Source organism: Candidatus Photobacterium acropomis, from assembly GCF_030685555.1.
In the GTDB taxonomy this organism is placed as follows: domain Bacteria; phylum Pseudomonadota; class Gammaproteobacteria; order Enterobacterales; family Vibrionaceae; genus Photobacterium; species Photobacterium lucens.
This window is the reverse complement of record NZ_CP131608.1, coordinates 1,095,757-1,153,427: the sequence shown is the minus strand read 5'-3', so window position 1 is coordinate 1,153,427 and position 57,671 is coordinate 1,095,757. Positions and strand designations below refer to the sequence as shown.

The 57,671-nt window shown below is 39.7% G+C and carries 52 protein-coding genes (1 of these 52 running past the window's edge); 29 read left to right on the top strand and 23 right to left on the bottom strand.

Annotated elements, in window-relative coordinates:
• Window positions 1–10 precede the first annotated feature (10 nt).
• Together Q7657_RS05195 and Q7657_RS05190 are read right to left on the bottom strand one after the other, a co-directional pair.
• Window positions 11–1,171, bottom strand: coding sequence for an isovaleryl-CoA dehydrogenase (locus Q7657_RS05195; RefSeq protein WP_107165882.1), 1,161 nt, complete (start codon window positions 1,169–1,171; stop codon window positions 11–13).
• A 38-nt stretch (window positions 1,172–1,209) separates the two neighbouring features.
• Window positions 1,210–1,590, bottom strand: a complete 381-nt coding sequence (locus Q7657_RS05190) for a MerR family transcriptional regulator (RefSeq protein WP_045062217.1) — start codon at window positions 1,588–1,590, stop codon at window positions 1,210–1,212.
• A 251-nt stretch (window positions 1,591–1,841) separates the two neighbouring features.
• On the opposite strand from Q7657_RS05190, the gene Q7657_RS05185 reads away from it, so the two are divergent.
• The 3 genes from Q7657_RS05185 (at window position 1,842) to Q7657_RS05175 (ending at window position 5,219) form a co-directional block, all read left to right on the top strand.
• On the top strand, window positions 1,842–3,137 hold the full coding sequence (locus Q7657_RS05185) for a thiolase family protein (protein ID WP_107165881.1): 1,296 nt from the start codon (window positions 1,842–1,844) through the stop codon (window positions 3,135–3,137).
• A 22-nt stretch (window positions 3,138–3,159) separates the two neighbouring features.
• Entirely contained in the window at window positions 3,160–4,359 is a 1,200-nt protein-coding gene (locus tag Q7657_RS05180) for an enoyl-CoA hydratase/isomerase family protein (protein ID WP_107165880.1), read from the top strand.
• Between the two features lie 101 nt (window positions 4,360–4,460).
• A complete protein-coding gene (locus tag Q7657_RS05175; RefSeq protein ID WP_107165879.1) occupies window positions 4,461–5,219 on the top strand; it encodes an SDR family oxidoreductase in 759 nt (252 codons plus the stop codon).
• A 6-nt stretch (window positions 5,220–5,225) separates the two neighbouring features.
• On the opposite strand, the gene Q7657_RS05170 is transcribed toward Q7657_RS05175, so the two are convergent.
• Entirely contained in the window at window positions 5,226–5,330 is a 105-nt protein-coding gene (locus Q7657_RS05170) for a hypothetical protein (RefSeq protein WP_042117731.1), read from the bottom strand.
• Window positions 5,331–5,480: 150 nt separating this feature from the next.
• Between Q7657_RS05170 and Q7657_RS05165 the strand changes: the two genes are divergently transcribed.
• Window positions 5,481–6,362: a VirK/YbjX family protein gene (locus Q7657_RS05165; RefSeq protein WP_107165878.1), complete on the top strand. Its 882-nt coding sequence runs from the start codon at window positions 5,481–5,483 to the stop codon at window positions 6,360–6,362.
• On the opposite strand, the gene phnR is transcribed toward Q7657_RS05165, so the two are convergent.
• From phnR to Q7657_RS05145, 4 genes are all read right to left on the bottom strand, one after another.
• The gene (phnR, locus tag Q7657_RS05160) at window positions 6,359–7,060 is read right to left on the bottom strand and encodes a phosphonate utilization transcriptional regulator PhnR (protein ID WP_107165877.1); all 702 of its coding nucleotides are present in this window, start codon (window positions 7,058–7,060) and stop codon (window positions 6,359–6,361) included. The genes Q7657_RS05165 and phnR overlap by 4 nt on opposite strands.
• Before the next feature lie 125 nt (window positions 7,061–7,185).
• The gene (locus Q7657_RS05155) at window positions 7,186–8,937 is read right to left on the bottom strand and encodes a putative 2-aminoethylphosphonate ABC transporter permease subunit (RefSeq protein WP_107165876.1); all 1,752 of its coding nucleotides are present in this window, start codon (window positions 8,935–8,937) and stop codon (window positions 7,186–7,188) included.
• A 29-nt stretch (window positions 8,938–8,966) separates the two neighbouring features.
• Window positions 8,967–10,040: a putative 2-aminoethylphosphonate ABC transporter ATP-binding protein gene (locus tag Q7657_RS05150; protein ID WP_107165875.1), complete on the bottom strand. Its 1,074-nt coding sequence runs from the start codon at window positions 10,038–10,040 to the stop codon at window positions 8,967–8,969.
• Between the two features lie 158 nt (window positions 10,041–10,198).
• Window positions 10,199–11,212: a putative 2-aminoethylphosphonate ABC transporter substrate-binding protein gene (locus Q7657_RS05145; protein WP_107165874.1), complete on the bottom strand. Its 1,014-nt coding sequence runs from the start codon at window positions 11,210–11,212 to the stop codon at window positions 10,199–10,201.
• Window positions 11,213–11,495: 283 nt separating this feature from the next.
• On the opposite strand from Q7657_RS05145, the gene phnW reads away from it, so the two are divergent.
• The 4 genes from phnW to Q7657_RS05125 all read left to right on the top strand — a co-directional run bounded on the left by phnW (window position 11,496) and on the right by Q7657_RS05125 (window position 16,441).
• Window positions 11,496–12,614, top strand: coding sequence for a 2-aminoethylphosphonate--pyruvate transaminase (phnW, locus tag Q7657_RS05140; protein ID WP_107165873.1), 1,119 nt, complete (start codon window positions 11,496–11,498; stop codon window positions 12,612–12,614).
• On the top strand, window positions 12,614–13,984 hold the full coding sequence (locus tag Q7657_RS05135; RefSeq protein WP_107165872.1) for an aspartate aminotransferase family protein: 1,371 nt from the start codon (window positions 12,614–12,616) through the stop codon (window positions 13,982–13,984). Before phnW ends, Q7657_RS05135 begins: the two co-directional genes overlap by 1 nt.
• Before the next feature lie 29 nt (window positions 13,985–14,013).
• Window positions 14,014–14,823 (top strand): phosphonoacetaldehyde hydrolase, encoded by an 810-nt coding sequence (gene phnX, locus Q7657_RS05130; RefSeq protein WP_107165871.1) that lies wholly within the window; start codon window positions 14,014–14,016, stop codon window positions 14,821–14,823.
• Between the two features lie 208 nt (window positions 14,824–15,031).
• A complete protein-coding gene (locus Q7657_RS05125; RefSeq protein WP_107165870.1) occupies window positions 15,032–16,441 on the top strand; it encodes an FAD-dependent oxidoreductase in 1,410 nt (469 codons plus the stop codon).
• An 87-nt stretch (window positions 16,442–16,528) separates the two neighbouring features.
• On the opposite strand, the gene Q7657_RS05120 is transcribed toward Q7657_RS05125, so the two are convergent.
• From Q7657_RS05120 to Q7657_RS05095, 6 genes are all read right to left on the bottom strand, one after another.
• Window positions 16,529–17,872 (bottom strand): TrkH family potassium uptake protein, encoded by a 1,344-nt coding sequence (locus tag Q7657_RS05120; protein ID WP_498827309.1) that lies wholly within the window; start codon window positions 17,870–17,872, stop codon window positions 16,529–16,531.
• A gap of 20 nt (window positions 17,873–17,892) precedes the next feature.
• Window positions 17,893–18,555, bottom strand: coding sequence for a potassium channel family protein (locus Q7657_RS05115; protein ID WP_181319836.1), 663 nt, complete (start codon window positions 18,553–18,555; stop codon window positions 17,893–17,895).
• A 422-nt stretch (window positions 18,556–18,977) separates the two neighbouring features.
• A complete protein-coding gene (locus Q7657_RS05110) occupies window positions 18,978–19,448 on the bottom strand; it encodes a hypothetical protein (RefSeq protein WP_053989161.1) in 471 nt (156 codons plus the stop codon).
• On the bottom strand, window positions 19,445–20,119 hold the full coding sequence (locus Q7657_RS05105) for a hypothetical protein (RefSeq protein ID WP_107165867.1): 675 nt from the start codon (window positions 20,117–20,119) through the stop codon (window positions 19,445–19,447). The genes Q7657_RS05110 and Q7657_RS05105 overlap by 4 nt, the downstream gene beginning before the upstream one ends.
• A gap of 156 nt (window positions 20,120–20,275) precedes the next feature.
• Entirely contained in the window at window positions 20,276–20,644 is a 369-nt protein-coding gene (locus tag Q7657_RS05100) for a VanZ family protein (protein ID WP_107165866.1), read from the bottom strand.
• 111 nt (window positions 20,645–20,755) lie between these two features.
• Window positions 20,756–21,514 carry a hypothetical protein gene (locus tag Q7657_RS05095; protein WP_107165865.1) on the bottom strand — a complete coding sequence of 253 codons (759 nt, stop codon included), beginning with the start codon at window positions 21,512–21,514 and terminating at the stop codon, window positions 20,756–20,758.
• A 304-nt stretch (window positions 21,515–21,818) separates the two neighbouring features.
• Here Q7657_RS05095 and Q7657_RS05090 point away from each other — a divergent pair, with 304 nt between their 5' ends.
• Window positions 21,819–22,028: a TOBE domain-containing protein gene (locus tag Q7657_RS05090; protein WP_008989426.1), complete on the top strand. Its 210-nt coding sequence runs from the start codon at window positions 21,819–21,821 to the stop codon at window positions 22,026–22,028.
• A 154-nt stretch (window positions 22,029–22,182) separates the two neighbouring features.
• On the opposite strand, the gene Q7657_RS05085 is transcribed toward Q7657_RS05090, so the two are convergent.
• Complete coding sequence (locus Q7657_RS05085; protein ID WP_107165864.1) at window positions 22,183–22,710, bottom strand: NADPH-dependent FMN reductase; 528 nt, start codon at window positions 22,708–22,710, stop codon at window positions 22,183–22,185.
• A 118-nt stretch (window positions 22,711–22,828) separates the two neighbouring features.
• On the opposite strand from Q7657_RS05085, the gene Q7657_RS05080 reads away from it, so the two are divergent.
• A complete protein-coding gene (locus Q7657_RS05080) occupies window positions 22,829–23,749 on the top strand; it encodes a LysR family transcriptional regulator (protein ID WP_107165863.1) in 921 nt (306 codons plus the stop codon).
• A 129-nt stretch (window positions 23,750–23,878) separates the two neighbouring features.
• Window positions 23,879–24,397: a spermidine N1-acetyltransferase gene (gene speG, locus Q7657_RS05075; protein ID WP_107165862.1), complete on the top strand. Its 519-nt coding sequence runs from the start codon at window positions 23,879–23,881 to the stop codon at window positions 24,395–24,397.
• An 87-nt stretch (window positions 24,398–24,484) separates the two neighbouring features.
• Here speG and Q7657_RS05070 read toward each other — a convergent pair whose 3' ends face one another.
• Together Q7657_RS05070 and Q7657_RS05065 are read right to left on the bottom strand one after the other, a co-directional pair.
• A complete protein-coding gene (locus Q7657_RS05070) occupies window positions 24,485–26,800 on the bottom strand; it encodes a phosphocholine-specific phospholipase C (RefSeq protein ID WP_107165861.1) in 2,316 nt (771 codons plus the stop codon).
• 143 nt (window positions 26,801–26,943) lie between these two features.
• The gene (locus tag Q7657_RS05065; protein WP_053989153.1) at window positions 26,944–27,615 is read right to left on the bottom strand and encodes a glutathione S-transferase; all 672 of its coding nucleotides are present in this window, start codon (window positions 27,613–27,615) and stop codon (window positions 26,944–26,946) included.
• Between the two features lie 204 nt (window positions 27,616–27,819).
• Here Q7657_RS05065 and Q7657_RS05060 point away from each other — a divergent pair, with 204 nt between their 5' ends.
• Entirely contained in the window at window positions 27,820–29,238 is a 1,419-nt protein-coding gene (locus tag Q7657_RS05060) for a coniferyl aldehyde dehydrogenase (RefSeq protein ID WP_107165860.1), read from the top strand.
• A gap of 95 nt (window positions 29,239–29,333) precedes the next feature.
• On the opposite strand, the gene Q7657_RS05055 is transcribed toward Q7657_RS05060, so the two are convergent.
• Window positions 29,334–29,906, bottom strand: coding sequence for a PhnA domain-containing protein (locus Q7657_RS05055; RefSeq protein WP_008989419.1), 573 nt, complete (start codon window positions 29,904–29,906; stop codon window positions 29,334–29,336).
• Window positions 29,907–30,286: 380 nt separating this feature from the next.
• Between Q7657_RS05055 and Q7657_RS05050 the strand changes: the two genes are divergently transcribed.
• Together Q7657_RS05050 and Q7657_RS05045 are read left to right on the top strand one after the other, a co-directional pair.
• A complete protein-coding gene (locus tag Q7657_RS05050) occupies window positions 30,287–31,354 on the top strand; it encodes a S1 family peptidase (RefSeq protein ID WP_107165859.1) in 1,068 nt (355 codons plus the stop codon).
• A 189-nt stretch (window positions 31,355–31,543) separates the two neighbouring features.
• A complete protein-coding gene (locus Q7657_RS05045) occupies window positions 31,544–32,773 on the top strand; it encodes a trypsin-like serine protease (RefSeq protein ID WP_498826352.1) in 1,230 nt (409 codons plus the stop codon).
• Between the two features lie 529 nt (window positions 32,774–33,302).
• Here Q7657_RS05045 and Q7657_RS05040 read toward each other — a convergent pair.
• On the bottom strand, window positions 33,303–34,295 hold the full coding sequence (locus Q7657_RS05040; RefSeq protein ID WP_107165857.1) for a lipoyl protein ligase domain-containing protein: 993 nt from the start codon (window positions 34,293–34,295) through the stop codon (window positions 33,303–33,305).
• Window positions 34,296–34,638: 343 nt separating this feature from the next.
• On the opposite strand from Q7657_RS05040, the gene Q7657_RS05035 reads away from it, so the two are divergent.
• The 3 genes from Q7657_RS05035 (at window position 34,639) to Q7657_RS05025 (ending at window position 38,809) form a co-directional block, all read left to right on the top strand.
• Window positions 34,639–36,618, top strand: coding sequence for a HAMP domain-containing methyl-accepting chemotaxis protein (locus Q7657_RS05035; protein WP_107165856.1), 1,980 nt, complete (start codon window positions 34,639–34,641; stop codon window positions 36,616–36,618).
• Window positions 36,619–36,620: 2 nt separating this feature from the next.
• Window positions 36,621–37,967: an ABC transporter substrate-binding protein gene (locus Q7657_RS05030; protein ID WP_107165855.1), complete on the top strand. Its 1,347-nt coding sequence runs from the start codon at window positions 36,621–36,623 to the stop codon at window positions 37,965–37,967.
• A 176-nt stretch (window positions 37,968–38,143) separates the two neighbouring features.
• Entirely contained in the window at window positions 38,144–38,809 is a 666-nt protein-coding gene (locus Q7657_RS05025) for a response regulator transcription factor (protein ID WP_107165854.1), read from the top strand.
• Between the two features lie 101 nt (window positions 38,810–38,910).
• On the opposite strand, the gene Q7657_RS05020 is transcribed toward Q7657_RS05025, so the two are convergent.
• Complete coding sequence (locus Q7657_RS05020; protein WP_258178241.1) at window positions 38,911–39,549, bottom strand: hypothetical protein; 639 nt, start codon at window positions 39,547–39,549, stop codon at window positions 38,911–38,913.
• Window positions 39,550–39,762: 213 nt separating this feature from the next.
• On the opposite strand from Q7657_RS05020, the gene Q7657_RS05015 reads away from it, so the two are divergent.
• The 9 genes from Q7657_RS05015 (at window position 39,763) to Q7657_RS04975 (ending at window position 49,416) form a co-directional block, all read left to right on the top strand.
• Window positions 39,763–41,142: a sensor histidine kinase gene (locus Q7657_RS05015; RefSeq protein ID WP_107165853.1), complete on the top strand. Its 1,380-nt coding sequence runs from the start codon at window positions 39,763–39,765 to the stop codon at window positions 41,140–41,142.
• A gap of 519 nt (window positions 41,143–41,661) precedes the next feature.
• Window positions 41,662–43,845, top strand: a complete 2,184-nt coding sequence (gene katG / locus Q7657_RS05010; protein WP_107165852.1) for a catalase/peroxidase HPI — start codon at window positions 41,662–41,664, stop codon at window positions 43,843–43,845.
• Window positions 43,846–43,994: 149 nt separating this feature from the next.
• On the top strand, window positions 43,995–44,798 hold the full coding sequence (locus tag Q7657_RS05005; protein WP_107165851.1) for a RecX family transcriptional regulator: 804 nt from the start codon (window positions 43,995–43,997) through the stop codon (window positions 44,796–44,798).
• 385 nt (window positions 44,799–45,183) lie between these two features.
• Window positions 45,184–45,897 carry a hypothetical protein gene (locus Q7657_RS05000; RefSeq protein ID WP_107165850.1) on the top strand — a complete coding sequence of 238 codons (714 nt, stop codon included), beginning with the start codon at window positions 45,184–45,186 and terminating at the stop codon, window positions 45,895–45,897.
• A gap of 193 nt (window positions 45,898–46,090) precedes the next feature.
• Window positions 46,091–46,963, top strand: a complete 873-nt coding sequence (locus tag Q7657_RS04995; RefSeq protein WP_498826336.1) for a ParA family protein — start codon at window positions 46,091–46,093, stop codon at window positions 46,961–46,963.
• Window positions 46,964–46,976: 13 nt separating this feature from the next.
• On the top strand, window positions 46,977–47,414 hold the full coding sequence (locus Q7657_RS04990; RefSeq protein WP_107165848.1) for a hypothetical protein: 438 nt from the start codon (window positions 46,977–46,979) through the stop codon (window positions 47,412–47,414).
• The gene (locus Q7657_RS04985; RefSeq protein ID WP_107165847.1) at window positions 47,411–48,106 is read left to right on the top strand and encodes a hypothetical protein; all 696 of its coding nucleotides are present in this window, start codon (window positions 47,411–47,413) and stop codon (window positions 48,104–48,106) included. Before Q7657_RS04990 ends, Q7657_RS04985 begins: the two co-directional genes overlap by 4 nt.
• A 676-nt stretch (window positions 48,107–48,782) precedes the next feature.
• Window positions 48,783–49,115 carry a type II toxin-antitoxin system RelE/ParE family toxin gene (locus Q7657_RS04980; RefSeq protein ID WP_039470388.1) on the top strand — a complete coding sequence of 111 codons (333 nt, stop codon included), beginning with the start codon at window positions 48,783–48,785 and terminating at the stop codon, window positions 49,113–49,115.
• Window positions 49,102–49,416, top strand: a complete 315-nt coding sequence (locus tag Q7657_RS04975) for a helix-turn-helix domain-containing protein (RefSeq protein ID WP_107165846.1) — start codon at window positions 49,102–49,104, stop codon at window positions 49,414–49,416. Before Q7657_RS04980 ends, Q7657_RS04975 begins: the two co-directional genes overlap by 14 nt.
• A gap of 117 nt (window positions 49,417–49,533) precedes the next feature.
• Here the strand turns inward: Q7657_RS04975 and Q7657_RS04970 are convergent, their stop codons facing one another.
• Together Q7657_RS04970 and Q7657_RS04965 are read right to left on the bottom strand one after the other, a co-directional pair.
• Window positions 49,534–49,914 (bottom strand): hypothetical protein, encoded by a 381-nt coding sequence (locus tag Q7657_RS04970; RefSeq protein WP_107165845.1) that lies wholly within the window; start codon window positions 49,912–49,914, stop codon window positions 49,534–49,536.
• Between the two features lie 238 nt (window positions 49,915–50,152).
• On the bottom strand, window positions 50,153–52,459 hold the full coding sequence (locus Q7657_RS04965; RefSeq protein WP_107165844.1) for a methyl-accepting chemotaxis protein: 2,307 nt from the start codon (window positions 52,457–52,459) through the stop codon (window positions 50,153–50,155).
• Between the two features lie 324 nt (window positions 52,460–52,783).
• Between Q7657_RS04965 and Q7657_RS04960 the strand changes: the two genes are divergently transcribed.
• Window positions 52,784–53,032, top strand: coding sequence for a DUF3297 family protein (locus Q7657_RS04960; RefSeq protein WP_008989404.1), 249 nt, complete (start codon window positions 52,784–52,786; stop codon window positions 53,030–53,032).
• Between the two features lie 78 nt (window positions 53,033–53,110).
• Here the strand turns inward: Q7657_RS04960 and Q7657_RS04955 are convergent, their stop codons facing one another.
• Both Q7657_RS04955 and Q7657_RS04950 read right to left on the bottom strand, forming a co-directional pair.
• Window positions 53,111–53,722, bottom strand: coding sequence for a flavin reductase family protein (locus Q7657_RS04955; RefSeq protein ID WP_107165843.1), 612 nt, complete (start codon window positions 53,720–53,722; stop codon window positions 53,111–53,113).
• A 123-nt stretch (window positions 53,723–53,845) separates the two neighbouring features.
• A complete protein-coding gene (locus Q7657_RS04950) occupies window positions 53,846–54,277 on the bottom strand; it encodes a hypothetical protein (RefSeq protein ID WP_008989402.1) in 432 nt (143 codons plus the stop codon).
• 388 nt (window positions 54,278–54,665) lie between these two features.
• Between Q7657_RS04950 and Q7657_RS04945 the strand changes: the two genes are divergently transcribed.
• Both Q7657_RS04945 and Q7657_RS04940 read left to right on the top strand, forming a co-directional pair.
• Window positions 54,666–56,756, top strand: a complete 2,091-nt coding sequence (locus tag Q7657_RS04945; protein ID WP_107165842.1) for a TonB-dependent siderophore receptor — start codon at window positions 54,666–54,668, stop codon at window positions 56,754–56,756.
• 157 nt (window positions 56,757–56,913) lie between these two features.
• A protein-coding gene (locus tag Q7657_RS04940) for a DUF3450 domain-containing protein (protein WP_107165841.1) crosses the window boundary here: on the top strand, window positions 56,914–57,671 show its 5' portion. 16 nt of this gene lie beyond the right edge of the window; only the first 758 of its 774 coding nucleotides appear in the window; the start codon lies at window positions 56,914–56,916; its stop codon lies beyond the right edge, outside the window.

Sequence of the window (57,671 nt, the reverse complement as noted above, 5' to 3'; positions counted from 1 at the left end):
CGCTTGATCCTTAGCGTGCTGATTCTGCGAACAATTCACGTCCTATTAGCATGCGTCGTATTTCAGATGTACCTGCACCAATTTCATAGAGTTTGGCATCGCGTAATAATCGACCTGCGGGATAATCATTGATATAGCCGTTTCCCCCAAGGATTTGAATGGTTTCTAGCGCCATCTTCGTTGCTAGTTCTGCACTGAGCAAAATCACGCCAGCGGCATCTTTACGTGTGACTTCACCACGATCGCAAGCTTTAGCAACGGTATAAACATAGCTGCGAGCGGCATTGAGCTGGGTGTACATGTCGGCAACTTTGGCTTGGATAAGCTCGAACTCACCAATGGCTTTTCCGAACTGTTTTCGTTCGTGAATATAAGGGATAACAAGATCGAGGCAGGCTTGGGCAATACCTAAAGGGCCTGCTGCCAGTACAACGCGTTCATAGTCCAATCCACTCATCAGTACTTTGGCACCATGATGGATGTCACCTAGCACGTTTTGTTTGGGAACGTGGCAATTAATAAAGACCAACTCGCAGGTATTAGAACCTCGCATACCTAACTTATCGAGCTTTTGTGCGGTTGAGAATCCTTCAAACTGTGACTCAATAATAAAAGCAGTAATGGCGTTGTCATCGGTGCGAGCATACACCACAAGGGTATTGGCTTCAGGGCCATTGGTGATCCACATTTTATTGCCATTAAGCACAAAGTGATCATCATGCTGTTCGGCTTTTAATTGCATGCTCATCACATCAGAGCCGGCATTGACTTCACTCATGGCTAGGGCACCAACATGCTCTCCGGTGAGTAACTTCGGGAGGTACTTTTGCTTTTGCTCATCGTTACCATTGCGAAATATTTGATTCACACAAAGGTTTGAATGAGCACCATAACTTAAGCCAACTGATGCGGATGCTCGGCTTAATTCTTCCATGATGATCACATGGGCTAAATACCCCATATCTGCGCCACCGTATTGTTCATTGACGGTAACCCCAAGCAAGCCCATTTCGCCTAATGATTGCCATAAATGAAAAGGAAATTGGTTGTCGCAATCAATCTGACTGGCAAGAGGGGCAACATGTTCTGAAGCATAGAGGTTCACTTGCTCACGCAGCATATTTGCTGTTTCGCCTAAGTCGAAATTAAGAGAGGTATATAAGTTATGCATGCCAGCCTCCTTAACGAAAACCGATCGTTATTAGGTGGTTATTTATGAATATCTGCTTTAATTAATGCTCGTTGGCAGCGTTTTTTAGCTCTTTCTAATTCATTGAGAGTGACATCAATATCTTTACGTTGATGGATGAGTAGTTGTTGTTTTTGCTCGATGATATCGATCATGGTGATTAATTGATCATGGCTTTTGTGATCATCGTAAAGGCTGAATAACTCGCCAATTTCTTGCAGGGAAAAGCCAAGACGTTTTCCTCTGAGAATAAGGGCTAGGCGGGTTTTATCGCGTCGTCCGTATATGCGATTAACACCATCTCGTTTGGGCGAGAGCAGTCCCATGTCTTCGTAAAAGCGAATACTGCGTGGAGTGACTTGGAACTCATTGGCAAGTTCACTGATTTTAAAAGTCATCACATGTTGTCTCCTGTAACGTTAGACAGCACGTACATACCCAAGTCATTCATATTGAACCAAGTATTTTGATATTACTTGGGTACATAGCGATATTGTCGGTTAATCAGGGTGGTGATTTTGCGAGCGACAATCTGTACATATGTTTCTTAACGTTTACGTAAATGTTAGTGCTATGCTTACAAAAGCGTCAAGAAATCACCCGATATTCTCGTTAAAGCCAGTGCGATACATTGACTGATGAGGTGAATTGTATGAGTAAGGATATCCTGATCGTTGCAGCCAAAAGAACGCCAATTGGCAGCTTTCAAGGCGATTTAAGCCAGTTTTCAGCGGCTCAACTAGGTGGCATTGTCATTGAATCAGCACTGCAAGATGTAAAGCGGATGGCGCTTCAAGATAATGCTATTTCACACATTGGTAGTATTGAATACGAACGTATTGCTGAGCTGATTGATGAAGTTTTCATGGGGTGTGTATTAACGGCTGGTGTTGGACAAGCTCCTGCTCGTCAGGCTGCATTGAAGGCGAAGTTACCGCATTCAGTTTCTTGTGTGACGATTAATAAAGTGTGTGGTTCTGGGTTAAAAGCCCTGTTTCTTGCTTGCGATATGATCAAAGCTGGCTCTATTCGTACCGCTGTTGCTGGTGGGATGGAGAGTATGAGCAACGCACCTTACTTGCTGACCGATAGCAGAAGTGGGATGCGTATTGGCCATAAAGCGGTATTAGATCATATGTATTTTGATGGTCTGCAAGATGCTTATGATGGACATTTGATGGGAATTTACGGGCAGCAAACAGCAAACAAATACGATGTATCAAAAGAGCGCATGGATGCATGGGCGGTACGCTCTATTAATCATGCGGTTCATGCGGAAAGTCATCATGCTTTTAAAGCTGAAATTGTACCCATTACAGTTTCGACTAAAAAAGCGTTAGTGATGGTAGAAAAAGATCAGCACCCTAATGAAGTGGATCCTCAAAAAATACCAACATTGCCGCCATTGTTTGCCTTAGCGGGTGAGCAAGGCACTATCACAGCAGCATCTTCAAGCGCAATCGGTGATGGGGCTGCAGCCTTAGTGGTAATGGAAGCTGAGCATGTTCGCCGCCAAGGTTTATATCCATTGGCGATGATAAAAGGTTACGCTTCTCATAGTCGTTCACCGGACGAATTTACCATCGCACCTATTCATGCCATTCGTCAGTTATTAGATGATCTTAATTGGTCTATTGATGAAGTGGATTTATGGGAAATAAATGAAGCCTTTGCAGTGGTGACATTAGTGGCAATTGATCAGCTTGGGATTGATCCAAACAGGGTCAATATTAATGGTGGGGCATGTGCTTTAGGGCATCCGATTGGCGCAACAGGTGCAAGAGTCGTGGTGACCTTGACCCACGCATTATGCCATAAAGCAAAAACTGTAAATAATGCGAAAAGCAATGGTGAAACCAAAACACTGAAAGGCATTGCTGCTGTTTGTGTTGGTGGTGGTGAAGCACTTGCCATTGCCATTGAAGTCGATGTGAAGTCTGTCGATTAGTCGTTAATGTAAGGAGTGAAGTATGACAGGGGTCGTGAATGTATCTTATTTACGTTGCGTTGATGGGCATAACATTGGGGTGCTTGAGCTTGATAACCCAGAGTCGTTAAATGCATTAACCTTGAATATGCATAAAACCCTTCATCAATATTTACAGCTTTGGTATGACGATGAAAGCATTGTTGCTGTGATCATAAAGTCAGTGGGTGAACGGGCTTTTTGTGCTGGTGGTGATGTACGCAGTATGTATTACGCCATGAATAATGATCCTGTTCTCAATCAGCTTGATACACCACCGAATATTCCATTGGCAGAAGTTGATAGCCATATCGCAAAGCCATTTTTAACGGAATATTTTACCGTTGAGTACAGTTGTAACTACCTCATTCATAACTATAACAAGCCGATTATTGCATGGGGGCATGGCTTTATTATGGGTGGCGGCTTAGGTTTGTATATAGGTGCCAGTCACCGAGTCGCCCAGCCGAATAGTTTATTAGCGATGCCTGAAATTAGCATTGGTTTGTATCCTGATGTAGGGGCTACGTGGTTTTTAAATCAGTTACCGAATGGGATTGGACTGTTTTTAGGGTTAACGGGTTCTCATGTGAATGCCGTTGATGCCCGTGATTTAAAGATGATTGAACATATTATCGATGGCTCATCCTTGAATAAGATTGAACAGAAGTTACTGCAGCATGCATGGTCAACATCGTTAGATAAAGATGAGAGACAGCAAGTGGCTAGCCATGCTGTTTCGATGATCCTCGCTGAATATGAAATTAACGACGAAGATAGATTACCGGCAAATCAACTCATTCCGTACTATGCCCAAATTCAAGCAGCCTGTTCGCAACAGTCACTCTCTATTATTATTGAGCAAATTAACTCTATCGATGGGCTAGGCGGTTGGATTGAAACAGCTAAACAGAATTTAAATGCCGGAAGTCCAATCACTGCACATATCTGTTTTAAACAGTTGCGTGATTATAAAGATGCATCTTTACTTGAATGTATAAATATGGAGCTAGGGCTCTCCGTTAATTGTGGCTTAGTCGGTGAGTTCAAAGAAGGTGTACGAGCGCAACTCATAGATAAAGATCATCAACCGCAATGGTTATATTCATCCGTTGATACAGTAGATGAAAGTTTAATAGAGCAAATGTTTGCGTCTACATGGCTTGAGAATAAAAATCCACTTGTTATCTCTCATAGTAGGTAACTATTTATAATAACTTAGTTTTTATCAATAGGATTAGAGCAATGCAACTTGATACGTTAAAGTATTATGGTCAAAAGTCTTATTTTAACTAGGAGTCATGAATGGAAATTGAGAGTAGTGTTGTTGTCGTTACTGGCGCCAGCCAAGGTCTAGGTCAGATGATGGCTGTAACTCTAGCCCAAATGGGTGCTCAATTAGCCCTCATTGATATTAATTCAGTAGGATTGCGTAAAACTCAAGATCAGTGTCATATGCTAAATAGTAAAGCAATGGTGTATGAAGCAGATGTAACCAACGAAGATGAAGTTGTACAGGCATTCAATCGTATTGCTGAAGACTTTGGTCATATCAATGTACTGATTAACAATGCTGCCATTCTTGATGATGGCTTACTGGTTTGTGGAAAAAATAATACTTTAAGCAAAATGCCTCTAGAACAGTTCCAAACCGTAATGGATGTGAACGTAACAGGCACTTTCTTATGTGGCCGAGAAGCGGCTGAAAAGATGATTGCAACCGAATCACAAGGCGTGATCATTAATATTTCGAGTATTGCGCGCGCAGGTACATTTGGTCAAACCAACTACGCTGCATCAAAATCAGCGGTAGCAACAATGGCTGTCGGTTGGTCAAAAGAGCTGGCGAAGTATGGTATTCGTGCTGCAGCTATTGCCCCTGGTTTAATTGATACACCGCTATCGGAGCAATTAGAGCCTGAAATACTAGAGACGTTAAAAGCTTCAGTTCCTCTAGAGCGTATGGGTGCTCCTGAAGATATTGCGCACACAGTGAAGTACATTATTGAGAATGATTACTTCACTGGTCGTATTTTAGAGGTTGATGGTGGCTTACGTTTATAACGTAAATTAGCCATAAAATGCGGCATATAGTGCCATGCCACCGCCTAAGACAAACATCATCATAGAGACACCGAAGGCGAATTTAGCAAGGTATGGCATTAATTTTTCCATGATATTTCTCCACTCATCATAATCAACTGCAAATACTACCTTTCATCACGTATTTAGTGAAGATAATTCGATATACAAAATAAAATTCTATTATTTATTCTTTATTGGTATTTCGTATACAATCATTGTGAATAAGATAAAGGTTGCCATATGAGTATAATAAAGTCAGCTAAATTAGCTTACAGTGATAAAAAAAGAGGGAAAGCATTATCTATCGCAAAATATGCGATGAGAGCAATGTTATATTCTCGCCAATATAAAGAGTTATCTCAGTATTTCTCTGCTACGCAAAGAAAAGAAGTGTTAGAGCAACAACCTGAATTTTTGATGCGTTTTACTAAGCCTTATTTGGCAACATGCTTTTCTAAAAATCAGATTGTTGACGTTTTAAAAAAGCATTATTGCTGGATGGAAGATCACTTCTCTGAAGAAGCTAGACACATCATTTACAGCGATGAATTGGAGCTTTACAGTTTTACAATTGATGAGAAAAGCTATCAAGTAAAACTGAGTTTTGATCATACCTACCGCCGTGAAGGAGAGCTTGCTCTGCTATTAACAGATAGCGAAGATAACCGTTATTATGCGATTGCCTTTACTGTTGTAGATAACAATATTTATATCGGCTGTATGCAGGGTGGTAATAACGATAATGGCTTTAGTCGCTTATTTACCAAAGCTATTTTTGGTTTAAGGCCTAAGTCGTTCATGGTCGAAACACTGCGTTTGTTTGCTAATGATATGGGGATTGACCATATTTATGCGGTGAAAAATAGTGCCCATGTGTACATGGCAAAACGCTACGGTAAAAAAGGCTCATCCATTAATTTAAATTATGATCAGTTATGGCAAGAGCATAATGGTGAGGAGTATGATGAATCATTTTATGCATTGCCATTACACACTGAGCGTCGTGCTATGGAAGACATTAAACGTCCAAAGCGCAAGATGTACCGTGAACGTTATGCATGGTTAGATGAGTACGATCAAGCGCTGAAAGAAAAACTTGATGCTGTTAGTGTGATCCACTAAATATGCTTTAAGGTGGCTAGAGACTGAATACAAATAGCGTCATGTCGCCAGTATTCAAAGTCACAGTCGATCAGGTTATCGAATTGATCGTAGTTTAAACGTTCAACAAACATAGCAGGGCTTCCTGCCGTTGCACGCAGCGCTGTCGCTGTTGAGCCCGTCAATGATGTTGTGCTCACGCGATAGCGCGTTTTTGTATATATACGATTGAAATGCTCACGGTAAACAATACTCAAGGAATGGGTAAAGTCCGTTTCCAGTAAGTTTGGAAAAAATGACGGTAAGATGTAGTTGGTCACCACAACGACAGGACGATTATCTAAATAACGTAAACGCTTTATTCGGTATAGCTCATCTTCAGTTGAAGTGTGTAGTAGTTGTGCCACTTGTTTATTGGGTTTGACTAATTCAGCTGAGAGTAATTCCGAACGGGGAGTACGACCTTGCGCCATTGCCATGGCTGGAAATTCAGTCGTATTGGTTGGATCATAAATTAATGGTTGTGGTGAGATAAACCAGCCTCGACGATCCTCGCGAAACAACTTTCCTTCCGATTCAAGTAAAGATAAAGCCTCACGTAGCGTAATACGTGTAGTGTTAAACAATTCAGCTAATTTTCTTTCAGAGGGCAGTTTTGCACCTAACTGTCCTGACTCAATTTGTTCGTAAATCGCTTCCTTGATCTTTAAGTATTGCACTTGATTACTCTCTATTATCGACGATTAGTATTCAATGTATCTGTTTGTTATACCACTATTAATCAGTGGTGACACTTAGAACGTAGTGAATAAAAAGAGGGCTAGTTGAACTAGCCCTGATGTAATTAACGCTTTCTCCAACCTTGGGTGGTGCTTTCAAGTAGTTTATTACCACCAACGTAACTGATTTTAACTAGTGCAGTGGTCAGTAGCAGCATTACCGCCATCGCTGCAGCAGGGCCTGTTTGACCCGCTTCATCCATGTTAAGAACAGATACGGATGCTGGCATAGTATCTGTAGAGTACAAGAAGATGATGGCAGATGTTGTCGTCATTGCATTGACAAACAAGTAAACAAAAATATCTAAAATAGCAGGTGCGCAGACAGGTAACGTCACCTTAAAAAACGCTTTGTATTGCGGTAGTTTAAGCGAGGCTGAAATAGCTTCAATCTCGGCTGGCAGCTGTTTTAATGCTGTTATAGCCGTCATGTGACCGACAGTGTAATAGTGCATTACCGTATTAATAACCAAGATTGTCATGGTGCCGTATAACACAGTCAGTGGGTTATGATGATTATTGAAAAAGAAGATATAGCCTAGACCTAATACCATGCCAGGTACAGCCATAGGAATGATGGCAAACATTTGAAGTAGTTGACGCAAAGGGGTTGCGCAGCGGCCTTTTTCAATACAGTAAGCACCGATAAATATCGTGATGGTGCCGAAAATTGCCACCAACACACCTAACTTAATCGAGTTAAAATAAGGCTGCCAACCAGAAGCACTAAATTGTTCAAAGTTGTAATTATGAAGGCTTAATGCGGTATTCCAAGGCCAGAAGGTCACTAGTGAGCCATAAATCGCCATACCGATAATCGTAATGATTGCTAGACAAATAACGCTACAGAACAGAAAACATATACCATCGCGGATAAAGTTTGCTTTAGGTACATACGCTACTGAACGAGAATCAAATAACCCTTTTTGTTTTTTCTGAACCCAGCGGTCGGCAACAAATGCTAATAATGCTGGTACAAGTAGGGCGACACTGGTAACTGCACCCATTGAAAAGTTTTGCTGGCCGACGACTTGTTTAAAAATATCGGTCGCTAAAATATTGTAACTACCACCAATAACTTTAGGCACTGAGAAGTCACACACAACCAGTGTAAATACCACTATTAACGCACTGATCACGCCGTATTTTGCTCCCGGTAACGTCACGATAAAAAAAGTTTTGATCGGAGAGGTATTGAGCGCTTTTGCTGCTTCATATAAACGGGCATCAGAAGTACGTAATGATGTTTTAATGATCATCAATGCGTGAGGAAAACACCAAAAAGTTAAGCCGATAGTTATGCCTACTGGTCCATAAACTGAGTGTCCCATCAGTAAATCTTTTGCAATGCCTTGATTACCGAGTAGGTAAATCAAACTGATCGCAGGGAGTAATGAAGGCGCTAAGATAGGAGCGGTACCTAAAATACTAAATAAGCCTTTGAATGGCATACAGCTTCGAGTTAGCGCATAGGCATAGCCAAAGGCTAATAACCCCACAAGAGAGGTGACTGTTATACCAATAAAAAGTGTATTTCTTATAGATTGCCATACTGATGATGATGAGAAATATTCTGCGAAATTTGCCAATCCAATGAATTGTCCGGCATCATTTTGCATGCTTTTTTGTAGCATGGAAAACAGGGGAGCCATAACGAAAAAGCCCATGATGAGCAGAATAAACAGTAATATCGCTAGCGTGATAAGGTTGTTTTTTGTAATGGCATTTTTCGCGATAGTAAGGCGAGTACTCAAATTTAGTGGGGTAATTTCATGAGTATTGTTTTGCACCACGTTAGCTGGAAGTAGAGAAGCCATAATCATTAGTCCTTTATTAACGAGTCAGATCACTGAGCTTGAAAAATATGGGTGTATTGCTTAGTGATGTTTACGAAAAGGTAATGGCCTTCTTGTATCGATAGGCGGCGAAGCTCCCTAATAGGCACATCCACTTTAATGTTTTTGGCTGGATTGCAGTTTTGTAATCGGCAGTTAGCACGAACATAAGTGCCTTGAAATTCAAGATCTTCAACTTGAACAGGAATGGATGATTCTGACTTCATGTAATCTTCGGTGAAATGAATATCTTCAGGGCGTAGGCCTAGCTCGATTCTTTGACCGCGTTGAAGAGTACTTTCTGGTGTTGGCAGTAGCGTTTCGCCAATGCGGATTTTTTCGCTGCTGACCACAGATGCATCAATAAAATTCATGCTGCCAACAAACTCGGCAACGAAGCGAGATGCAGGATTTTGATAGATTTCTTCAGGAGTACCCACTTGTTCTATTACACCGTGATTCATAACTACAATACGATCTGCCATGGCTAATGCTTCTTCTTGATCGTGGGTAACCATAATCGTGGTAATACCAAGTTGGCGTTGAAGTCGGCAGATTTCTTCGCGTAGATGGGTACGAACTTTGGCATCAAGTGCCGAGAGCGGCTCATCTAGTAGTAATAATCCCGGAGATAATGCTAACGCACGAGCAAGTGCAATACGTTGTTGTTGTCCGCCAGAGAGTTGGCTTGGGTATTTATGACCAGAGTTGGGTAAGCCAACTAATTCTAACCAATGAGTGACTATGTCATTGGCGGCTTGGTTTGATTTACCTTGGTTGCGTAACCCTAAGGCAATATTTTCCGATACAGTAAGGTTTGGGAACAGCGCATAAGACTGGAATACAATGCCGAAATCACGCTTTTCTGGTGCGAGGAAGGTGGTGTCTTTACCATTTTGGGTGATCCGTCCTGAACTAGCGATATCCATACCGGCAATAGCACGAAGTAATGTCGTTTTACCACATCCAGAAGGGCCAAGAAAACAGATGAATTCACCTTTGTGAATATCCAGAGAGATATTCTTTAACGCGGTGAATTGTCCAAAATGTTTACAAATGTTATCGATTTGTAGATAAGTACTCATGATGTTAACTCATACTAATTGGTATATACCAAATTTAGTGTTGAAGCGTTACACTTCAATGACATAAGTTTGACGTTAACAAGACAGTTAATAATAAATTCGAAAAGAAAAAGCCGAGTGTGGTCGACAGCTCGGCTTTAATTGTGATGGGGATATGACTATGACTTTGGCTCAGATTTTGAGTCAAACTTTTCAGACCAAGTCTTTAAAACAGCTTTACGAGATGAAGCCATTTTCGAGAAATCTAATTTAGCCATGGCTTTTTCTACATCTGGGTAGTTAGGCACTGGCTTAGATTCTGACTTAAGACCGACTATTGGGTAGAATTCGTTGTATAGCTTGTTTGCATCGGCTGAAATTGACCAATCAACTAGACGTTTCGCTGCTGCAGAATTTGCATTAACTAGGCCAACCGCTTCTGCTTCCCAGCCCACGCCGCCTTTTGGCATGATAACGTCGATTGGTGCACCTTGTGATTTAAGTGTTGCGCCACGAATAGCCATAGAAATACCGATGGCTACTTCACCTTGTGCTGCCTGTACACAAGGCTTAGAACCTGAATGTGTGTAGTGATCGATGTTCTTATCCAGCTTGGTCATGTACTCCCAACCTGCTTTATCGCCCATGGTTTGTAGCCATGCTGAAACCTGCATATAACCCGTACCTGAAGATGCGGGGTTAGGCATTGCAATATGACCTTGATATTCAGGTTTTAGCAGATCTTGCCATGTTTTAGGTTTTGGTAGACCGAGCTCTTTCGCTACGATTTCGTTGTAACAAACCGCATTAAAGAATGCATCGTTACCAAACCATGCTTTATCACTTTGAGGATCAACCAGTGATGGACGGACGTCAGATAAGCCTTTTGGAGAATACGGTTTCAAGATGCCATTTTCTTTTAGCAACGCCATTGATGAGCCAGCTAAGCCCCATACCACATCGGCACGTGGCGCATCTTTTTCAGCCAATAGTTTAGCTGTCATGATCCCCGTTGAATCACGTACCCATTTGATTTTGATATCAGGATTTGCTTTTTCGAAGCCATTTTTAAATTTCGCAAGCATGTCAGTTTCAAACGCACTGTATACCGTTAGTTCCTCTGCGGCAAAAGCGTGAGTAGCTGAAAGGGCGGTGATAGCAGCAAGAGGGGCTAGCATCCAACGGTTCTTCATTATCGTATCTCCATGATTATTTAAATCTTACTCAAGATGACTTTATTGGTATGTACCAGTTTGTAAGCCATTACGATGCTAGAGTGTGTTTATGACGCTTAGATGATTACTTCGTTGCAATTTAAAGTCGGTTTTATGTGGTTTATATGACCCACAGAGTGAAAAGTATTACAGGAGAATGGTAAGTATGAATCTTTTATTAACTCTTATCTTAGGGCATTTACAGTATCGTTTTTAAGTCGTTATAGTTTCCGTATCTGGTATAGTCCAAATGGAGGGTCAAATGGAAAACTCGACAAATCAATACTTGCTACTAACACCCGGGCCATTAACAACCACTAAAACTGTTCGTGAAGCGATGTTGAAAGATTGGTGTACGTGGGATGATGATTACAATAAAGAAATTGTTGAAGTGATCCGTACCAAACTGGTGGCTTTGGCAACGCAGCATCAGGGTTACACCTCAGTATTAATGCAGGGCAGTGGTAGTGCATCAGTTGAAGCGACTATAGGCACAGTAATGCCTGAGAATGGCAAACTGTTAGTGATTAATAATGGTGCTTATGGCAAACGTATTGGTCAAATTGCACAGTATCTTAAGATTGATCACCATGTCATTGAGTTAAGTGAAGTTGAGCAGCCAGATCTTGAACATATTGCAGCTTTGCTTGATAGCGATAGTGCAATTACTCATGTTGCCATGGTGCATTGTGAAACCACGACAGGGATGCTCAATCCGATTGAATCTGTTTGTAAACTGGTAAAGCCTCGCAATAAGATCATGATCTTAGATGCTATGTCGAGCTTTGGTGGTATTCCAATGGACTTAGGTGAGTTGGGCGTGGATTTTATGATCAGTTCAGCAAATAAATGCATTCAAGGCGTACCGGGGTTTGGCTTTGTCATCGCTAAAACCGATGAGCTGCTGAAATGTCAGGGGCAAGCTCGCTCATTATCATTGGATCTGTATGATCAATGGGATTGTATGGAGAAAAATCATGGTAAATGGCGTTTTACTTCTCCAACACATACAGTACGCGCTTTTTACCAAGCGATGTTAGAACTTGAACAAGAAGGTGGCGTTGCGGCACGCTATCAACGTTATGTTACTAATCAGCGCATATTAGTTGAAGGAATGGAAGCATTAGGTTTCCGTTGTTTACTACCTCAATCTCTTCATTCTCCGATCATTACTTCTTTTTATTCTCCAACCGATACGGATTATGATTTCAACCACTTCTATCGCTTACTTAAAGAACAAGGTTTTGTGATTTATCCGGGTAAGGTGTCGAATGCGGATTGTTTTCGTATTGGCAATATCGGTGATGTTCATAATGACGATATATACCGTTTAATAGATGCTATTCGTCGCACTATGTTCTGGCAAAAGGCGGCATCGTAATGACGCATCATCCTATCGATGCGATGTATTTACGCAGTGAAGGCGATACTAATACGACTGAGGCAAGAAAGCAGTGGTATCAAACGCTAAATTCACCGCAAACCGAGGCTATGTTAGAGCAAGATAGCCAATATTTCTTACATCAATCCATGTCCACGCCTTGCATGAATGTATTAGCTGCGGCGGAAGGGATTTATATTGAAGATCTTAGCGGTAAACGTTACATGGATTTTCATGGTAATAACGTTCATCAATTGGGTTATGGACATCCTCAAGTGTTATCGAGCATTCAACAGCAGTTGCTTGAACTGCCGTTAGCTCCTCGTCGATTTACCCATAAAACCGCGATTGATTGCGCCAAAAAACTCACAGAAATTGCTGGTGGAGAGTTAAACCGAGTGTTGTTTGCGCCCGGCGGAACATCTGTGGTGGGTATGGCGTTAAAACTTGCCCGAGTGGTAACTGGTAATTCAAAAGTGGTGTCACTTTGGGATTCTTTTCATGGTGCATCACTAGATGCTATCTCTGTTGGTGGTGAAGCGTGTTTTCGTCAAGGAATGGGGCCACTAATGGCAGGCGTTGAGCGTATTCCGCCACCTGTGATTTACCGTGGCGCTTTTCCTCGTGATGACAATAGCGATGTGCATTATGCCGATTACCTTGAATACGTGATTGAAAAAGAAGGTGGCATCGGTGCTTTTATTGCCGAAGGGCTTCGTAACACCGATGTTCAAGTGCCATCAAAAGCCTATTGGCAACGTGTTCGTGAGATCTGCGATAAGCACAATGTCATGTTAATTATCGATGACATTCCTAACGGCATGGGAAGAACAGGACATTGGTTTACACATCATGCTTTTGATATCGAGCCAGACATGCTTTGTATCGGTAAAGGATTAGGTGGTGGTGTTGTGCCTTTTGCAGCCTTGATCACCAAGGATAAATATAACCAAGCGGCTGATATATCGCTGGGACATTATACCCATGAGAAAAGTCCGATTGGGTGTGCCGCTGCTCTTGCCACCATAGATGTGATTGAAACGGAAAACCTGCTTGAGAAAGTTAAACAAGATCAAGATTACGTGTCGAAGCGTTTAGTACAAATGCAGCAAGGTTATCCAATTATTGGTGATGTACGGGGGATAGGTTTGTTATGGGGCATTGAGCTAGTCACAGATAGGCAAACTAAACAACGTGCTTATGATGCAGCAGAGCAAGTGTTGTATCGCTGCTTAGATCTCGGTCTGAGCTTTAAAGTGTCGCAAGGGAACGTATTACAACTTAGCCCACCATTGATTATTGAACGTAATGAGCTTGCTCGTGCTTTAGATATCGTCGAACAAGCCATTAGTGAAGTCATTATTAACTGAATTGATGTGAAAATTTAAAAGGATAGAAAATGAAACAGATCCAAGGTGTGATTTTTGATTTAGCTGGAACCGTTGTTGATTTTGGCTCATTTGCACCAACAACCATTTTTGTTGAAGCATTTCGTCGTGGTTTTGATTTTGATATTTCACTGCAAGAAGCACGAGTTCCGATGGGGTTAGGAAAGTGGGATCACATCAAAGCGGTTGGCGAACTGCCTGAAGTGGCACAGCGTTGGCAAATACAGTTTGGTCGTGAAATGGATGAATCTGATATTGATACGATTTACGACACGTTCATGCCATTACAAATAGCCAAAGTGGGTGAGCACGCTGATTTGATCCCAGGCACTGAATATGTAATTGAAGGATTACGTGAACAAGGTATTAAAATTGGTGCATGTACGGGGTATCCACGTGCTGTATTGGATGCACTACTACCTTCACTTAACCATAATGGCTTTACGCCTGATTATGTCGTTGCTACAGATGATTTAGCCGTAGGTGGTCGCCCAGCAGCCTTTATGGCGTTGAAAAATATGCTGGAATTAGGGCTAGGCGATGTTACCACTTGTATTAAAGTCGATGATTCTGTTCCCGGCATTAGTGAAGGCCTTAATGCTGGTATGTGGACAGTGGCGCTATTACTTTCTGGTAACGAGGCTGGTCTAACTCAAGAGCAATTTGAAACGGCAGATGAAGCGACATTAGCGGTTGCACGTGAAAAAGCACAGAAAGCGTTTAGTACCTCAGGTGCACATTATCAAATTGATACGATTGCAGATTTACCGAAAGTCGTGGCTGATATCAATTTACGTTTAGCGAACGGTGAAAGACCATAACGCTATAAATTTAATATTGATAAAAACATTTTTCTGAATAAATAAGACGAGTGACTTAGTGAAATTGTATGGCTAAGCACTCGTTTTTATTTACTTATTATTTTCACTATCAGTTTCATCTCTCAGTCACAGTGTTGTTATCTAATCGTCACATTGCACTCATATTGTAGTTCTTAGTGGTCTATACCAATTAAGGAAGCAGTAAGGTATGCATAACGACAGTCATTTCCAACCATTTTGGTTCTCAGAAGCGTTAAAACAAGAGTCTGATAATACTGTAAATTCACTTAAACATGATATTCAAACGGACGTATGTATTGTTGGTGGTGGTTATACAGGCTTGTGGACAGCTATTCAGCTTAAACAACAACAGCCTAAACTAGATATTGTGATTATTGATAAAGGCTTGTGTGGTAGTGGTGCTTCAGGTCGAAATGGTGGTTGTATGCTGACATGGTCGACCAAATATACATCAATGAAAAAGCTTTACGGTGAACAAGAAGCTGTAAAGTTAGTACGTGCCTCAGAACGTGCTGTTTACGAAATTGCTGATTTTTGCGAAACACATAATATTGATGCCGATTTGCGTCTTAATGGCACTTTATACACTGCAACGAACAAAGCTCAACAAGGCTCTATGGATGGTGTATTAGAGCAATTATCGAAGCATGAAGTGAATAGCTGGAAACAGTGGCAACGAGAACGTGTTCAGCAAGAAGCGGGCTCAGCATTACACTGCGAAGGCTTTTATTCACCGGCAGCAGCAAGTGTACAGCCTGCGTTGTTAGCGCGTGGTTTAAAACGTGTTGCCGAGGGAATGGGGATCAAGATTTATGAAAATACCCCAATGGAGAATATTAGTACTGAAATTCCGATTACGATCACCACGCCAGAAGCTGATATTTTTGCAAAGAAAGTTGTACTTGCGCTCAATGCATGGATGTTAGAGCAGTTTCCACAATTTAAACGTAATGTGGTGCTTGTGAGCTCTGATATGGCGATCACCCAGCCGATCCCAGAGAAGTTGAATACCATGGGTTTGAAAGACGGTAAAACCGTGATTGACTCTCGTATCTTTGTTCATTACTACCGTTCAACGTCAGATGGACGTTTAATGTTAGGTAAAGGCGGTAATTATTTCTCTTTTGGTAATAAAATCAGCAAGGTGTTTGACTCTCCGAGTCGCTATACGAACTTGTTGCGTAACTCTTTTAATAAATTATTCCCGAGCCTCGAAAAAGAGAAGTTTGCAGCAACATGGACAGGGGCTTCCGATCGCTCAACGACGGGATTACCCTTTTTTGGTCACCTTAATGATAACCCTAATATTGTTTATGGCTTGGGATATTCTGGTAATGGGGTTGCTCAAACATGGATTGGTGGGCAGATCTTATCGTCATTAGTATTAGATCTAGATAATGGATGGAGTCGATGTGGATTAGTGTCTGGGCCGAAAGGGAGTTTCCCACCTGAACCTATTCGTTGGTGTGGTGCGATGATGGTACGTGATGCGATACGACGTAAAGAGAGTGCGGAAGACAACGACAAAGCGCCATTCTGGCTAGATAAGCAATTAGCCAAGTTTGCAAATGCAGCAGGAAAAGCAGATAAAGCATAAGCTGCACTTATTTGAAATGAGATAAATAAAAGGCTTGTTCTCATGCATGATGAGTAACAAGCCTTTGTTGTTTTTATAGAAGGAAGATTAACCAGCTGCCACGTTATCTTCTGGGTATTTTAGTAAGGTTGGTTTAGGACGCGCTAACATATATGCCAATGTTAATGGACCTAAACGACCGATGATCATCACGATAATCATGATGTATTTACCCGGCTCGGATAAGGTTGCGGTTAAACCAGCAGTCACACCTACGGTTGCGAACGCTGAAATAGTTTCAAACATCACTTCGTAGAATGGTGCTTTTTCCGTGATCATTAACGCGAACATTGCAATGGTCAACACAATGCCACTGACAACAATGATAGCTAATGATTTGGTTACCGTTTGGTTTGAAATAGTACGCTTAAATAGCACTACACGGTCACGTTGTTTTAGGAACGACCAGGTAGCCAAAATAGCGACAACGAACGTCGATACTTTAATACCACCACCTGTCGAGGTTGAACCTGCACCAATAAGCATCAGTAGCATCATGATCAATAGGCCCGGTTGAGTAAATTGACCAATATCGACACTGTTAAAGCCTGCTGTACGGGCGGTTGCTGATTGGAAGAATGCAGCTAACCACTGACCTGATTCATTAAGCGAACCTAAGGTATGACTATTGTGGTGCTCTAATAGCCAAATCATCACGGTACCTACAAAAAGCAATACAGGCGTTGCAATGATCATGATTTTTGAATGTAGTGATAAGAAGTGAAAACCACGATGTGCGTTTCGCTTAAGATCAGAGATCACAGTAAAACCTAAACCACCAAAGATAAACAATGAAGCAATGGTGATGATCACTAAAGGATCGTCTACATAGCGGGTTAAACCGTCTGAAAATAGTGAGAAACCAGCATTATTAAAGGCTGAAATAGAGTGGAATACAGCAAAGAATAAACCTTGTTCCCAGCCCATTTCTGGAACCCAACGAATAGATAAAAAGAACACACCGATAAGCTCACAGATCAACACAAAGATAATAATGTGTTTAACAAGGCGACGAATATTGGTGAACTTCTCTTGACCTAGTTGCTCTTTGGTTAATGCTTGCTGGCGTAGGCTTAAACGTAAGCCAAACATGTAGAGTAGGACAGCAGATAATGTCATTTGCCCTAAACCGCCAATTTGCATTAAGAACATCAGCAAGATTTTTCCGCTAATAGAAAAATGCGAGCCAGTATCAACCACACCTAAGCCTGTTACGCTGATCGCTGACGTTGCTGTAAATAATGCATCAGTAAAACTGAGCCCTGAAACAGAAAATACAGGTAATGTCAGTAAAATCGCAGCAGGGACTAAAATCGCTAAAAAGCTAAAGATGATGATCTTAGGCTCAGACCATCGTTTATCGCGATTTTCCGTTTTAATAGGGACATACATGCCCCTGTTAGGAATAAAACTCATAGTTTTCTTAAGGTTTCAGTTAGGACGTTTTCAGGGCCTGTTAGGATTAAGATATCGCCAACTTGTAGCTCAGTATCCATATCAGGAGCTTTGCGTACTTCAGGACCACGTTTTAGTGCAAGGACTTGAGTTGACTTATGACCTGCGCAAGGGTGCTCAGACAGCTTGCGTCCCATATTCTTCGCAGTAACAACCACTTCAGCCAGTGAAATACCACTACCTAGTTCTGAAAATTCGAAAATGCGTTTATCGAGCATATTACGTGCGATACGAATACCCATATCACGCTCAGGACGAATGATTTTATCGGCGCCAATTTTAGATAAGATCTTACAATGTGGGGTGTCTTTGGCTTTTACCCATACGGTTTTCACACCAGCTTCTTTTAATAGCAGAGTAGTAAGAATGCTGGCGTTAACATCTTCACCGATAGAAACCATCACAAGATCGTAATCATCCAGTTTTAATTCAGCGATAGTTGCATCATTTGAGCAATCAGCAACAACAGCTTGAGTGGCAATATCTGCCGCTTTACGTACGCATGCTTCATCAATATCAATTGCCAGTACTTGTGCGCCACGCTCACTGAGTTCTTCACACAGTGACATGCCAAATCGACCAAGACCAATAACGGCAAATTGTTTATCTTCAGGACTCATTGTTTTTCCCCAAACGGTTTTAGTGTAGCGTTTTAATTGTTTTGTTGTTGATTCAAAGAGCATCTTTCTCAAAATACTGTAAGGACTATGGACGTTAATCAGTAGCTTTGCCTACACTCAGCTACCAAGAGCACACAGTCGTTACACATTTCCAGTGACTAAAATAGATCGTGAATACTGCTAGTATTTTATTTGTAATACAAGACTAGGGGAGATGAAGCGATAAAAATAGCGAACTTCAAGATTAACCCAACTTGTTATAACAGCATGAAATATCAATATTTATTCTTTAAATTAACCTCGGTGTCGAATGCTGGTTTCAAAAATAGCAATCTTATTTTTAGTACAAAGAAAATAAAAATATAAAATTTGTACGTTTATCTGATGTTTTTTTGTTCATCGTTGTAACTGAGTTAACAAATTTAAGTAAGTTTGGTGTAGATCACGGTTGAGTGCGTCTGCTCAAATTCGATAACAGCGAGATTTAAATTTTGGTAAATCACTTTGAATTGCCCTTGTTCTAATGTATTGAGATATTTCTTTGTATCAGAGAGGTGAGTGTTTAACCATGTCTGATAGGATTGGTTCAATACAGCGTTATAAGAAGTAAAGCTAAATTTATTATTATTGATGGCGTCAATGCAGCCATTACTCTCATATACGATAATCTGGTTGTTACTACCGCCTTTACTCATCAAAGTTATGTTGTATTGATTGGCGGTAATTTTTAAATTTCTTTCAGTAATGCTAGGCTTTTCATGGCCGCAAGGATGTACTTCATAGGCTCGCCATAACCCATTAAGATTTCTACCAAGGTCTAAATTGATATAGTTACTAACAGAGAATAAGAAGAATAACGTAGAGCATGAGAGTAACATGTAATAACGTATCATATCTTTAATGCTCGATTTAATTCACTGTGAAAAGCTTTTATATCATTAATGTTAACAACATGGCTTTTATTATTTATGTTGTTTTTTCGTATTATTGAAAAATTGATTTCATTGTTGCTTTCAAAATAAAGCACTTTAATACTTTCATCTAATGATATGACTTTATTGATTAAATATTCAGGTAATGCATTATTAATGTTATTAACTATAGTTATATTATTTCCATTGTTTGAAAAATTAAAGGTTGAAATATTACTATCCATATACTCTTTTTGTGGTGACTTTATCAATAAAATGATTGATACAACAATTAAAGAAATAGAAAGTAAAAAAATAAAACGTTTTAATAAGTCAGCGTCACCTTTATCATGATGAGATACTTTGAAATAAACAATTCCCCATAAAGAAAACACTAAGGTACTACTGTTATTAACGTTATTAATTAATGTCTTTAGACTATTTATGGAGTGATGGATAATATCTTCTGCATGTGCTTCACGAGGAAAACACGTTTTTTTGATATTATCGATTGTCGTAAAGCGATTTGCATTATTTAGTAGATAGCAAAGTATAATGACATCATTAAAATCCAGCGTAATATTTTGCTGATCAATATTGATTAAATTAAGAGCAGGGTAAAATGTCGCTCTACTAATTTGATACTTTACCATTGAAAACTAATGCTCTTTACGCTTCGAATGGTATTAGTCTTAATAAAAATGTGAGTAAAATCAAATAACCAAGGATTATTTTGCGATAACTTTACAAAACAATCCTAGTCGATTGATCCGATTAATTATTATCTGTGATTAGATTTTTACTCTGAATTATTCGTTTTTTCTTTTTTCTAGTAATAACTTAGCGCAAAGGCGAGCAAGAATAAAACCTGTGATCAAGCCACCTGTATTTGCTGCTAAATCAAGCCATTCACCATAACGATTGACATAAGGTTGAATTAACTCAATAGCACCACTCCATGCAATACAGCCAAGAAATAACCAGTACCAATGCTTGGGCATTCTTAAACCAATAGCAAAAATAAGTGCACTATAAGCAATAAAATGATGGGTTTTATCGGTTCCCGGCACTTCAGGTAAGCTTGGTTGAGGTAATAGAGATAAAACTGTAATTAATAATAGAATAAGTACAGTGATCACTTTCCAATGTTTATCAATAAAAGTAAGTAATGCAGCCATAGTGAGTCGTGGTTAATGTTAATCATAGTTATGATCATACTTATTATTTGACGGTATTCAACTCATCATTGGATGATAAAGTAGGTAGCAGGTGTTGCCTGCTACTCATATTTATTCGTTATCATCTAAATTTAATTTATTGGTAAGAAAGGTCGTATTTAATTGTGAAAAATGCTGTATGAAATGTTCAGCTAACGTGTTGATGTCTTCTAAGTGTTGTACCAGTTTTTGCTCTGACTCCTCACAGGTATGCTGGTTTAAAATTAACTGGCATAACTCTCCAGTAATAGCGGTCGATATTTGTTCTACCAGTTTAAGTGTGGCTTGTTTTGATAATTGAAACCCTTCGTCAATATATTGGTTAACTACTACACGGCTAAAAACCTGATCAATAGTTTGTGAAATGTTTTCTTGTTGGGAAAAAGTATTGATTAAGGTTGATAATTGCTGAATAGCAAGGGCAGTGATCACCATTTCACATTCTCTGTTAAGTGTTGCAGTCAGTAAATCTTCGGTTTCCTTCGTGGTGATATGAGTAATAGTACCGCGACGATTTGCAGCCTTAATCGCAAAGTCGTTACGTGATTGCCGTAAAATCTCAAGGCTTTGCTGGCACACATAATCAAAGTCATGAAACGTATAATCTTGGTTATAGTGGCATTGTTTATTGATCGTATTTTGTGATTCACAGTGAAAAGATTGCAGGAGTAAGTAAAGTGTATATGTGATCTTGTTTTGAAATATACACGCGTTTTTACGATCACTATGACTGTTTGATGGGGCAGTAAAAGCCATAGTGGTTAGGATTTGCTGCACAGCACTTTGAACATGCAGTTCAAGGCTGGCAGTTTCACATAGCCTCGTGCTCATAAGCGTACTCCTTTAACGCTACTACTCTTTAAGCATGATACAAATTTAGCCATTGTGCATCTTAGATCCGATTAAATGTGAACAATATGCTTGTCTTGGCCGTTTTCATTCGTAAAAAAGCGATCTCTATACCTATAGAATGTCTCGAACATTACTCTGTTGTTTAATGAATAAACAACCGAATATGGAATATTTCTTGTTTAAAAGCCACGTTTAAAAGTGAGTTATCTACACTATAAGAGGCTGGTTTAAGCCATGTGTACTAGCTCGAATTGGAATTTTACTTACTGGTTAAGGTTGTAAAATGAAATTAAGTGCAAGAAATCAATTAAAAGGCGTGGTAACGAATATCGATGTTGGGGCAGTGAATGTAGAAGTTACGGTTGAAGTCTCCCCCAATGTTGAACTCACGTCTATCTTAACGAAAAAGTCATGTGAGTATTTAGGTTTAGCCGTGGGTAAAGAGGCGGTATTAGTGATAAAAGCATCCAATGTGATGGTCGCAACCGAGTAATGAATATCGTCAAGTTAGTTCAAGTAATTAGGCTTTAGAGAATCACTTGGAAAAAAGAGTTGCTGGTTCAACAGCAACTCTATTTTTATCAATTACTTCTTCTATTTGTGTAATAGTGGTTTTTGTTGCTGGACAACGTTAAAACGATCAGCCGCTATTGATTAAATTTTGAAACTAATGATTTTAATTGTTGATTTAATTCTTCATTGGTTAGGGCATTCTTTTCTAAATCGAAGTTGTCGTAAAAACTTGGAATAGAAAGAGAGCCTAATACATTGGCATCAAAATAAGGGGCTGATGTCACGGCAGTATCTAGTACGTTTTTAGCGCCACCAGGGCCCGGTGATGTTGCAAGCATGATCACTGGTTTCTGTTGATAGAATTTTTGATTAATACGTGAAGCCCAATCAAAAATATTCTTATAAGCCGCAGTATATGTCCCGTTATGCTCAGCAAATGAAATTAAAATTGCGTCAGCTTGGCTTATTTTATCGAAGAATAACTGAGCTTGTTCAGGGATCCCTGACGCATTCTCACGATCAATGCTGTAAATCGCCATTTCAAAATCGTTTAGGTCAAGAATTTCTACTTCATCAGCGTTTACTTGTGATGCCGCATATGTCACTAGCGCACGGTTGATTGATTGTTGGCTGTTTGTTGCAGCAAAAGCGAGTAGTTTCATAATGAGCCTCGTTTGTAATTAAGTCGTTTTAGCAAACTGATGTTGTTAACCAATGACTAGAGTGTATATTAGAGTTCGTATGTAATTAATAGCCTTAAAGTGATTAGATAATTTCCATATGACTAATAATCAACTGTTCGATGGTATTACTTTATTTGTTCAAGTCGTTAAAAGTGGTGGCTTTGGTGCTGCGGCGCAGGTAATGGGGCATTCAAACTCTTATGTAAGCAAAGAGATCGTTAAATTAGAAAATCGCTTAGGGGTAAGGTTGCTCAATCGCACAACTCGAAGTATTTCGTTAACGCCGGAAGGTAAGAGTTATTACCAAGAATGTTTACAGTTGATCAGTGATGCTGAACAAGCGGTTGCTCATATCACTCAAAGTACAGTGGCGCCAAAGGGAACATTGAAAATCAGTTGTCCGGTATGGTTTGGTAAGCATTATTTAAAGGATGTATTTTCAGCTTATCTTACACGTTACCCCGATGTTGTGATTGATCTTGATATGAGCGACAAAGCCATTGATGTAATAGGTGATGGCTATGATTTGGTGATCCGTGCATCAGCAAAACTCGATGAATCAAGTCTTATCTGTAAACGTATTTATAGCAGCCGAATTTGTACGGTAGCGTCACCAGGATATATTGCCAAATATGGTCGCCCGATCCATCCAGCAGAGCTTTCTTCTCATCACTGTTTTTGTTACAGCAACTTAAAAAAATCTAATGTTTGGGATTATATGGATAAGGCAGGCAATCAAACCTCTGTTGACGTTCATCAACGCGTTCGTAGCAATAACACTGAGATGTCACTGACGTTAGTACGTAATGGTGACGGGATCATTCGTCTGCCTGAGTTTTATATTGAGCAACAAATAAAGACAGGGGAATTAACCTTATTATTTGAAGATTATATTTTCCCAACAGTGGATGTGTATGCACTGTATCCCACCCGTAAGCATCTTGCATCTAAAGTACGCTGCTTCTTGGATCTGATTGATGAAATGGTTATAAACCATAGATGTGCCAAGGTTGAATAATGTTGCAGCAAGGGAATATCTTGTTACATGTTTTTGCTTTTTTATGTGATATTAAATGGTATTTTGAAGCGGTAAATTGGTAAGGAGACAGTCCTTTACCTGCATCATTACTATCAAGGATATAGATAAATGAGTAATGTTATTCGTCTACGTGCATTAGAGCGTACAGATCTACGTTTTATTCATCAATTAAACAATAACCGCACCATCATGGCGTACTGGTTTGAAGAGCCGTATGAGTCGTTTGCTGAGCTAGAAGAGCTGTACCGCAAACACATTCATGATAGTACTGAGCGTCGTTTTATTGCTGAAAATGCAGACGAAGAAGCCATTGGCTTAGTAGAGTTGGTTGAAATCAACAATATTCACCGAACTGCTGAGTTTCAAATTATCATTGCCCCAGATTACCAAGGTAATGGCTACGCGCGTTCATTGATCAATCGTGCGCTAAATTATGCATTTACCATTTTGAATTTACATAAAGTGTATCTGCACGTTGCGATTGAAAACGAAAAAGCGATTCACTTATATGAAGAGTGTGGTTTTGTAGAAGAAGGCCATTTGATCCAAGAGATTTTTATTAACGGTAAATACTGCGATATTAAGCGCATGTATATTCTGCAAGATACTTATTTTAAAAGTCGTTAATTAACCTCTTTAATAAGATAAATAAAAACCCAGCAATACTAAGTACTTGCTGGGTTTTTGTTATTCTACGTTCAGTTCAGTTGGTATTTAGCGAAGCAGACTTGCTAATTCCATGTCGTTACCGAAATTACCTAATTCAGGATCTGTTACCGCTTTGAAGTTGTGCTTGTTATTTACTTCAATACGACCTGCTGCTTGCAATGAGAAATAGCGGCAATTATCGGCAGTAAAGGTAAGATCATACCAACAGTGCTTACGCGTTTTGTAAGCGATATGCTCAACTTGCTTAGGCTTGATGGTCAATACCACAGGCTTTTTGCCATAAACGTTATCTGTGATGGTAATGACTTGCGGCTCCTTGGTACTATTTTCGATTCTGATAGAAAGATGAGCTTCATTATTACCAACTCGTGATGCTTTATGCGTAATATCAATTAATGGCATAGCTTTATGCTCACCAGTAAAGCCTTTCACACGACGTATAAATCCGTTAGGGCCAAAGGTCATTAAATCGAAGTCTTGATGTTCATCGAACTGCCATTTATCAGCGACTGTTGGGTTATGTAGATTCGTGCCTTTTGCTGCAACCGTGTATTGGCGTGGCATCGTCATATCGTAAGGACTGCCTTCAGACGCAACAAATTCATCTTGTTGAGGTAGGTTGTGAGCAAGGTAATTGTAAGTTTGGTAAACCGTGCCTTGTTTACCCTGATTTGCGTATTCAAAGTGTACGCTATCTTTACTAAATGAGATGTCTACTTTTGGTGAGTAAGGTAACTGACAAGAGGGACGAGAGCCTTGCTGTTCAACAACAGGCAGGCCAACTAGGCTCATCTGTGGCTTAACTCTTTTACCTGATTCATCATATCCTTGTTGGTTTTTATGCTGGTTTTGTTCTTCGGTTGCGGCTTCAAAGCGACGTTGAGCTTCCTCAAATGACATATTGTTAGGGATATCACTATTTGGTCGGTTTTTTTCAAAATCAAAACAGCTTGTTAAATCGCCACACACGCTACGTCGCCATTCTGAAATATTAGGCTCTTCAACGCCGGTTACTTTTTCTAAAAACTGTAGAACAGAAGTATGGTCAAATACTTGGGAGTTTATATTGCCGCCAACACTCCAAGGAGAAACAACATAGCAAGGTACGCGAGGACCTAAACCATGGGAAGCGTTATTGATGAAATCAGAAATATCGTCGTTAGTGCCATTAAACTTCGAATAATCGACATCATGGTAGTATTCGTCATCAGTTTTAACGTTTGACTTACCGTAAGTATGCTTATTTTTTGCTTTATGAGGTACTGATGGTGGTGGCATATGATCAAATAGACCATCATTTTCATCGAAGTTGATAATGAAAACAGTTTTTGCCCATACGTCAGGATTAGAAGTGAGGATATCTAAAATAGCTGCAGTGTATGCTGCACCAAGACTTGGTGTTGAAGGACCTGTATGTTCGGAGTACAAATCTTCTGAAACGACCCAAGTAACTTGCGGTAGTCCTTCATTATAGAGTTCTTCAAATAACTCAATAGAAGGTTTATCGCCGTAATCTGGACCAATGCCTTTGACAAAAATCGGGTCATCTTGGTTAGTTTCGTTTGCCTTAATAAAACTTTTAAAGCCAACCAGTGGATTATCCGTAAAGTTATTATTGCTGTTTTGAAGTACTCGCCATGAAATGCCTGCTTTTTCTAAGCGTTCAGGATAGGTTGTCCATTCATAACCATTTTCGTATTCACCCCAAGCATCATGACTATTAGTGATAACTGGACCATTTTTTTTCTGTTTGGCATCTGTTGTTCCACTCCAGTGCATGACACGGTTTGGGTTTGTCCCTGTTTGGGTTGCACAATAGTATGCATCACACAGAGTAAAAGCATTAGCGAGTGCAAACTGAAAAGGCATTTCTTTTTCTGTGAAATATCCCATGGTTCGGTCAGTTTTATTCGGTAGCCATTGGTTCATTTTGCCATGATTATTAGCATATTGTGCATCACTGTAGAGGTGAGGTGTACCACGAAAATGCTCATAACTGACATCTTTTCCTGTATTGAAATACCAAGGAAGTAGGGTCTTTTTGAAGTTTCCTTTATCTTCATTTGGCTCAGGATTATGCTGATTCCAAACAAAGTCACCGTTGGACTGTTTTAATGGGAAACGATCGGCAAAACCGCGCACACCGGGCATGGTGCCAAAGTAGTGATCAAATGAACGATTTTCCTGCATTAAAATAACAACATGCTCAACATCTTTGATACTGCCATGTTTTCGATTTGCTGGAATTGAAAGTGCCTTTTCAATACTCGCAAATACGTTAGGTGAAGTAGATACTGCGGCAGCGCCTGCACTTACAACAGCAGACTTTTTAATAAATGAGCGACGACTATCGTTTACCATAACTAATCCTTATTCAAATGAGGTTATTGATTAACCTGTTAGTAATTTGAATAAGGAATATTTCATGTTTATTAAGCGGTTATGGGTAAGGTTCTAATTAACATTACGCTGACATTTTTCATTTAACCGTCATACAGGCTTCACTAACTTATCATGGTTAAATCATTGTGCTGCGTAGCTTGTGTGTTAGTACAACTCTCCCATAACGGATATTTAGTCATTGCTTTAGAGAAAGTAGGATCTTGATAAAGATCGCTTAACCATTGTTTTAGATTCGGATAATCAGCCTCTCGAAACCATTGACGTTCAACATGAGAAAACTGGCGAATAAAAGGCAAAATAGCGTAATCAGCAAGACTTAGCTGATCAGCCATTAGGTATTTATGTTGGGATAAGCGATTTTCAAGGTCGAATAAGAAGGACTCACACAGTTTGCGATAAACTGGTGCTTCTGGATTATGGTAACGAGTATCCGCTTTGTAATGCTCAAGGGCTGTAATGTACTTGTAATCATTACGAGCAATTAAACTTAGCATTTCAGCAAAGCAGTGTGGTTGTTGGCTTAACAGTAAGTCGTGAGGGTCATTGTTATTTAATGCCCAAATCATGACTTCTAAACTTTCATCAATATAGTCACCATTTTCAAACACTAATAAAGGCACGGTTCCTTTGTTGGAAATGGCAAGCATGTCAGTAGGTTTTTGCCTTAAGTCAACATCACGTTGTTCAAAATTGATCTCTGCAAGTAACAATCCTAATCTAGCTCTAATAGCATAAGGGCATTGCCTTAATGTATATAAAATTGGTGATGACATATCTAAACCCCGCTACACGTTCCCTCTGATTATGAGATTAGTCTATAACAGTGAATGATGCGATTTTATAACCAAGTCACTGTATTTATTGGTTCACATAACCTAACTGATTAGAGTATAAAGATCTGTGCTTACGACAATGTTACAGCTAATGTAATGGGTTTATTGTTGTTTCAGTTGGGTTCTGTGATAGGAGTTTTACGAATGGAAAAGCCGTTAGATCATTATTTAAAGCAACAAAAAAGTGCATTCTTATCAAACCCAATGCCAGATCTTCAGTCGAGACTTGCCGATTTGGAGAAAATCTTAGAACTTGTTCAATCACATCAATCTGAGATTTGTGCTGCAATTGGTAAAGATTTTGGTCAACGCTCTGCAACAGAAACGGCATTGCTTGAAGTTTTCACCAGTGTAGAAGGGATTAAATATACGCGTAAGCATTTATCACGCTGGATGAAGGTACAAAAGCGTCATACTTCTATGTGGTTTAAGCCGGCTAAAAATCGCTTGCTGCCACAGCCAGTTGGTGTTGTCGGGATCATTGTGCCGTGGAACTACCCTCTATTTCTTGCAATAGCACCGCTTGTTGCTGCTATTGCTGCGGGAAACCGTGTCATGGTGAAAATGTCTGAAAATTCTCAGTATTTGTGCCAGTTATTGCAAGGTTTGTTTGCTCAATCATTTAATGAAGATCAGATTTGCTTTATTGCTGAAGAAGGTGAAACAGGCAAAGCTTTTTCTCAACTAGCGTTAGATCATTTGGTATTTACCGGTTCAAGTACCACGGGTAAGGCTGTGATGGCAAATGCAGCTAAAAACCTTGTGCCTGTTACTTTAGAGCTTGGTGGGAAGTCGCCAGCGATTGTTGCTGATGATTATGATCTTGCTAAAACCATGCAACGTATTTTGGGTGGAAAGGCGTATAACAGCGGACAAACCTGTGTAGCGCCTGATTATGTATATGTGCCAGAGCATCGCTTAGATGAGGTGATTAAGCATGCAAAAAAGATCATGGCGAAGCGCTTTACTGATATTCAGCATCCTGATTACACATCCATTATTGATGACACGGCGTTTGCTCGCTTAGTCGATACATTAGAAGATGCGAAAGCGAAAGGGGCGGAACTACATAATCTGATCCCAAATGCGGAGCCTGATGATGAGAATCGTAAGTTCCCATTACATCTTGTGACGAATGTGAATGAAACCATGTTAGTGATGCAGCGTGAGATTTTCGGCCCTATTTTACCAATTAAAACGTATCAATCGATTGATGATGTATTAGTGGAAATAAACGCTGGAGAAAGACCGTTAGCCTTATATCTATTTTCTAATGATAAAGTGTTACAACAAACAGTGATAGATCAGACTCGTTCTGGTGGCGTAACAATTAATGATGTGATGGTACATGTAGCGCAAGATGATCTACCGTTTGGTGGAATAGGCAACAGTGGTATTGGACACTATCACGGTCGAGAAGGTTTTGAACGCCTATCAAAGATGCGCCCTGTGATGTATCAAGGCTCTGTCTCGTCGCTGAAGCTGTTATATTCACCTTATTCATCCATCGCTAAGCGGATGATTAACTTCATCATTAATCGTAAGCTAGGTAAATACCAATAGTTTCAATGTCGTATTGAGATTGAATATATAAAAGAAGCCCCTAAAGTGAGACTCTAGGGGCTTTCTTTTATACGTTATCAGTAACGGAGAAGGGATTACTTCTTCACGTACTCTGCGATGATAACCATTTGCACACCATCAGCACGGCCTTGGATGTGAAGTGGGTTATCAGTCAGGCTGATGTTACGTACAGGCGTACCACGCTTAATTACCATGCTAGAACCTTTAACTGGAAGGTCTTTGATGATAGTTACGTTGTCACCAGCTTGTAGCTTAGCACCATTTGCGTCAAGCGTTGGAATAGCAGCTTGTGCTTCTTCAACTAGACCTTTTTCAGCCCACTCTTTAACATCATCTTCTAGGTACATCATGTCAACTAGGTCCATTGCCCAGTCAGTTTTTGAAGATAGACGCTTAAGTTGACGGTAAGCCATTACTTGTACAGCTGGAACCTGACTCCACATAGAGTCGTTTAGGCAACGCCAATGGTTTTCATCTGTTGTCTCTGGATCTTCAAGCTGACCACGGCAAGTATCACAAAGATATACACTACAGCCCGCGCTCTTGTCTTCAGAAGCAGGAACTGCGTATACAGCTAGGTTGTTTTCAGAAGAACATAGTTCACATTTTGATTCGCTACGATCTTTTAAAGCTTGTTCGATAGTCATGGGAAATTGTCCATAGAGTTATTGTGGGCACATTATGCACATCAAATAAACAGAAGGGAAGAAAACAAGCGCGAGATCACGAAATTTATAGTACATCAGACTGTTTAATATCCAATCCTAGTGAAATGTCATGGAAAATTATCCAGAGAGTAACGAAAAAGCAGTTAAATTTTAACTTCATTAACTCATTCAATGATTGTATTAATTTGAGTAATTTTTATTTTTAAGCAAAAAAGTGCTGGTGACTTGTTGTAACTAATAGACATTCTTATTTAAGACTTATGTGTTAGCTCACTGTTTAGAATGTTTTTGCTAATTAGCGGTTAATAATTTGTTACCTTGTAAGTATTGGTTAATGGACGATATTTAAGAAGGCTTGTATGAATAAAATAAAAACATTAGGGCTAGCAATTTCCGCAAGTGTTGCTTTTCCGCTATCGGTAATGGCAGCTGAAAATGATATTAATGCTTATATTATTGGTGGTAATGAAGTTCAAACAAGCCCGAATGAATTATCAACAGTGTTTGTTCAAGCGGGAAATTGGGGATGTACTGGTAGCTTAATAGCTGAACGTTGGGTACTAACTGCTGCGCACTGTATAAAAATTGGTAATAAAAATGATGAGCTTGAAACAGTGCCTACCGCCTCAATTAAAGTTTACGCAGGTATAACGAATCTTTTAGATATTTCACCAATTAATGAGTATCAGGCTGTAGATGTAATTGTGCATTCTGATTACTTACCTGAAGGCACAGTAATAGTTGAAGGCGAGAGTGAAACTCAAATAAATACGCCTTACGTTAATGATATTGCACTTATTGCTGTTTCACGAAATATTGATAATGCCACGATAGCAACATTACCAACGAATGAGCAGGCATTCGCGATCGAAAAAGAAATTACCGAAAATAAAGAGTTCTTAATTGCTCAAGGTTGGGGGAAAACCTCAAATGGCGCAACCTCGGGTTCAAAGACATTAATGTCTGCAGAACTCAGTTATTTACCTACCGCTGAATGCTTTGATAAAACAAAAGCTGACAGTAATTTGGGCTGGCTATCTAGTGGTGTCGATCCATTAAAAATGTGTACTTATGAACCTGCTTTTCTTGGTGTCTGTCAAGGTGATAGTGGTGGTCCTTTGTATTATCAAAACGTAGCCACAGGTGAGCAAATACAGCTCGGAATTACCAGTTTTGGTGGTGAGAAATGTGCAGCAGGAGATCCCGATATCTATACCCGTGTAGGGGGATATGATGATTGGATCAATAACGTCATTGCTGAAAAAACACCTACACTTCCAGCGCCAGTACCATTCGATAATGAATCAACAGGTAAAGACAATACCGATAACGGCGTAGAAGATAGTAGCGGCGGCGGTGGTTCCATTGGATCAGGTTTAATTATGTCACTATTGGCAATGGGTTGGTTACGTAGAAAACGCGGTTAATCCATTATTTCATCAATCTTGACGTTATTAAGTGCTAAACGGGTTGCTGTGGGCTTGATTTAATATTTTCTATGTTTGTTTTGCAGCATTGCATAGAAAAAAGAAGCCTGTCGCAACTCGTTTATCTTTCTAAGTAAATAGTGAATAGTATTCGGTATCATTAAACTAGCTGTATTTTAAAAGGATTTAATGATGGTGAATAAATTAACGCACTCATTGAGTGTATGCATTGCATTAGGATTAGCAGGTTCAGCTTACGCTCAAGCTGATCAAACCCCGACACCTTTTATTATTGGTGGTTCTGAAGTGACAGTCGCCACTGAAGATAATTTCATGGCATCGCTGCGCTTAAATAAAGCCAATGAATCTCATTTTTGTGGTGCGACGGTTTTAGATGATCGCTGGTTATTAACAGCGGCTCACTGTGTTGTTGCTGGTGGCGGTACTGGGGAATCTGGTCTTACTGTTGTTGCGCCTTCAGATATTACAGTTACAACGGGGTTAGTTGATAACGCTACTGCTGATGTTAAAGACATTTATTCAGCAACGCATGTTGTTGTTCATCCTGACTATAATCCACTGATTATTTTAGAAACATCAAGTGGTAACGGTGTTAATTTAGAAACAGAAATTGTAAATACTGCGCTTGATAATGATGTTGCACTTATCCGTGTTAACCGTGACTTTAATGGTGTAGGTAAAGTCAAATTAGCATCAACCAGTGCGGCGGTTGAATTAGATGATAAATTACGCGGTCAATGGAATGATAAAAACCTGCCTGAAAACGTAAAAGTACAAGGGTGGGGAGTGACGGAAAATAAAGCACCAGCTGAAGATGAAGAAGAAAAGAGCCTGAGTTATGAAGGCGGTGAAACATCTGACGTGCTACTAGAAACCATGTTAGCAAGTTTCCCGATTGATAAATGTTACGAGCGCTTTGAATCACAAGATCCAGAAGGCATTTTCATTGATAGCCCAAGTAACACCACTAAGCTTTGTACATTACCAGCACGTAAGCTTGATGGTTCGGATTTAATGGGGCCTGATGCTTGTTTTGGTGATAGTGGTGGTCCGCTATTAACACAAGATAATGACAGTAACTGGGTGCAGATTGGTATTGTGAGTGGTGGTTCAGCAGGTGAGCCTCAATGTGGTTCATTAACGCGTCCAACCTTCTATGCCCGTGTTGGCACTTATTATGAGTGGATCACTAAATCAGTGAAGACTGTGCCAGAAAGTGCCATTACGCTACCTGAATTTTTAGAAAAAGAGAAAGAACAAGCGGAACAGGGCTGTAACGATAGTATCTCTGCTAATAACTGTAATATTGGTAAAAATGACAGTGGTGGTGGTTATATTGGTGGTCTAATGCTTGCGTTGTTAGGCTCAATGGCATGGATACGACGTAAACGTCACTAATTGTTCATCTCCATATTTATTAAAACCACTTATTTTTAACTGCTTCAGGTTAAAGATAGGTGGTTTTTTATTGTCTTGTAATCACCTATACCCAAGCCACTTGGGTATATATCACATCAAGTAGCATAGATTTGTCATTGAGATATGTTTGAATGTTGAGTTTTAAACAAGATTTATTCACAGTATTTTTATGTCATAAATAAAGTAAAAACAACAACTAGCAATTTTATATACTACCTCTATTTTTATTTATCTATATGAATATAAAGGATTTTATTTCTTGTGGGTAAGATTGCTTTTAATCATGGGTGACATTTAAACCAAGAATGTGATAAGTAAAAATTTGTTGTTATTATCCACAGAAGCTGTGCATAACTCTGTGGGAAAGGCAGATAGCCTAGATTTGGTGCCGCCTCTGCCAAAGTCAAGGAGTTGTTTCAGGGTAAAAACCAGTATTTGATGCCCTATTGATTTAGTTCAATATATAGACACAAAAGTAAATTTTTCCTTAAAAGTTATCGTAATTTCGCTAAGCAATTTCTTGCTGTAACCACTCAGAGACTTCCATTAATGCATCGTAATGTTCAGAATGTTTCAATAGTAGACCGCATACAATGGAGATCATCGACTTAGCATTGAAAGGGTAACCAATCGCTGTTTGGCTAAAATCATTCATCATGTCGTGATAGGCGATTGGAGCATCGTAATAGATGTTAGTAATGACGCCTTCATCAATGTTGAGCTTTAACTCGACATTGCCCCATGAGAATGAGGTATCAAGTGATTCAATGAAACTTGGCGATTGTCCGTAGTTCCAGTCCCAACTTTTTAAGCGATAAAAGTTAGCACTAAACTCAACCCAATCAGGGTGCTGGTTATTTAGAATGATCGTATTTTCCGCATCAAGATTTAAGGTTGTTGCAATACTGTCACTGATATATCGGCTAAGTTCATTGTGCTCAAGTGGGCGAGTATGGTGATTAATAGACGTATAAGCACGTTCCAGATCTTTATGATTTAAGATTGAATAACGACTATTCATATACTGAGAAATATCAGTTAATGATGTGTTGACACGGATCGTACTATGAAAAAACAAATAGTGATTATTTTCAGATAATGCTGTGTTCGAGACTTTCTTATTATCAATTAAACATTCCAGTTTATCTGATATGGCTATTTCAATATTTAATGGATCGAATACCCCTAAAAGTATCTTTTTAATAATCTCTTCTGTTAAATAATTATTTGAACCAATTAAGGCAATATTGGTGTGTGTCAAATCTTGGTATATAGCACCGCCAATAGTATGACGCCTTACAATATTAATATTATTCTCTTTTAACTGTTTTGGTTTACATACACGCCAAGGGTTTTGATCTTTGCCGATATTAACTGAGCGTTGGTTCTGCCACAAAAAAGCGATAATACGATCATTACTCGCTTGCTTAAGTAGCGACTCTTCAATGGCTTGGTTAAAACTTGGGTCAGTTGATTCTGAATAATAAATAGACAGTTTCATTGTAGTTGTCTCTTAATCATCAATCTTGGTGTTATTAATTAGTATTGTTGCATATCAGGTCATTTTATTTAAGTGAGATAAGAAAATATTAAAGCTAATTATATGAACTACTTCGCATTAGTTGTTTTTAAATTTAAAAAAAGTGTCATTTAATGCTTAAAGAGAATGTTATTGATGGCGTTTACAGTTTTTTAAATACCTGAAAGACTTTAGAAGCAATAAAGTGTGATCTTGATATTGATTCTGTTCTAATTTTTTTATTTAGAGCTGTGAAAAAAGTATATTGAAAGTAACCGTTTCAGGATCAGCTACGGCGTGATTAAATTATAAATAGAAGTCTCTTATGTCATTATCAATAGTTCAGCGCACCATCGTCGGCTTTATAATAATGTTTATTCTTATTGCCGTTGTTGGAAGCATTAGTTATATCAACACCAACCGAATCCATGATCGACTAAAAGATGTTACTGAGGTTTCAACACCAATGGTAATTTCTGCGAGTCAATTATTAGCCAGTCTTCGTGAAAATCAGTTAACCGTTATTGATTACCGTACAACCTCATCTTCTGCTTTATTAGCCGAGCGTAAAGCTGCTGTGGATTCTGCGCAGAATGAATTCCGTACTGCGAAAGAGCAAGCGTTAAAAAATGCCATTGATAGCGAAGCCAAACAAAAGCTATCAACAGCGTTAGTAGCAGCAGATAAGTTTTTTGAGCTATCTCAACAAACTATAGATACCCAAAATAAATGGGTAGCGGTGAATGATCGTTTAACTGATTTAAACTTATCTTTTTTACGGTTAGAAGATACCTATCAATGGGCGGCAAATTTATTGCTGCAACGTGCCAGTGTGAAACGCTCGTTAAGTAATCGTGCAGAGCTTATCACCAGTGGTATTAGTCGTGATTTGAAAAACGTTCGTCGAGCAGATAAAAACACCGATTTTGCTAAATTAAGTAAAGTGTTAGCAAAAGATATTGAGCTTGCCAAACAAGGTCTTGAGCGTATTAACGTGCCTGAAGATGTCAAAGCTCGCTATGCTCGTAACCTACAGCGTGTTCATGATTTAGCTTTAGGTCAAGATGGTCTGCTGGCTGTTATGGCGCAAAACAATCGTCTTGAAAGCGAACTCGCTAACCTAAGCCAACAATCTAACCAGCAAGTTGTACTTACACAAACGGCACTAAATGACTACATGCAATACGCAAGTAGTAATGCTTACAACAGCCGTAATGCAGCAGATGCGGCAGCGAATCAAGCCACTTACAGTATTGTGATTGCGTGTTTAATTTCAGGTGCGATTGCGCTGATCATTGCCTTTACCACAGCGAAAAGTATTCATACGCCATTGGCTCGTATTAACGCAGTCCTACGTAAGATGACCGCAGGCGATATGACACAGCGTACTAACTACCAATCATCTTGTGAATTTGGTGCCTTATCACGTTCCATTGATCAGCTTTCTGAAAGCATGGCAGAGATCTTAACCAAGATTAATGATGGTTCATTGCAGCTAGTAACAGAAGCGAAGAAAACGGCTGTCACGAGTGAGCAGGCAATGAGCCGAGTGGAAGATCAAAAGCAGCGTACTGATCAAGTGGCTGCTGCGATTTCAGAGCTTGAAGTGAGTGCGAAAGAGATCTCACGCTCTTCTGATCTAACAGTTAACGAAGTTAATGAAGTGAATCAAGCGGCACAACAAGGTCGTGATTTAGTGTTAACAAGCCGCAATATCACAGAGCAGCTTTCCGTTGATATTACAGAAGCGGTAGACATTACCCGCAAACTAGAAACCTTTACCGTTAATATCGGCAGTATCTTAGATGTTATTCGTGGCATTGCAGAACAAACTAACTTATTGGCATTGAATGCAGCGATTGAAGCGGCGCGTGCTGGCGAGCAAGGTCGTGGTTTTGCCGTGGTGGCGGATGAAGTGCGAGCATTAGCAAATCGTACTCAGCAATCAACAGAAGAAATCAATGAGATGATTGAAAATCTTCAACAAAGTGCAGAGATGGTGACATCGGTTATGGCGCGTAGCCATAAACAAACTGAGCAATGTGTTGAACAAACCCGTTTAACAGATGAAGCATTACAAACCATTGCTGATCGTATGCGTTTGATTTTTGAAATGGCTGAGCAAGTTGCCCATGCAACGGCTGAGCAGATCTCTGTAAGCCAAGATGTCGCAGAGCACATTAATGGTATTGCCAACGTAGCGTATAACGCAGAGTCGGAAGCGCGTGAATCAGCAACCAGCAGTGAAGCATTATCGAAGTTAGCCGCAGAGCAACGCCAATTGATTGAACGATTTAAGGTATAAACATGAAACAGACAACTTCTACTTTTATTTATACAAAGGTTCAATCAACACTTTGTCGTAGCCTGATCGCAGCGAGTGTATCGCTTTCTGCTGTTGCTCCAATGCCTGCATTGGCTGAGGTTCAAAAAGCATCACTCAGTGGCACGGTATTAGTGGACTCTTGGCGACAAGATGATGCGATTTGGAAAGAAAAGATCATTCCAGCGTTTAACAAACATTATCCAAATATCAAAGTGACCTATCGTTCGCCTGAAGGCTTGACGGCATTTCAAGATGAATTAAATACCAACTTAGCAACGGGTAAAGCAGGAGACTTGATCGCTTGTCGTCCATTTGATGGTTCACTAGCACTGTTTAAACAAGGGCACTTAAGCGATATTACCGAAATGCCGGGGATGGAGAACTTCCCAAGTTTTGCGCTTAGCCCTTGGCAAACTGATTCAGGTGCGCAGACCTTCTGTTTACCAATGGCATCGGTGATCCACGGCTTTTTCTACAACAAAAAAGTCTTTAAAGAGCTTGATTTAAGCGTGCCGAAAACCACCGCAGAGTTTAATCATATCCTTAATATGATCAAAAATAACGGTCAGTATATTCCTCTTGCAATGGGAACCAATGATAAGTGGGAAGCGGGCACAATGGGCTTTCAAAATATTGGTCCTAATTACTGGAAAGGGGAAGATGGCCGTTTAGGTTTGATCAATGGCTCTGAGCGTTTTAACAGCCCACAATATCAACAAGTATTCCAAGAGTTGGCAAATTGGGGACGTTTTTTAGGTCAAGGCTATCAAACGCGTAAATATGCAGACTCCATCGAGTTGTTTAAAACAGGTAAAGCGGCCATTTATCCAGCGGGTTCTTGGGATATTAGTACCTTTACCGGTCAACTAGATTTTGGTGTTTTCCCACCACCAGTTGAGAACAAAGGCGATGAATGTTACTTCAGTGATCACACTGATATTGGTATGGGCTTGAATACGAAAGCAGAAAATAACCCAGCTGCGAAAGCCTTGTTGGAGTGGATGACAACAGCTGAATATGCGGAGCTATTAACTAACGCAATACCGGGGTTCTTCTCGCTATCTAACCACTTCTTTGATGTGGAAAACCCAATAGCAAAAGAGATGATGGCGTGGCGTAACGAATGTGATTCAACAATTCGTAGCTCAGCGCAGATCTTATCTCGTGGTAAAACCAATTTTGAAGCCCAAATCGATCAAGCCAGTGTGGCAGTGCTAAATGGCACAATGACACCGATGCAAGCAACAGAGTTGGTTCAATCTGGATTAGATGAGTGGTATGTACCACAACGAGAAGCCAAAGTAGCGAGCTTGATCTGCCAAGAATAGTTGTTTAAATAACAGCCATTAAACACGTTAATAAAGCGATGATTTCGAATGGGATCATCGCTTTTTTTGTTTAGTTGTAAATTTTTACAATTGATATTGAGAATGGTTATCTTTATTGTTGTTATTTGATGGTTTGGTGATTAATATGCAACGTCTTCAATTCTAGGTAAGTTGTTGTGTCAAAAATATTAGTTGTCGATGATGATGTTCAATTATGTGCATTGCTAACAGAAGTGCTTGAAGATGAGGGGCATGAGGTCAGTTGTGTTCATTGTGGTGAATCTGCAATGGACTATTTGCAATCGACGGGTGTTGATCTGGTTTTACTCGATGTTATGTTACCGAACTTGGACGGTATGCAGGTAGCAAGGCGTATTTGTCAACGTTTTGCCACACCGATTGTAATGCTTACCGCGCTGGGTGATGAAACGACCATGCTAGATGGACTTCAAGCAGGAGCAGATCAGTTTTTGGTGAAACCGTTTAAAGTTGAAGAGTTGTTAACACGTATTACGGTTACGCTTCGCCGTGTTGGTCTTGAGCGTCAGCGACAATGTTTACCATCAAGTACACCAGCGCTGGAAAGTCAGTTAGCGCGTTTACCTTTAACGGGGACTGAGATGGATTTACTCAAGTATCTGATTAAGCATAACGATATTGTGATCTCGAAAGCCGAGTTACAAAAAGTGGTACTAAAGAAAGAACTAAGCCCGTTTGACCGAAATCTAGATATGCATATCAGTAATATACGTCGAAAGATGGTGTTAGCTGGAATGTCTAAACAACACATAAAAACCGTACGAGGTAGAGGCTATAGCTATTCAGCCTGTGTGTCGGAATAAAGCCTGTTAAGGTGAGTAGCCAAGAGACAGTGAAATAAATCGAACGCAATAAATAAGGCGATCATTAGATCGCCTTATTTGAATGGTTAGTGCTGCTGAGATTAGTTTTTGAGTACACGGTTATTTGAGAAAGTCAGTAACGCCAGGTTAAACGGCATAGCTTTGTTTTCAGGGTAATGCTCAGCGAACAGTAACTCATCACGTGACTGATCATAGCTATGTTGTAAGTAGCCATAGCCACTTGGGTATTGCAGGTTCCACAGATCACTTTTCGCAATACGGCTAACGGCTAAAAATTGTCCGATATAGCTTGCTTTATTCGGCTCAATTTCAAAGCGCACATGCATATCTTTGTTATTTTGTGACGTCAGGGTTTTGTTACCGTCCGAGCCTTCAATCTTGATACTAAAAATTTCGTATTCACCAACGGGTAACTCAATACTAAATAGATGACCGCTGACATTTGGGTTCTCAAAATGTCCATCTTCATTGTTATTAGTGATGGTAATAACGTCATCCATGTTACTTGCAGTACTGTTAGTAGTGTTGACAGGGCGAATATTGATAGTCGTGATCAGGTTTTTACCTGTTTTCGGCCATTCGGTATTTGCGCCTAACGATCCAACCAAATAGCCCGTAGCTTTGTTTTGTTCAAAATAGCTATCTGGAACAGAGATCTGTAACCCTGAAGAACACCCAGTTAGCAGCAGGGCTAAGAATACGAGTAACGTCTTCATCATAGAACGTCCTTTTACTTTGATGAATGGCTAAGAAGAGTAAGGTTATGCGCTTTTGTTAAGAATACAAAGTAATAACCTAACTCTATTGTTATGCAAAAATGGTAACTCGTCTATTTAAAGGCGAGTTTTTGTGAACGGTGTTAGCACTCAATCTTAGATTCAATAAAGTGGTAATGAATAGAGAGAGAAAAATCGGTGAGTGTAATAAGTGCAATGAAAGTGAGACGAAGCATACCGCAGCCTAAAAAAAGTTTAGTGTTCCGTCTTTTTTCCTACTTTACGATTGGGTTATTGCTGATATTAGGTTTACAGAATCTTGCTGAAATTGCCCTAGTTAAAACCATGCTGCATGTGCCATATCGAGTACAGCATGACATCATGAATATGGCTGTTGACGTTGAACCTGTGATTGCGCTAAACAGTCCGGCATCGTTAAAACAGTGGGAAGAGAAACAGAAGTATTATGCTTTTGTACTTGATCAAAATAATGATGAACTCAGCACCAGAGAAATGCACCCACACTTTGAATTTAAGCTCAAATATGCCAGAACATTAAATACGATTTTAGATTCTCGTGTTAATCAGCCTGTTTTTATGATCCCACTTAAAAACGGCAATAAATTGGTGGTGCAATTACCGCATCAATTACACCCAGCAAAGCATTTCAAACTGTATTTTGGGTTAATCCAAGTCGTGATAGCGCTAATGATCACCTTGATGTTTTCCTACATTATCGCTCGTTATTTAAAGCTGCCGTTAGATACGCTGCGCCATGCTAGTCGTGATTTAGCCAACGGCGATTTTTCGGTTCGTGTTACTCATGCGCTAGGAGATAGTGTTAAAGAGTTTAATGAATTGGCGACAGATTTCGATAATATGGCAAATCAAATACAACTATTAACAGAAAAGCAGCGTCGATTAATCCGTGATGTTTCTCATGAATTAAGAACACCATTAGCTAGACATAATCTTTCACTGCATTTATTGCGAAAACGGACCGCACCAGAATATTTACATTTAGTGGATCGTTTAGAGCTAGAATCGCAAGAAATGAATGAATTGGTCTCGGAAATTTTAGAATTTAGCCAGTTTGAAAATGCCACGGCAAAAATCCATTTAATTCCTGTTGATGTACAAAGTTTCTGTAGTTCTACCGCAGAGCAGTGCCAAATTTTAAAAGGTCGTAATCAGACGATTGAAACGTTTTTTGGGCGTGAATTGCCTTTGGTTCATGCCGATACTCGTTTATTAGTTCGTGCGATCAAAAACTTAATAGGTAATGCGATTAAATATGCTGGTGACAATGCAACTATCTGTATTAAAACGGCTAAAGTACAGCTTGATGAGCAATCCTACGTTACGGTAACGGTTAAAGATAACGGTAATGGGATCCCAGAACAGCACTTAAAACATATCTTTGATCCCTTTACACGGATTGAAGGTGCACGTGATAAGTCATCCGGTGGTTATGGTTTAGGGCTGGCGATAGTGAAAGAAGCCATGCATGCGATGAAAGGCAAAGTTGAAGCCTGTAATTTAGAAAGTGGGGGATTGAAAATAATACTTTATTTCCCTGTTAATGATGACCAGTAAAAACTTAGCTTAAAACACAGCACAAATATGACTATTGAGCAGATGATTTTCTTGGGAAAGTCATCTGCTTTTTTATTTATTACCCGTTTTTTATAAAGGCTACTCCTATTTGGTAAATTGCTGGTGATGTTATTAAATTCCTATTAAGTATATAAACTAATAAAGGTTTAATTGATTGATAATTCAAACCTATTGAAGCAATAGATATTTAGAATTAGATGGATTGAGCAAATTGTTTTAAATTTGCTCCAACGGACGAGATATGATTTTGTAAGACATTTTTTATTGATTTATATCAAATTAAATATTTTGTTTTAAGTCAGTTTATAGGTGTCGAAAAAATTGAAAAATAACTGTTAATTATTTGAGTGTTAAATTCTCAAAAAGCATAAAACCCAATTTAAAATTTCAATTTTAATGAATTATGTTTCGTTGCTATTCAATGCTTAGTAGCTATATTGGATAGAGCTAAAGAATTAAAAATAAAAAATACTTATTAGAATAACGAGGTGAACACCAATGTCTAAATGTCCATTCCATAATACACAAGCGGTGAATCCAGCGATTAACCCAGGTAACGGTACTTCTCCAAGCGATTGGTGGCCTAACCAATTAAAAATAGACATTCTTCACCAGCACGATCGTAAATCAAACCCAATGGGTGAAGATTTCGATTACGCCGCTGAATTCAAAAAGCTAGATCTTGAAGCTGTTAAACAAGATCTACGTGAACTAATGACAGATTCTCAAGACTGGTGGCCAGCAGACTTCGGTCACTACGGTCCTTTCTTCATTCGTATGGCATGGCACAGTGCAGGTACATACCGTACTGCTGATGGTCGTGGCGGTGCGAGCACAGGTAACCAACGTTTTGCACCACTGAACAGCTGGCCTGATAACGTAAACCTTGATAAAGCACGTCGTCTAATTTGGCCTATCAAACAAAAATACGGCAACAAGATCTCTTGGGCTGACCTTATTATTCTAACTGGTAACGTTGCTCTAGAATCAATGGGCTTCAAAACATTTGGTTTCGCGGGTGGTCGTGAAGACATTTGGGCACCAGAGCTAGACGTTTACTGGGGTAAAGAAAAAACATGGCTTGCTGATGACACACGTTACGAAAAAGACAGCGAGCAACGTGATCTTGAAAATCCACTAGCAGCAGTACAAATGGGTCTTATCTACGTTAACCCAGAAGGTCCAGACGGTAACCCAGATCCACTACTAGCAGCACACGATATTCGTGAAACATTTGCTCGTATGGCAATGAACGACGAAGAAACAGTAGCACTTATTGCTGGTGGTCACACATTCGGTAAAACACACGGTGCAGCAGATGCAGCACACGTAGGTGTTGAACCAGAAGGTGCATCAATCGAAGAGCAAGGTTTCGGTTGGACATCAAACTACGGTAGCGGTAAAGGTGCAGATACAATTTCTAGTGGTCTAGAAGTTATCTGGACAACAACACCAACGGAGTGGAGCAACGGTTTCTTCAGCAGCCTATTCTACAACGAGTGGGAACTAGAGAAGAGCCCAGCAGGCGCTTACCAATGGGTATCAAAAGGCGGCGAAGTACACCCAGACGCATTTGACCCAGAGAAGAAGCATAAAGCAACTATGCTAACTACTGACTTAGCATTACGTTTCGACCCAGCATACGAGAAAATCTCTCGTCGCTTCTTCGAAAAACCACAAGAGTTCGCAGACGCATTTGCTCGTGCATGGTTCAAGCTAACTCACCGTGATTTAGGTCCAGTATCTCGTTACCTTGGCCCTGAAGTACCAGCACAAGTGTTCACATGGCAAGATCCAATCCCAGCGGTTGATCACGAGCTAGTAAACGATGCTGACATTGCAAAACTTAAACAAGAAATCGCTGCATCTGGTCTATCAATCAGCGAGCTAGTATCAACAGCTTGGGCATCTGCTTCTACATTCCGTGGTTCAGATAAGCGTGGTGGTGCAAACGGTGCACGTATTCGTCTAGCACCGCAGAAAGATTGGGAAGTAAACCAACCTGAGCAACTAGCAAAAGTGCTAAACGTACTTGAAGGTATTCAAGCAAACTTCGAGAAAACAGTATCTCTTGCTGACTTAATCGTACTTGCTGGTGGTGTTGGTGTGGAAATGGCTGCGAAGAATGCAGGCCGTGACATCACAGTACCATTTACACCAGGTCGTATGGACGCATCACAAGAAGAGACTGATGTAGAATCATTTGCTGTTCTTGAGCCAATCGCTGATGGTTTCCGTAACTTCGAAAAAGCGAAGTTCACAGTAGCAGCAGAAGAGCTACTACTAGACCGCGCACAACTACTAACCCTAACAGCACCTGAAATGTCAGTGCTTGTAGCAGGTATGCGTGTACTAGGTGCGAACTACGACAACAGCGAATACGGTGTGTTCACTGAGCGTAAAGAAGCATTAACTAACGACTTCTTCGTTAACCTACTAGACATGGCAACACAGTGGAAACCAACCTCTGTAGACCAAGACGTGTTCGTAGGTACAGATCGTAAGACTGGTGAGCAGAAGTGGATGGCATCACGTGTTGACCTAGTATTTGGTTCTAACTCACAACTACGTGCACTTGCAGAAGTTTACGCATGTGCTGACTCTGAAGAGAAGTTCGTCAACGACTTCGTTAATGCTTGGGTTAAAGTAATGAACGCTGACCGTTTTGATCTACACCACTAATCAAAACGCAAAGACTCAATACTAGCCGATAGTATGAAATAGAAACTTAGCAATAAAAAACAAAGAGGCGCTCAATGAGTGCCTCTTTTTCGTTTCAGTGACGTAAACTGTTATCATAGCAATAACTTTTAGAAATTCTCCGATGCCGTATGAAAAAGCCTTATCCTGCCTCCACCATTCAAAATGTCATTAATAGTGCGATTTACCACTTAAACCTACGTGATCATTCTGAGTATGAACTTAGGCAAAAACTCGAGGCCAAAACAGAGAATAAAGCGTGGGTAGACACCGTTCTTGAGCAAATGAAAGGCTATGGTTACCTAAAAAGCGATCATGCATTTTCATCACATTTCTGCGAGTTAGCCTTTAATAGCCAATATGGGCGTAAATACATCCAGCAAAAACTTAAAACCAAAGGCATCGACGAACTCACCATAGAGCAAGCCATCACAGAAACCATGCAACGCATGAACGTCTGCGAGCAATCGATGATCAATACACGCTTGGCACGTTTCAAAGATTTCTCAACCACATCGGCAGAGAAAGTCGTCAATGATTTACTAAAACGTGGCTTTAGTATGGATGATATTTCTCGTGGTATTTCAGAGCATAGTGCGTCAGATACTTTACTGACCAAAGCGCAAATCAAAGGCAAGAACGCCAATCTTGAAGCTGAAGTGATCAAACTTGCCAAAAAGCTAAAAGGGCGATCATTAATCGCACAAGAGCTAAAAATGAAGCATGTTGATATCTCAGAGCTTGATACCGTACTTGATGAACTTATCGAATCAGGCGAAATAGATTTCTACTACAATTGCCAATTAGCCCTCGCCAAGAAACGCTACGATCTCACCGATTTTAAAGAAAAGAGCAAAGCTTATGGTTATCTATCAAGCAAAGGCTTTTCAGGCGATGAAATAAAAGAAGCCATCAATAGTGAGCTAGAAGAGTAGGGTTAATTCCACTTCAGCATCTTTCATGACCACACTCTAGATATGACTATATATCCAGTTATAAATGAATGCGTTGATTTCAGCGTTATAGTTTCGTTTTTAATAAGAAAATATTCTTGTTAAAAACGGAATTTAAAATCCAAGCCAATGAAAATAAAGCAATTTTTCATCCTTAGTCATTTTTAATCAGACGGGTTAAAAACTTTTCTCACTTCTATCAAAAGTAATTTATCAATTGAATGTAACTTTTTGCGACTAATGCTATGAAACCTAATGCTTCTATTGAGTAAAATGTTGTTTATTTAGCGTATTAATAGAGCGTGAAAGTAAGATGCTGATTAATATACTGTTATGAACCAACGTCAATCGTCAATTTGGAGAATAAATGACATTATCAGAATGGTTAACCTTAGCTTCAAGTTTGGGGGCTCTTGGAGCTGCTACAATTTCGCTTTTCACTCTTTTCGAATTATTTCGTCAACGAAAAGCCAGTTACAAACCGGATATATGCGTACTCAAAAGACGCTTTGCCGTTAGAGGCGAAGGTATCGGTAAATTCGGCACCCCAACGAATTGGTTTCACGAGGACTCCGAATTGGGTGTGATGGCATCAATTCAATTGGTAAACGTAGGTGTCGGCGCAGCAAAGCATATTAGCGCTAAATGGATTTTTGAGCAGTCAACGTTAGTAAAGGAAATCAATAAATTAGCGCAAGAAGCTCATGAAGAGTTTTATATTCATGAAGATGGGACGTTTTTATCGGTAAAAGATAGTAGTCAAACTAGCTATATGATTAATGCTCAAATGAGCGAGTTTAATTTTGAATACCTTCTTCCTGCTTCACAAGATGAAAGAGGAATAGTGCTAAGTTTACCTCCTAGCTACAGCTTTTTGCTTAGTCTGTTCGTTGGGCTGTCGTTTAGGGTGTATGAAAAGATTCCTGAAAAGAAATTGATCGCTATAAAATTGAAACTCGAATATTCGGACATAGGAAAAAACAAGCATTCGTCCAAGCATATGATTAAACTCGAATTGAGTACTATTCAAAAGACGGATGACTCTATGGAGTTTACAGGGTCATTGGTTGAAGGCTCATAACAAGAAATTCAACAGTGATTCGCAACGCTTGGCGCTTTCACTTCAGGTTGAGTTTAGTGTTTACGCGCAGTATTCAGTTCAGTGTCTGCGCTGCTCACACGTTAATTGTGCGTTAAGCAACAAATCTCCGCTTTTTCAGAGGTTTATAGATTTAAGTAATCCCTTGTATTAAAATACAAAAAAATAAACATCGGTGGCTTGTAAAGTGTGTAAAGTATTAACAGTGATGAACATGAAAGGTGGTGTTGGTAAAACAACAATTTCAACTCATTTAAGTTCTATCGTCGCTCATCACTCTATAAATGAACGTGTCAAAAAGGTTTTAGTCATAGACTATGATCCTCAATTTAATTTGTCTCAGGCGTTTTTGAGCGTTGAAAAGTATCGCGAGACGGAAGAGAACAATCGTAATGTGTTATCTGTCCTTGTAGAAAATCAGGTCGTTGAAGACCCATTCACTCTGCAAAAGCCAGATTCATTAGAGCCTCCAAAGGTAAAGGATGTCGTAGTTCGTTTATTTGAAGAAGATGATAGGGTGTTTGATTTGTTGCCTTCTACATTAGAGTTAATGTATATAGCACTCGGGCGTTCTGGTCTGGCATTAACCGCAATGGAAAAACGGTTTGCCAAATTCATGGAGGAAGCGAAAAAAATATATGATTTGATTGTGATCGATTGTCACCCTGCAGGCTCACTCTTTACAAAAACAGCTTTGTCAGCTTCAGACCACGTTTTAGTACCGATTACACCTCATAACTATGCTCTTAGAGGTGTGGGTTTAATGTACAACTTTCTTGATTCTCCAACTTTTAAAAGAAATAAACCGCAGTTACATATATTATTTAATCATATGCCTAAAAGCGATGATTTCATTGAGCAACAAATAAGAGCGAATGATAGGTTTGGTGATAAATGTTTAACTTCAACTATGAAAAAGTATAGTGCATACAATGACTTAGTTAATGGTAGTGGTTATGTTTGGCAGCTGAATAAAGCGTATAGTAGAATGGCTTATTTCAATATGCGTAATATTGCTGTCGAACTATTAGATAAAATATATAGCTAAGTTAGGAGGTTACATGAGAAAAAACACACAGGCAAAAATTGCACGCTTACTAACATCATCTCTCATGTCTTCAGACTTAACGAGCAAAGAAGTTATGGATTTCTGTGAAGCTCTTATGCATGACGATCCATTTATGAGAGATTTTGCATTTAATCTTCAAAATCTTGTTGGTAACACAATGTATTCTCCGTCGAACTCTCAAGAGGACGATGAGTTAAATTATGTGTACACTCTCATAAAGCGTAGGAAATTAACAAAAGTCGGATTGTTTACGATACTGGACGATCAATTCAATGGGCTTGGTAGCTACCTTAAGTCACAACGCTTAACGTTGAGAAGTGCAATTGAAGTTGCTCACGATAATGTAGACTCCGCTAGCTGGAGAAATTTTGTTGATATGCTTAGAAATGATGATTATTTAGATCATATTTTAAATAGAGAGCATCTATGAGTGAACTGATAAGTGTTGTCCGTTCGGTAAACTGGAATGAAAATTGTACTTCAGCTGTCGATGATACTGAAACTTACTCTATTGGTGAAAAATCATTAGTTAAATTATCTAATTGGTGTCGTCAAATTGAGAATGTATATAATAATAATCCATCTTTACCGTTTATAAGAGAGGCTCAAGTTTCCGCACAAGATTTTTTTTGCTTAGTTTCCTTGGGACTGTATAAGTCATCAGCATCATCTTTGCGAACTATTCTAGAGAGCTTTCTGTATTTCAGCTATTTTAAAGACCACCCTGTCGAACTAAATAGCTTAATCAACGTTGATAAATATTATATTTCTAAAGCGGATGTTCTTGCCTATCATAACTTGCATACTATTGATTTTACTGACCGTTCAAGAGGTGTTGGTCTAACCTCACGCCTTGAAAAAAGTTACGCAAAAATTTCCGCTATCGTTCATGGTCAAATGCCTGGCGTCTGGCATTCATCACCATCTCTTGCGAATAAAAGATACGATAAAGGTTTAGTTAAAGAAGCGATTAATGAGTTTGTTGAAGTAGTCGGCATCGTGAACCTTATGATGCTGATACTAATTTCTGATGAAGATTGGAATAACATAGATCAAAAAGTTAAAGCGATATTAATCAACGGCGTTAATCCTAAATTTATCAACCTTTTAGACCGCAATTGACACTTGTTGTTTAATAAACAAGGATAGGTGTCGCGAAGCCGACACCTATCCGAAGTGTTGGACAAGCCCAAGCCACCTTATATAAGTAAATATTGTAAATATCACGAAGGGTGATATCAAAAGAAGTCGAGCGTTATCCGTGGTGTGAACCAATAAATTTAACACTTCAATTTAGTGTTAGTTCCTCTTTAATGCTGAAGCGTGAAAGTCATTATCCTTATTATTTAACGCGGGGCGCTAAAATTGGTATGGCAGAGCGTTATATTTTATCGGAGAGAAGAACATGGAAAATCATCAGGGGTCATCGATAGCTGGCAAAGTAATCATTAAGTTGTTGAACGTCAGTTGACAGCAAATGATCTACCAAAAGTAATAAAGACTTTAGATCGTCTATTAGCACAGGGAATCAGTCGTGAGGAAGCGATTAAGTACATAGCATGTGCGCTTTCGGTTCGGTCAGAGACTCTGAAAAGTTTAACCCTGGGCGGTACGATAAAATTTAGAATGCTTGCCTTATTTACCATGGGACGATTAGCGTTTAAAAACATAATAAGCTCATCGCATCCCCTTAATCTGGCGCTATAGCTCATGTCCAATTTTCCACTCTAAGCATCATAACTACGCAAGTAACGTATAGTTTTTGCTATCTATACGTTAATTGCGTATACTTTCTTTTATGAAAAGTGTATTTGTCGAATCAACCATATTTGAAAAGTACCGTAATGAATATCTCAGCGATGATGAGTTTAGACTTTTTCAAGCTGAGTTAATGTCTAACCCAAAGCAGGGTGACGTGATTCAAGGTACTGGTGGTTTGCGTAAGATTCGAGTTGCGAGTAAAAGTAAGGGGAAGCGTGGAGGCTCTCGAGTTATTTATTACTTTCTCGATGAAAAGCGTCGTTTCTACTTGCTAACGATTTACGGTAAGAATGAAATGTCCGACTTAACTGCAGACCAAAAGAAACAACTAAAGGCTTTTATGGAGGCATGGCGCAATGAGCAATCGTGATCTATTTGCAGAATTAAGTTCAGCACTTGTTGAGGCTAAAGAACATTCAGAGGGTAAGCTTACCCTTAAAACTCATCAAGTTAACGATATCAGTGAGTTAAATATCTCACCTGATGAAATTGTGAGTATTCGAGAGCAGTTTAATATGTCTCGTGGTGTATTTGCTCGTTTGTTGCACACATCATCTCGTACGTTAGAAAATTGGGAGCAAGGGCGTAGTGTACCAAATGGACAAGCGGTAACTCTTCTAAAGCTGGTTCAGCGTCATCCAGAAACCCTGTCGCACATCGCTGGGCTATAACTATAAATAAGATATGTGTCGCGCAGCCGACACCTATCTAACGTGTGAATAAGCCTAAATCTCCAAATAGAACTACACGTTACAATCTCCCTGTCATCATACCTATGGCTGTATATATCAAATTTCAAAATAGAATTTATAATCACGTACACCATCAATATGCACGCCTTTTTCTCGAAGTTCTTGGTATTGCTTGAGCTTAATGGTTCTGAAATCCATGGCTTTTAGGGCAAGAATAATGCGCAGTTCATCCATGGAGCGTGTTTTCGCTTCTGCACTACACGTACCGCAAACCACATGTGCCTTTTGTTTAAAGCCTATTTTATTGAGCCAGTTTAGATCTTTGGTGTCTTTGCGTGTTCCGCAAAAATAACAGTGATTGTCTTGCTGTAATACGGTTTGTTCCCTTAATGCTTTAGGGCTTGGTGTGGCGTTAGTTGGAGTCACATTTTGTTTCTTGTTACCACTAAACTGAGAGAACTGAACGACATTAGACATAAGCATTGCTCTTTTTCATCAAGGGAATACAGCTTATAACAAGATTGTATTGTCATAAGGCTCTATATCCTATTGCTTGTAGCTTTAGTTAGTCAAATACTCGTTTAGCTAACGGTAGCGTTATTTATATTTAAGACAAAAGAATTAGCCTTATCTAGCAATAGCTTTTCATGGTAAATAGCTCTGCAAGAGGCCAACTCTTTTGTTTTGTAGCGAATATGCTTCTTATTCGTTTGGGTTATGAGTATTGCTTGATGATGGTATCCATCTGCTGAGATTGAGTTTTTAGTTCAGCAGAAACCGCTTTAATTTCCAGTGATTTTTCATGAGTTGATAACGATGATTCTGCAATAACCGTCATAGATTCACTGATGTTACTGGTGACATTAGCTTGCTCGTTGGTGGCTTGCGCGATTTCCTGGCTCATGTTTTGTAATTCATTGAGCATGGTGTGAATATCGTGAAGGTGTTGATTATTAATATGACAGCTTTCAACCCCGTTATTGAGTAGCTGGTGGGCTTGCTCAACACTTAATGCAACTTTGCTCGATTCATTTTGCAGACGTTCAATTTTCTCTTTGATGTTTTCTGTTGAATCTTTGGTCATTGAAGCAAGGGTTCGCACTTCATCGGCAACCACTGCAAATCCACGACCATGTTCGCCAGCTCGGGCGGCTTCAATCGCGGCATTTAAGGCTAATAGGTTTGTTTTCTCGGCAACGGTATTAATGACGTTTAGTACATCGGCAATATCTTCACTTTCCGTTTTTAGCTGATTAATACTGGTGAGTGCTTCGTTCATTTGTGCCATTAGTCCATCGATGTCATTCATTAGTTGATCTGCGCTTTGAATTGAAACCGTACTTTTGCTATTGGCTTCTAACACATGGGTTGAAGCGTTATCGGTATAACGTGCAATCTCATTGACTGAGGTAGTCATTTCAGTCACTGCAGCGGCAATGTTTTCACAATTGGCACTTTGTTTACTGGCTGATTGCGACATAGTGACAGCGTTGTTTGAGATGGTACTAGATTGGTTTTTTAGTGTTTGGTTAGCGTGAGAAAACTGATTGAAAGAGTCTTCAAGAGTGGCAATGAATTGGTTAAAAGAGGAGGATAGATCATTTACTTCGGGGCCACCATTGCGGATTGTTAAGCGCGCAGAGAGGTTCTTATTATCACTAATCGCAATGATCTTTTTCGATAATACCTTGATAGGTTTAGCGATAGATTCACCAATAAAGTAAGAAAAGAATGCCGCTAGCAACAGTAGCAATACGCTACAAATGGCGACTGCTTTATAAAGTTGGGTTTTGAGTGCACTGACATCGGCTAAGGCTTCGGCTTTATCGATTTCACTGATGATCATCCAATGTTGATTTAACAGGGTGATTGGGGCATAAGCGGAAAGCACTGCAATATCACGATAATCAGTGATGGCATGGCTACCTGTTTTGCCATCTCGGGCAAATTGTACACTTGGGGTATTCACTGGCTGAAAGCCAATCGCAGTATCTTTTTTACTTATGTTATCAATCACATTACTTGAAATATTGTTCGCTTGAAGGGCTTGTAAATAGGCTTGTTTATCTTCAATAAAGAAACGGGACTGGCTACGTAGGGTAGAATCCATTCCTACTAAATAAATCTCACCGCTTTTACCTAACCCGGCTTTATTCCAGTTTTGATCAAAAGTCATGATGTTATTGATCGCATCAATCGGGGTTTGAATGATCATGTAACCGATACGTTTTTGGTTCTCAAAAATAGGGGTAGAGAGAAAAGATGACGGCAACTCGAATGAGGGAGTATAAGGCTTAAAGTCGGTTAAGGTAACTTCACCGTCGGAGAGTTTAAGCGCACCATGATAAGCATTGGCTAAGCCACTATTTTTAAATGGCCCTTGCTGTAGGTTGGTCGCAAAATCCACTTCTTTAAACACGCTGTACACCACGTTACCTTGGTTATCGACGAGGAAAATGTCATAAAAACCAAAGGATTCTAGATAGTGGCGTAGCACCGGGTGAAAAACTTGGTGGGTTTTATCGTAGTTAGTATTTAGCGTGTCATTATCAAGAAAATGCTTTTGACCTAACTTATTGCTGTTATTAGCGATATAGCGAGACTGTAGGCTCACAGCGGTATCACTGAGTTGCTCATAAATATTGCCAATTGTGGCTTCTTTGTTTTTGTCACGATAAATAGCGGCAAATTGTTCTTGATAAAATTGCACTAAAGCCTGTTTATCCGCCATTACGATATCTTGGTTGGGGTAACTATTGAAACCTGTATCAAAACGTTGCATGGCTTGTTTAATACTAGGATCGGAAGAGAAGGTACCAATGAGCGTGGCAGTGGTATTAAAGTGGTTTTCGATTTCTGTTTTCTTGATTTCTCTAATGGAGATCAGCTGCTCCATTGCTCGATCATAAAGTGCTTGTTGGCTTATTGCTGCACTTTTCCAAGCAATATAAATCCCTGACACCACCACACAGCAAGCACAAAGGACTGATAAAGTAAGACTGATCTTATTTGCGATTTTCATTGTGTTCTTATTCCCTCAAGCACCTAACTCAACCATGTTCATATAATTCTATATGCCAATAAGGATTATCATAATGAATATGTAATCGATTGCATTGTTTGGGTGTAAGTTGCGAGTTGTTTCAGAATTAAGATGAAAATATTTTATGTTTAGTTGTTATTTAGTGATGCTTATAGCTATCAATTGTCATAATTCTTTAATATTTCAGATAGATAAAGCATAGAGCTGGCGGGAATATCCTAGAAAGAGTAGGGAATTTATCTTGTTAGCGATAATGAAATTCTCTACAATGGCGGCGTTTTTTACTAACGATAGAATTTGATCATGACAGATACTACATCACAACCAGCATTACCAGATCGTCTTTCAGGTAACCCTCGCAGCCCACACCACGTTGCAGAATGTTTTAACTACGACATCGGCATTCGTCTAAACGGCAAAGAGCGTTTTGATGTTGATGAGTACTGCATCAGCGAAGGTTGGGTAAAAATCCCTTCACCTAAAGCACTAGACCGTCGTGGCCAGCCAATGCTAATCACGCTAAAAGGTAAAGTGGAAGCATTCTACAAGTAATGTAGATATGTACACAGAATTGAAAGCCTAGAGTATTGCTCTAGGCTTTTTTGATCTTGGAGTAAGTAAATTTGAACCTTACTTCGGCCTTGCCACTGAAAAGGTCTTTTCTAATACCGCGTATTCACTGCCGCCTAAACGTGAAAGTGGATTTACTTTTAAAGCATCAATGACTAGGCGTTCTTGTTCGCTATTAATCACAGTATCATCAATGTAAACCTGTTCAATTTCAGCGAAGATCAGGCTTTGTGGCGTTTCGCCAATCTCTTGCACTTCATACAAACTGCAACCAAAGGCGATAGGGCAATCTTTAAGTCTTGGTAAATCAAAGTCATCAAAAGGCACTAAGGCGAGGTTTGATTGTTCAACTTCAGATTCACCATGATCTAATGTTGCTGCGGTTTGAGTTACTTGATCCGCCAGTGAAATGTTTGCGATATGAACCACCAGCTTTTTATTTGCGATGACATTACGGGTTGTGTCTTTGATTTCACCATTTGGCTTTTTACCCACAGAGAACATTAATAGAGGTGGATTGCTCGCAACTGGGGTGAAATAGGAAAAAGGGGCAAGGTTATAGTTGTGCTCACCAGAATCTGTCAGTACCCATGCGATAGGGCGCGGGATAATAGTTTGGGTCATCAAGTGGTAGATTTGAGTTGGCGAAAGCGAGCTGAGTTGTAAGTTCATGGCACATCTATCCTTAGTGTTAGTCATCCTTAGATTCATTTTACGTTGGTAATGGCTGAACTCAATCTATTCACTGAGTTATAGATAATAAAAAACCGACACTAGGTCGGCTTTTTGAAAAGATTACGCTTTAATTACGTTCTTAAAATGCTTTTTCTTTGTAAATAAGTAATCCACATCAGGCGGGAAATCTTTGTTTGTTTTGGCATGTTTCATCATGTCGAAGACTTTAAACTCTGCTAGTACAGCGTACTGGTACGGTTCAAAGTTTTCACTGTTTGCCTGTAATGTTGGATCGTAGTATTTGCCATCTTTGAAAATGATCGCTTGGTCTACGATAGTTTCTTCATTACAACGATAGCCAAGAACGTAACGCTCACCTTTACAATAAATCACATTCATGTAGCTGTTATAGAAGGTTTCATCTTCTGTAGTAGTACATGTTGCTAGCACTTCTGGATCCATTGCCTCTACTGTCACAATACGGACTTTTTCAGCAATAAAGTTGCGTTCATTGAGTTGTTGGTGAATAGCTTCAAGACTTAGTTGAGTCACATTAAATACCGCGAAATGAAAAAAAACGGGCAGATTATACGACTGTTAATTACAAATGTCTTCGTTAAAAACAGTATTGAATACGGATAAATGGCTTGTTCTTCGTTGTTGTGGCGATAAATTCACCAAGTTCATCTTTGCATATCTTTACAAACACCGACAAAATCTTTACGAATGCAAAGAATGTAAATTTAATGCAAATGGTAATAATTATCACTTATATTCCTTTCTTGTTGCTGGTAAGCGTATTTTTACTTATCAGCAGCAGGCCATGATTTGCTCTCGATATTATTAAAAACATTACCTTGTACTAGCTAACGCAGGGGATAGCAGCAAATCAAATATGGCGTTTATTTTCGGTTATACGTTTATTTGGAGTTAAAGGAATATGTTTTCTAAAAGCCAGCTGACGCTGTTAATTGGTGCTGTACTTGCTGCACCTGTTACTTATGCTCAAACCACGGAAGCGGATGAGCACATGGTGGTAACAGGTCGTGACTATGGTTACAAGGCAGATACTAACTCAACAGCGATGCGTATGGAGATGACTCAATTAGAGACTCCTGGGCAAGTTGCAGTGATTGATGAACAACTTATCGATGAACAGCGTGCAAGTACGCTGGGTGAGGTGTTACAGAATGATGCAAGTATTTCAGCTGGTGGTACTGGTCGTAACCGTGAGCGTTTCTCGCTTCGTGGTTTTGAACTAGGTAGCAGCAGTGGTTTCCTACGTGATGGTCACCAACACTGGTCACACTACCGTCAGCCTGTAGAGCTATTAGAGCGTGTTGAAGTAATGAAAGGTCCTGCTGGTCTACTTTACGGTAAATCTGCACCGGGTGGCCTAGTTAACATGGTTGCAAAGAAACCCACTCACGAAACCCAAGTAAACTTTAGCCAAGATGTTGGCTCAAATAATCATACTCGTAGCGTGTTAGATGTAAGTGGTTCATTAAACCAAGATGAAACACTACGTGCACGTGCTGTTGTTGCAAAAGAAGATTACGACTCATGGCGTAAATACGGCGATGGTTCTACACCTTCAACGGATCGTTTTGTTGGTGGTCTATTTGTTGATTACGATATTAACGATGACGTGACATTGTCACTGCATTACGATCGCACAAATGATAAAGGTAATGTAGATTCAGGTGCTTACATTGTTGATGGTAAGCCTGTATTAGGTCGTGATCATGTGTGGGATGCACAGTGGTCAAAAATTAATAACGAAGTTGAAAACTACGGCTTTGATGTTAAAGCTCAGCTAACCGATGTGTGGGCATTAAATACGGGCTTTAACTACCAAGATTTTAAACGTCATGATGTGGAAAGTTACCCGAACTTTGCAAACTTTGAAGAATCAGGTTTAGTGAAGCAAGGCGGTAATGATCGTCATGATAACTGGAAATTTAAAACCGCTTACGCAGATTTCGTTGGTGAGTTTGATGCACTAGGTATGCAGCATCAGCTATTAGTGGGCTCTAACTGGCTAGGTTACAGCTACGATCGTTTCCAACGTTCATTTAACTCTGTAGAAGTAGCACCAAACCAATCAACACCAGTGCCAACCTTTAAGGCAGGTAAGCCAAAAGTATCTAACTCGTCTTATGATGCTTGGGGCTTCTATGCACAAGACATGGTGACGATTAACGATTACTGGCAGGTGTTAGCTGGCGTACGTTTTGATCGTCAAACGCAAGAAGGCAAAGCGGCAGAAGAAGCAGTTTCACCAAAAGTAGCAGCGATTTTCCATCCTGCTGAAAACGGCTCGATTTACTTAGCGTACTCTGAAAGCTTTGAACCTCAAGGTACAGTATCATCTGGTTCTAAAAACTACGTGAACGATGGTGAACAACTTGATCCACTACGTGGTAAGCAATATGAGCTTGGTACTAAGTGGGAACTGCTAGATAATCGTCTGTTCGTATCGGGGGCGGTATTTAACATCACGCAAGAGAATTCAACCATTGACGTTGAAGTGGGTAAGAATCTGTATAAGAAAACCCAAGCGGGCGAGCGTGTTCACAATGGTGCAGAACTTGCTTTACAAGGTAATGTGACTGATAAGCTAAGCATGAGCGCATCTGCAATGTACCTTGATGCTGAATACACTAAAGATCAGAAATACCAAGGCAATCGTCCTGCGGATGTACCAGAATTTGCAGCAAGTGTTTGGTCTACTTACAACGTAACACCTGCAACTGATGTTAACCTTGGTGTGATTTATGAAGGTTCACGTTATGGTGATGCAGCAAATACCTTTAAGAAAGATGGTTACACTCGTGTTGATTTAGGTGTGGCGCACACATACAAGTACGATGCTAACTTAGATATCATTGGTCGTATTAACGTAGAGAACGTATTTGATACTGACTACATGGCTGGTGGCGGTTCAACAAGCAAAGACTATGTTGGCGCAACAGGCGTAACACTTGGCGAAGGTCGTAACTTTATGGCAACCGTTGAGTTCAAATACTAATTTGTAAACCTGTAATGAAAGGGGAAGTCATGGCTTCCCCTTTGTTACGATTAAGTATTATTGGCAAAGTTATTATCAGTTATAATCTTTAACTTTTTATTTTTAAAACTCTTTTTTATTTTTTGCATTTAAAGATTACTCATTACTAAGTTTGATTATGAATTTTATTAAAACCAGTTTAGCGGTTGTTATTTTGAGTGTAACAACTGGGGTACAGGCAAGCAGTCTTGATACAGCACGTTCGATTGAAAACAAAACCAATGCTGCATCGGCAGTTAGCCAAGACAAGATTGATCGTAATGCTGATGCTTCTATTGCGATGAAAGCTGAAATTGAGCAACTTCAAGAAGAATTAAAGAACCTTCAGGTGTACCACGATCACCTTGCACGTATGGTGGATAATCAAACCCAAGAAATCACGTCTATTCATGAGCAAATCGCCAACATCAAAGAGACTCGCCAAGGTGTTGTTCCTTTGATGTATCAGATGATTGATGGCTTATCGACGATTGTTGAACAAGATAAACCTATCAAGCACGAGCAACGTCTAGCACGTATCGAAAAGCTACAGAGCATGATGTCTCAAGCTGATATCAGTGATGCAGAGAAGTTTCGTCGTATTCTTGAAGCCTACCAAATTGAAATGGACTACGGCACTAAGCTAGGCACTTACCAAGACAAGATCGCGCTTGCTGATGGTAAAACCATTGAAGCTGATTTGTTGTACTTAGGTCGCATGGCATTTGTAGCGCGTAGCTTAAATGGTTCGCACTACTGGAGTTGGAATAGCCAGACTAAACAATGGCAAGCGCTTGATAGCAGTGAAGCTGAAAACATCAATAAAGCGTTTGAAATGGCAAATAACCAAGTTGCACCAAGTCTATTACGTTTACCTGTTTCAGCAACTGTCGCTAA

Excerpts from the sequence above, each read along its gene's own strand:
- Q7657_RS05195 (WP_107165882.1), bottom strand. The coding sequence starts at position 1,171 with ATGCATAACTTATATACCTCTCTTAATTTCGACTTAGGCGAAACAGCA.
- Q7657_RS04945 (WP_107165842.1), top strand. The coding sequence starts at position 54,666 with ATGTTTTCTAAAAGCCAGCTGACGCTGTTAATTGGTGCTGTACTTGCT.
- Q7657_RS05165 (WP_107165878.1), top strand. The coding sequence starts at position 5,481 with ATGAGTATAATAAAGTCAGCTAAATTAGCTTACAGTGATAAAAAAAGA.
- Q7657_RS04980 (WP_039470388.1), top strand. The coding sequence starts at position 48,783 with ATGAAAAGTGTATTTGTCGAATCAACCATATTTGAAAAGTACCGTAAT.
- Q7657_RS05020 (WP_258178241.1), bottom strand. The coding sequence starts at position 39,549 with ATGATGAAGACGTTACTCGTATTCTTAGCCCTGCTGCTAACTGGGTGT.
- Q7657_RS05090 (WP_008989426.1), top strand. The coding sequence starts at position 21,819 with ATGAAATTAAGTGCAAGAAATCAATTAAAAGGCGTGGTAACGAATATC.
- speG (WP_107165862.1), top strand. The coding sequence starts at position 23,879 with ATGAGTAATGTTATTCGTCTACGTGCATTAGAGCGTACAGATCTACGT.
- Q7657_RS05185 (WP_107165881.1), top strand. The coding sequence starts at position 1,842 with ATGAGTAAGGATATCCTGATCGTTGCAGCCAAAAGAACGCCAATTGGC.
- phnX (WP_107165871.1), top strand. The coding sequence starts at position 14,014 with ATGAAACAGATCCAAGGTGTGATTTTTGATTTAGCTGGAACCGTTGTT.
- Q7657_RS05105 (WP_107165867.1), bottom strand. The coding sequence starts at position 20,119 with ATGGTAAAGTATCAAATTAGTAGAGCGACATTTTACCCTGCTCTTAAT.
- Q7657_RS05180 (WP_107165880.1), top strand. The coding sequence starts at position 3,160 with ATGACAGGGGTCGTGAATGTATCTTATTTACGTTGCGTTGATGGGCAT.
- Q7657_RS05145 (WP_107165874.1), bottom strand. The coding sequence starts at position 11,212 with ATGAAGAACCGTTGGATGCTAGCCCCTCTTGCTGCTATCACCGCCCTT.
- Q7657_RS04955 (WP_107165843.1), bottom strand. The coding sequence starts at position 53,722 with ATGAACTTACAACTCAGCTCGCTTTCGCCAACTCAAATCTACCACTTG.
- Q7657_RS05100 (WP_107165866.1), bottom strand. The coding sequence starts at position 20,644 with ATGGCTGCATTACTTACTTTTATTGATAAACATTGGAAAGTGATCACT.
- Q7657_RS05045 (WP_498826352.1), top strand. The coding sequence starts at position 31,544 with ATGATGGTGAATAAATTAACGCACTCATTGAGTGTATGCATTGCATTA.
- Q7657_RS05015 (WP_107165853.1), top strand. The coding sequence starts at position 39,763 with ATGAAAGTGAGACGAAGCATACCGCAGCCTAAAAAAAGTTTAGTGTTC.
- Q7657_RS05080 (WP_107165863.1), top strand. The coding sequence starts at position 22,829 with ATGACTAATAATCAACTGTTCGATGGTATTACTTTATTTGTTCAAGTC.
- Q7657_RS05115 (WP_181319836.1), bottom strand. The coding sequence starts at position 18,555 with ATGAGTCCTGAAGATAAACAATTTGCCGTTATTGGTCTTGGTCGATTT.
- Q7657_RS05150 (WP_107165875.1), bottom strand. The coding sequence starts at position 10,040 with ATGAGTACTTATCTACAAATCGATAACATTTGTAAACATTTTGGACAA.
- Q7657_RS05175 (WP_107165879.1), top strand. The coding sequence starts at position 4,461 with ATGGAAATTGAGAGTAGTGTTGTTGTCGTTACTGGCGCCAGCCAAGGT.
- Q7657_RS05155 (WP_107165876.1), bottom strand. The coding sequence starts at position 8,937 with ATGGCTTCTCTACTTCCAGCTAACGTGGTGCAAAACAATACTCATGAA.
- Q7657_RS05070 (WP_107165861.1), bottom strand. The coding sequence starts at position 26,800 with ATGGTAAACGATAGTCGTCGCTCATTTATTAAAAAGTCTGCTGTTGTA.
- Q7657_RS05065 (WP_053989153.1), bottom strand. The coding sequence starts at position 27,615 with ATGTCATCACCAATTTTATATACATTAAGGCAATGCCCTTATGCTATT.
- katG (WP_107165852.1), top strand. The coding sequence starts at position 41,662 with ATGTCTAAATGTCCATTCCATAATACACAAGCGGTGAATCCAGCGATT.
- Q7657_RS05120 (WP_498827309.1), bottom strand. The coding sequence starts at position 17,872 with ATGTATGTCCCTATTAAAACGGAAAATCGCGATAAACGATGGTCTGAG.
- Q7657_RS05000 (WP_107165850.1), top strand. The coding sequence starts at position 45,184 with ATGACATTATCAGAATGGTTAACCTTAGCTTCAAGTTTGGGGGCTCTT.
- phnW (WP_107165873.1), top strand. The coding sequence starts at position 11,496 with ATGGAAAACTCGACAAATCAATACTTGCTACTAACACCCGGGCCATTA.
- Q7657_RS05040 (WP_107165857.1), bottom strand. The coding sequence starts at position 34,295 with ATGAAACTGTCTATTTATTATTCAGAATCAACTGACCCAAGTTTTAAC.
- Q7657_RS05055 (WP_008989419.1), bottom strand. The coding sequence starts at position 29,906 with ATGACTATCGAACAAGCTTTAAAAGATCGTAGCGAATCAAAATGTGAA.
- Q7657_RS04970 (WP_107165845.1), bottom strand. The coding sequence starts at position 49,914 with ATGTCTAATGTCGTTCAGTTCTCTCAGTTTAGTGGTAACAAGAAACAA.
- Q7657_RS05170 (WP_042117731.1), bottom strand. The coding sequence starts at position 5,330 with ATGGAAAAATTAATGCCATACCTTGCTAAATTCGCCTTCGGTGTCTCT.
- Q7657_RS05050 (WP_107165859.1), top strand. The coding sequence starts at position 30,287 with ATGAATAAAATAAAAACATTAGGGCTAGCAATTTCCGCAAGTGTTGCT.
- Q7657_RS04975 (WP_107165846.1), top strand. The coding sequence starts at position 49,102 with ATGAGCAATCGTGATCTATTTGCAGAATTAAGTTCAGCACTTGTTGAG.
- Q7657_RS05110 (WP_053989161.1), bottom strand. The coding sequence starts at position 19,448 with ATGATACGTTATTACATGTTACTCTCATGCTCTACGTTATTCTTCTTA.
- Q7657_RS05035 (WP_107165856.1), top strand. The coding sequence starts at position 34,639 with ATGTCATTATCAATAGTTCAGCGCACCATCGTCGGCTTTATAATAATG.
- Q7657_RS05095 (WP_107165865.1), bottom strand. The coding sequence starts at position 21,514 with ATGAGCACGAGGCTATGTGAAACTGCCAGCCTTGAACTGCATGTTCAA.
- Q7657_RS05060 (WP_107165860.1), top strand. The coding sequence starts at position 27,820 with ATGGAAAAGCCGTTAGATCATTATTTAAAGCAACAAAAAAGTGCATTC.
- Q7657_RS05085 (WP_107165864.1), bottom strand. The coding sequence starts at position 22,710 with ATGAAACTACTCGCTTTTGCTGCAACAAACAGCCAACAATCAATCAAC.
- Q7657_RS04990 (WP_107165848.1), top strand. The coding sequence starts at position 46,977 with ATGAGAAAAAACACACAGGCAAAAATTGCACGCTTACTAACATCATCT.
- Q7657_RS05135 (WP_107165872.1), top strand. The coding sequence starts at position 12,614 with ATGACGCATCATCCTATCGATGCGATGTATTTACGCAGTGAAGGCGAT.
- Q7657_RS05125 (WP_107165870.1), top strand. The coding sequence starts at position 15,032 with ATGCATAACGACAGTCATTTCCAACCATTTTGGTTCTCAGAAGCGTTA.
- Q7657_RS05005 (WP_107165851.1), top strand. The coding sequence starts at position 43,995 with ATGAAAAAGCCTTATCCTGCCTCCACCATTCAAAATGTCATTAATAGT.
- Q7657_RS05030 (WP_107165855.1), top strand. The coding sequence starts at position 36,621 with ATGAAACAGACAACTTCTACTTTTATTTATACAAAGGTTCAATCAACA.
- Q7657_RS04960 (WP_008989404.1), top strand. The coding sequence starts at position 52,784 with ATGACAGATACTACATCACAACCAGCATTACCAGATCGTCTTTCAGGT.
- Q7657_RS04985 (WP_107165847.1), top strand. The coding sequence starts at position 47,411 with ATGAGTGAACTGATAAGTGTTGTCCGTTCGGTAAACTGGAATGAAAAT.
- Q7657_RS04965 (WP_107165844.1), bottom strand. The coding sequence starts at position 52,459 with ATGAAAATCGCAAATAAGATCAGTCTTACTTTATCAGTCCTTTGTGCT.